This window comes from Chryseobacterium sp. GM_Chr_2 (assembly GCF_026540445.1).
In the GTDB taxonomy this organism is placed as follows: domain Bacteria; phylum Bacteroidota; class Bacteroidia; order Flavobacteriales; family Weeksellaceae; genus Chryseobacterium.
The window spans coordinates 346,030-403,700 of sequence record NZ_JALNUD010000001.1; the positions used below are offsets into that span (position 1 = coordinate 346,030).

Sequence of the window (57,671 nt, forward strand, 5' to 3'; positions counted from 1 at the left end):
TGGTTTGATTTCCATTATGATGATGCGTAATGACGACATACCTTCTACGATGAATAAAACGACTTTAGATGAAACAGTTTCTGCTTTCATTAAGTCTTTATAAATTTTTTTTGAACTAAAAATTAACACCGTTAGGAAAAGTAACATGGAATAATTAACGTTATCCAATTTTTTTTATAATTAATAATAACAACTTTACAATGAAAACTGATTTCATAACAATAATTCTGGCTATTTTTTTTCCTTATCATTAACAGCGTTAGGAAAAATAACATACGTACACCTCATCTTTATATACTTAAACCAACATTAAAAACAATTTCGATTATGGAAACATCTACCTGATCAAGATTAATAATTCTGTAATTTTTTTTAAACTTTAAATTAACACCGTTAGGAAAAATAACAGAATATTAATTAAAAACAATATTATTTAATCTAACACTTCATTAAAAAATTTAAACTAAAAATGAAAATACCTGGAAAAATAAGGTTCATCGTACTTATATCAAGTATTATCCTTTTACAAAACTGCACAAAGGCTGCTGAAGGATCTAACACTCCTCCTCCGGCTCCTGAACTGCCTGTTTATACTATCATCACGTCTCCGGCAACCACCTATCAAGAATTTCCGACTGCTTTGGAAGGAAAAAACAATGTGGAAATAAGATCGCAGGTAGACGGTTACCTAGACAAAATCTATGTGGAAGAAGGCGCTTATGTAAGAGCCGGACAGCCTTTATTTAAAATAGATTCAAGAACTTACGGCGAACAGATGAATATGGCAAGTGCCAATTTACAGGCCGCAAATGCCAACATTCAAAAAGCTAAAGTTGAGGTCGACAGATTAGAACCTCTTGTTGCTGCAAAAGTAGTTTCTGACGTACAACTGAGAACAGCAAAAGCCAACTATGCAGCCGCAGTGGCAGCCGCTTCACAAGCAAAAGCATCAGTTGGAAGCGCTAAAATCAACGTTGGATTTACCACCATTACAGCTCCTGTAAGTGGATATATCGGAAGAATTCCTTATAAAAAAGGAAGTTTGATTTCAAGAACAGATGTAAATCCATTGACTTTATTATCAGACATCAGCGAGATTTATGCGTACTTCTCTTTAAGCGAATTGGATTTTATTGCTTTTCAAAATAAATATCCAGGAGCGACTCTAAATGAAAAGCTGAAAAATATGCCAATGGTAGATTTGGTGATCGCTGACAACAGCATTTATCCTGAAAAAGGTAAAATGAGCATTGTAGACGGACAGTTTGATAAAACAACAGGAGCCATCAGTGTTCGTGCCGTATTTCCAAATGCAAACGGAACGCTGCGAACAGGAAATACAGGACGTGTTCGTATGCCTCAATTAATGTCTAATGCAGTGGTTATTCCACAGGAATCAACGTTTGAAATTCAGGATAAAACATACGTTTACGTGGTTGGAAAAGATCAGAAAGTAGCCAGCAAACCGATAAAAATTTCAGGAAAAACAGAAAACTATTACTTTATTTCTGAAGGGGTTTCTGCAGGTGACAAAATCGTTTACACGGGATTGGGCAGCTTAAAAGATGGTGTTTCTATCAAGCCGAAAGCTATTTCTTCTGACAGCTTGCTGAAAGCAAAACCGTTGTAAAACAGCTTTTTGCTTCTGGCTTTTTGCTTTTTGCGTTTAATGCAATATTTAAAAATCATGAATTCAGAAGCATCTTTTTAGCCAATGGCCAAAAGCTAATCGCTATAAGCAACTTAAAATTAAACTTCTTATGTTAAAACAATTTATAGAAAGACCGGTACTTTCAACGGTCATCTCCATAATACTTTTATTATTGGGGGCGCTGTCCCTCTTTAATTTGCCCATCGCCCTCTTTCCGGATATTGCGCCGCCAAGTGTTCAGGTAACAGCATTCTATCCGGGAGCGAATGCGGAAGTGGTAGCCCGCTCGGTAGCTACCCCGATTGAGGAAGCCGTGAATGGAGTAGAAAACATGACGTACATGACTTCCAACTCAAGTAACGACGGAACCATGACCTTAAGCGTTTTCTTCAAACAAGGTGCTGATGCAGATAATGCAGCCGTGAACGTTCAGAACCGTGTATCCAAAGCCATGAGCCAGCTTCCGCAAGAGGTTGTGCAGGCGGGAATTTCAACACAGAAAGTTCAGAACAGTATGATTATGTTCATGGGATTAACAAGTGATGACCCGAAACAATATGACGAACTTTTCCTTCAGAATTATTTGAAGATTAACGTAATTCCACAAATTCAGCGTATTCCGGGGGTTGCTCAGGCACAGGTTTTCGGAACGAGAGATTATTCCATGAGACTTTGGCTGAAACCAGACCGATTAGCAGCCAACGGACTTTCTCCACAGGAAGTTTTGAATGCCGTAAAAGATCATAACTTGGAAGCAGCACCTGGTCGTTTGGGACAAGGAAGCAAGGAAACTTACGAATATATCTTAAAATATAAAGGTAAATTAAACAAAAACGAAGACTACGAAAATATTGCCATCAAAGCGAACAGTGACGGTTCTTTCCTAAGACTGAAAGATGTTGCAAGAGTAGAATTCGGTTCTTATACTTATACTGCCGCTAACAGAGTTGATGGAAAACCGGTTGCCGGATTTGCCATCCTTCAAACAGCAGGATCGAACGCGAATGAGATCTTAACAGAGATTGAAAAACAGGTTGATCAGATGAAAACAACCCTTCCAAAAGGAGTTGAACCGATCATTATGTATAATTCTAAGGATTTCTTGGATGCTTCAATCCATCAGGTTGTTGAAACATTAGTGATTGCGTTTATCCTGGTATTTATTGTAGTATATATTTTCCTTCAGGATTTCAGATCTACATTAATTCCAGCGATTGCGGTTCCGGTGGCTATTGTGGGAACTTTCTTCTTCCTTCAACTGTTTGGATTCAGTATTAATATGCTGACATTGTTTGCATTGGTACTCGCCATCGGTATTGTGGTAGATGATGCAATTGTGGTGGTAGAAGCTGTTCACTCCAAAATGGAAAGAACAGGAATGCCTGTAGAACATGCAACAATGAGTTCCATGAGTGAAATCTCAGGAGCGATTATTTCCATTACATTGGTGATGTGTGCCGTATTTATTCCGGTTGGCTTTATGCAAGGTCCTGCGGGAGTTTTCTACAGACAGTTTGCCTTTACATTGGCGATTGCGATTATGATTTCTGCGGTTAACGCATTAACATTAAGTCCGGCTTTATGTGCAATGTTTCTTAATGATCCTCAGGGAGAACACGGTGAGCATGGTAAAAAAACAGGGTTTGGCGCAAGATTTTTCAATGCTTTCAATGCCAGTTTTGATAACATGACAAGAAAATACATCTACAGCCTTAAATTTTTAATTAAAAATAAATGGGTAGCCATCGGAGGTCTAGCTCTTCTGATTGCCGGAAGTGTTTTCTTAATCAACAAAGCACCTTCAGGGTTTATTCCGACGGAAGATCAGGGATTCGTTTTATATGCGGTCAATACTCCTCCGGGAAGTTCATTAGACAGAACAAACAAAGCAACAGAGCAAATCGACAAGATCATTAACGGCGAAAAAGCTAAAAATCACCTTTGGGTAGCCGATGGGATGAACTTCATCAGCAACTCCAATGCTTCTCCTTATGCTGCCGGTTTTATTAAACTGAAAGATTATGACCAACGCGGCGAGATGAAAGATCCCGACCAGATTGCAGCTTCATTAACCGGAAAAGTCGCGCAGGTAAAAGATGCCAACGCGTTCTTCTTCAACTTCCCTACAGTTCAGGGATTTGGTAACGTTTCTGGGTTTGAATTTATGCTTCAGGATAAAACCAACGGTACTTTTGAACAATTGGGAACAACCACTCAGGCCTTCATCGGAGAATTGATGAAACGCCCGGAAATTGCATTTGCATTTACAACGTATGCCGCTGGAAACCCTCAGTTTACGATTGATGTAGATTCAGATAAAGCGAATCAGTTAGGCGTTTCTATTACTGAATTGATGCAAACGATGCAGATTTATTACGGAAGTAGCTTCGTTTCAGATTTCAACAGATTCGGGAAATATTACAGAGTAATGGCTCAGGCGGATATTCCTTATCGTACGGATGCGAATTCTTTGGAAGGAATTTATGTTAAAAATAAATCAGGCGAAATGGTTCCTGTAAAAACATTGGTAACATTGAAAAGAACGTTCGGACCTGAAACGGTAACAAGAAATAACCTCTTCAACGCGGTTACGATCAACGGAACACCGAAACCTGGCTACAGTACCGGAGATGCGATTAAAGCGGTTGAAGAAACTGCACAAAAATCACTTCCAAGAGGTTTTGGATATGAATGGACAGGAATTACCCGTGAGGAAATCAAAACTAGTGGACAAACCACTTTCATTTTTGCATTAAGCATTTTGTTTGTTTACTTCTTATTGGCAGCCCAATATGAAAGTTATATCCTTCCGTTTGCAGTTATTCTTACTATTCCAACAGGGATTTTCGGAGTATTTGCTTTCACAGGATTAGCAGGAATTGATAATAACATTTACGTTCAGGTTGGTTTGATCATGCTCGTCGGATTATTAGCCAAGAATGCGATTCTTATTGTGGAATTTGCCGTTCAGCGAAGAAATGCAGGAAGAAGTTTACTTGAAGCAGCACTTCAGGCGTCAAGATTACGTTTAAGACCAATTCTGATGACTTCATTTGCCTTCATCGTGGGTATGTTACCATTAGTTTGGTCACAAGGAGCGGCTGCAAAAGGGAACCACTCAATTGGAATCAGTACTGTTGGAGGAATGTTTACCGGAGTGGTATTCGGAGTATTCATTATTCCTGTAATGTTTGTGATCTTCCAGTATTTACATGAAAAAATGCCGAGCAGAAAAAAGAAAAGACTTCAAAGACAAAAATTGGAGGAAGATCTTTTAACTCCGGCTCACTAATATAATGATTGACAAAACTTTGAGAATTTTTAAATACATTTTGAACCATTACGATTTTAATTAAGAAGTTTAGAATATTAAGCTATACTTCGTTTATTAAAAAATCAATTTTATTTTTCTTAATTAAACTCAACTTCTTACATGTTTTTAATGGTTCAAATTTAAAAATAGAGAAGAAACTATTCAAACTAATATCATAAAAAGCAAAGCATTTTCTCCTACTAAAGACTTCTTTGCAACTATAACTTCTCAAAGTTTTTGTCATCAATTAAAAAATAAATATCGACTTATGAAAAAAGTAATAAATATCATCTTCGCTTTTGGACTGGCTCTGGGTTCGGTTTCCTGCGTGTCGAAACTGGCATACAAGGAGCCTGAGCTGGAGCTTCCGGAAACGTTTCAATATACCGCAACGGCCGATACAGCAAGCGTTGCGAACTTACAATGGAAAGAATTTTTCAGCGACCCGATGTTGCAAAATTTAATCGAAAAAGGAATTAAAAACAATTACGATTTACAGATTGCTTTAAAACAGGTGGCTTCTTCACAGGAAAAATTAAAACAGGCAAAATATCTTCAATATCCTGATGTTGGTTTTGGCGTTTCAGCGCAGATTTCAAAACCTTCAAAAAACAGCATGAATGGGCAAAGCTTAAACTTATTTTTAGGTCAAAGCCATGTTGAAGATTATAATGCGGCCTTCAACTTATCTTGGGAAGCCGATATTTGGGGAAAAATCAAGAATCAACAGGAAGTTTCTAAAATGCAGTATCTGCAAACTTACGAAGCGACAAAAGCGATTCAGACCCAAGTAGTTGCGGCAATTGCTCAGGGATATTATAATTTATTGATGCTTGACAAGCAATTGCAGATTGCAAAATCAAATTTAGAATTAAGTACCAACACCCTTTCTTTGACAGAAAAATTATGGAAAAGTGGTGATACAACATCTTTGGGTGTTCAGCAGGCAACTTCTCAAAAACAATCCACAGAACTCTTGATTACGCAGTTGGAGCAAAATATCGCGATTCAGGAAAATGCTTTAAGTATTTTGATTGGTGAAAATCCGAACAAAATCACAAGAACCATTGAAATGGCTGATACGTCTTTGCCACAGGATATCTCTGCGGGGCTTCCTGCAGCGATGGTAAGCCGTCGTCCGGATGTTCGTCAACAGGAATTGGTATTATTAGAATCAAATTCAATGGTGGGAATTGCTCAGGCAAATATGTATCCTTCATTGAAAATTACTGCAAACGGAGGAGTGAATTCATTTAAAGTGGACAATTGGTTTTCAATTCCGGCATCATTGTTCGGTTCTGTTTTAGGTGGAATTACTCAACCTATTTTTCAGAAAAGACAATTAAAAACAGATTTAAATGTTGCTAAAATCCAGAGAGAGAAAAATGTATTGGCGTTTCGTCAATCTGTTTTAAATGCGGTAGGTGAAGTTTCTGATGCTTTGGTTTCTAATGAAAGCTTAAAAGTTCAGGAACAAAAAGCAATCGAACAGGTGGCAACGTTAAAAGATGGAATTAAAAGTGCCGAAATGCTTTACAAAGGCGGAATGGCAAACTATTTAGAAGTAATAACAGCTCAGGGAAATTCTCTACAGGCAGAGCTTAATTTAGCGTCCGTAAAAAGACAGAGATTAAGCAGTATTGTAGACTTGTACCGAGCGTTAGGAGGCGGTTGGAAGTAGTAAATTTAATTATATTGTTAATGAATGCGGTCTTTCGGGATCGCATTTTTTATTGTTTTTGAATTATGTTTTTAGATTAAATAATTATGCGTTCTGTCATTCTGAATGGAACGAAGTGAAGTGAAGAATCTAAAATTGTTAACGGAGATTCTTCCTTCGTCAGAATGACAATCCGTAAAATTTTTGAAACATTAAGAGCATTTAAGGAGTTAAGTTTTAATTAAGAAAAATCAAATAGATTTTAATAAGCATTATTATACTAAAAGCAAAGCTCCTCTTAAATATTCTAAACTTCTCAATAAAAATCTTAATGGTTAAAAAATTTCAGCAAAGTTCAACATTATACAATTTTATCGAAGATAAAATCCTTGCGCCTTAAAACGTGACAAAATATTAAAAATCTTTGCGCCTTTGCATTTTTCCAACAAGAAACTATTTCAAAATTTGTTCATTAATATACCCAATCAACCCATCAAAATCCTCCTGCGAATATCCCAATTGCAAATAATGAATATCATCCGCTTTTCGATACCAGGTCAGTTGACGTTTTGCATATCTTCGGCTGTTTTTCTTAATTTCAGAAACGGCAAAATCCAAATCCCATTCGCCATCAAAATATTTGAATAATTCTGAATAACCAACCGTTTTCAAAGCCGTTAAATCTTTAAATTCTTCCAAACTTTTCGCCTCTTCCAATAGACCTTTCTCCATCATCATATCCACTCTCCTATTGATTCTGTCGTACAATTCTTCTCTTGGCGCTTCAATTCCTATTCGAATAGTTTTAAAATCTCTTGAATCTTGTGAAACAGCTATTAATTCAGAATATTTTTTATTCGTTTGCCAGATTACATCAATTGCCCGCAAAAGCCTTCTGTGGTTATGAAAATCAACTACCGCAAAATATTCGGGGTCGAGTTCTTTCAGAATTTCCTGAAGTTTATCAATTCCTTCATTTTCGAGAATTTCATGTAATTTTTTCTGATTATTTTCATCGGCTTCCGGTAAATCGTTCAAACCTTCAATCACGGCTTTTTCATACATCATACTTCCCCCAACCAAAATAACGGTATCATGATTTTCAAAAAGTTCGTTGAGTTTTTTCAAAGCATCTTCCTCATACTGCCCGATCGAATAATATTCCTGAACTGAAAGATTTCCGATAAAATGATGAGGTGCTTCCGCTAATTCCTCTACTGAAGGTGCCGCCGTCCCGATTTCCATTCCTTTAAAAAACTGTCGAGAGTCACAGGAAATAATTTCCGTATTGAAATGTTTCGCCAAATCAATTGCCAATCTTGTTTTTCCAATTCCGGTCGGTCCTACTACGGAAATCAAAGTTTTCTTTTTCACAGCACAAATCTACGAAAACAAGCTTTTATTATTAACTACAAAATCTATTAATGAAAGTTTCGATGTATCTTAAACCATTAAGAACATTTAAGATGTTAAGTTTAATTAAGAAAAAAATCAAATAAATTTTTATAAGTATTATGCTAAAAGCGAAGCTTATCTTAATATTCTTAACTTCTTAATCAAAATCTTAATGGTTTAAATAAAATAATTTGATAGTATAACGTTAAAGTCACACTATAGACTTAAATGTTTATCTTTGTACGACAATAAAAAACTATGATTTTATCAATGACAGGCTTTGGTAGAGCCGAAGACGTTTTTGAAGGAAAAAAAATTACTATCGATATTAAATCACTGAACAGCAAAAGCTTTGATTTAAATATTAAAATTCCTTTACGTTATAAAGAGAAAGAATTTGAAATCAGAAAAATTCTTAATGATAGACTCATCCGTGGAAAAGTAGACTGCTACATCAATATAGAGAATCTTGAGGAGACGAACGATGTGAAAATCAATAAAGGATTAATTGATTCTTACATGAAAGAACTTCGAAACATCGCTGGAGATGGACCCGATTTCGAATATCTGAAAATGGCGGTAAGACTTCCGGATGCAATCACTTCCAGACCCGATGAATTGGCGGAAGGTGAATGGGAATCGTTGGCGAAAATTGTTCACAATGCAGTTGATCGTTTCGAAGAATTCAGAAAAACGGAAGGAAAAATTCTTCACGAAGAACTGGAAAGAAACATTCAGAATATTGATAAAAATTTAGCGGAAGTCGTTCCTTTTGAAGAAGAAAGAATTACAGCCGTAAAAGAACGTTATCAGAAATCTTTAAAAGAATTTGAAAATGTTGATGAAACTCGTTTTTATCAGGAAATGGCTTATTTCACAGAGAAATTGGATATTTCTGAGGAAAAAGTAAGACTTGCCCAACACTTGAAATATTACAAAGAAGTGATGGACAATGAAGATTTCAACGGGAAAAAACTTGGATTTATTTCTCAGGAAATCGGTCGTGAGATCAATACTTTAGGTTCAAAAGCCAATCATGCACAAATCCAGAAATTGGTAGTGATGATGAAAGATGATTTGGAAAAAATTAAAGAACAGACGTTAAATGTATTATAATTAGTTGATGGGTTTTAGTTGATGGTTGCTTGTTTTAGAACTATCAACTAGAAACTACCAACCACAACCATATGAATAAAGTTATCATATTTTCAGCACCGTCCGGAAGCGGAAAAACGACGTTAGTAAAGCATTCTCTGGAGGTTTTTAATGAATTGCAGTTCTCGATTTCGTGTACCACGAGACAACCGAGAGGAACTGAAGTTCATGCAGTGGATTATCATTTTTTAAGCCCGGATGAATTCAGACAAAAAATATCAGAAGACGCTTTTGTTGAATTTGAAGAGGTTTATACGGATAAATATTACGGTACTTTAAAGTCTGAAGTTGAAAAAATCTGGAATCAAGGGAAAGTAGTGATTTTCGATGTTGATGTAAAAGGCGGAATTTCCCTGAAAAAATATTTTGGTGAAAAAGCATTATCGATTTTCATAGAACCACCTTCCATTGAAGAGTTGGAACGAAGATTGATTTCAAGAAATACAGATGATGCAGAAACCATCAAAACACGCGTAGAAAAGGCAGAAGAAGAAATGTCTTACGCGAAAGAATTTGACAGAATCGTTATTAATAACGATCTGAATATTGCAAAAGAAGAAATAGAAAGTTTAATAAAAAATTTCATTGGGAGTTAAGAGGATGGATGATGGGAGCTGGAAGTTTGAGGTTTAATACATGACGTCAAAATTCTTATTTCTTATTTCTGTGACTTCTAATTTCTAGTGAGCAAAAACATTGAGGTTGATATGAGTACCGAAACATTAGAAAGGGCTAAATCGGCTATTCCGGTTAGGGGATATTTGGATATAAAAGACCTTATCATTCCGGAAGGTGAAGAATTGGTGAAAGCCATTCTCAAGTTGAAAGAAGAAAAAAATGCGGTTATTTTAGCGCATTATTACCAGCCTGGAGAAATTCAGGATATTGCCGATTTCCTTGGAGATTCTCTTCAATTGGCAAGACAGGCAAAAGACACCAATGCTGATATAATCGTATTCTGTGGAGTGCATTTCATGGCTGAAGCAGCGAAAATTCTGAACCCAACTAAAAAAGTAGTTCTTCCTGACACCATGGCAGGATGCTCTTTGGCAGATGGCTGTTCAGGAGAAGGTTTGAGAAAAATGCGTGAGCAGCATCCAAATGCTTTGATCGCAACCTACATCAACTGTAATGCTGAAACAAAAGCTGAAAGTGACATTATTGTAACCAGTTCAAATGCTGAAACAGTGATTGAAGCGCTTCCAAGTGACCGACCGATTATTTTCGCACCGGATAAAAATCTGGGAAGATATTTATCTCAAAAAACAGGTCGTGATATGATTCTTTGGGATGGAAGTTGCATCGTTCACGAAGCATTTTCAATGGAAAGAATTGCACAACAGCTGGCTGATAATCCGGATGCTAAATTAATTGCTCACCCGGAAAGTGAAGAAGCGGTGTTGAAATTAGCACACTTTATCGGTTCTACATCAGCTTTGTTGAATTATGTGGAACAAGACGATTGTCAAAGATTCATCATCGCAACGGAAGAAGGAATTTTGCACGAAATGAAAAAACGTGCGCCTCATAAAGAACTGATTCCAGCTTTGGTTTTTGATGAAAGCTGTAACTGTTCAGAATGTTTCTACATGAAACGTAACACGATGGAAAAATTGTATTTATGTATGAAATACGAACTTCCAGAAATTCTGATCGACGAAGAATTGAGATTAAGAGCATTAAAGCCAATCGAGGCCATGCTTGATCTATCAAAAAGTATAAAATAAACCGAAAAGCACTGTAGAAACAGTGCTTTTTTATTTTAACCTTAAACCAAAGGTGCGTAGCAGGTTCCGCCGGGATTTCGCCAGCATCCCCAAGCTCCACCTCCACGAAAACATACATAAGCTTCACCACCGCAGGCATCTATCTGAACTTGCGTAAAGCCACCTTGGATTTTTGTTTGTTCTTTTCTTGAAAGTTTTTTTAGATTTTTCATAGTAGTTTTTATTTTAGTTAAAAATCAATGGTAATGGGAACAAAACACTCCATATTAACAAGAACACAGTTTCTGCAAAAATCAGGAAGAGCCCAATAGGCATCGCAGGAATATGAATCATTAGGGCCAAAAGCACCTGTTGGACAACCATTACAATGAGATATCGGAGGAACTGCTCCCCCACTAATTTGTTTTAAATGAGTTCTGTTTAATTTTCTGAGTTGTTTCATAGTAATCTGATTTAGTTTATCTTATAAAGATACAATATTTAAATAAATCACACTAAAATGATAAAAATATTTCTTTCTTAAAAAAATTGTCATTTCAAAATAATTTGTACATTTGTTCTGTAACAATGAATTTTTTAAGAAACATATCTAAAATTTCAACTCCGAATTTCTCCATTTCGGAAGGAAATTTTGTTTCTATTATTGCTACAAAAACTACTATTACCCCATAACGGGGTCTATTTTCACATATCATTATACGCTTGCGTACTCTTTTTTCTAAAGAGTAAAAATTTCAATTTTCTATCACTAAAATTTTAAATAATGAAAGTTTTAAAATTTGGCGGAACTTCAGTCGCCAACGCTCAAAATATATTGCTTGTTGAAAATATCATAAAAAAAGAAGCATCTGAAAGCAGAATAATCGTTGTAGTTTCAGCACTTCACGGAGTTACAGATCAACTCATAAAAGCGGCAGAAAGTGCTTCTCAAAAAGATGAAAATTATACTCAGATCATTAAAAATCTTGAAGAAAAACATTTAAATGTTGTTAAAGAATTAATCTCCGTTTTAGAGCAAAGTTCATGGTTAAGTTTCGTAAAAAAACATTTCAATGACATCGAAGACATCTGCAACGGAATTTTTGTACTTGGAGAATTTACTGACAGAATAAAAGATAAAATAACCTCTTATGGAGAATTTCTTTCTTCTAATATCATTGCAGCCAAACTGAAATTTGAAGGTTTAGATGCTCATTGGATGAATTCTTCAGAACAAATTATAACCAACAGTAATTTCACCAATGCAAAAGTAAATTTTGAACGTACCGAGCAAAATTTCAGAAAATATTTAAATGAAAACAAACATCAGATTATTATTGCTCCAGGTTTTATAGCTAGAGATGATCAAGGAAATCCTACAACTTTAGGACGAGGTGGTTCCGATTTTACAGCTTCGATTATCGCTTCTGCCATCAATGCCGATGAACTTCAGATTTGGACAGACGTAAGTGGAATGATGACTTCCGATCCACGATTGGTTTCCAATGCAAAACCCATTGCCGAAATTTCATATTCCGAAGCCATGGAACTTTCGCATTTCGGAGCAAAAGTTTTGTACCCGCCTACCCTTCAACCAGTAATGGTTAAAAATATTGATTTAAAAATTAAAAATACTTTTGAACCAGAAGCATTCGGAACATTAATTTCTCATCAATTAGAAAAGCAAAATTTTGAAAATCAACAGATTGCTGTTGGAATTTCGAATATGAGCAATATCGCTTTACTAACTTTAGAAGGAAGTGGAATGATTGGAATTCCCGGATTTTCGGCAAAATTATTTCAATGTTTAAGCAATGAAAAGGTGAATGTTATTCTCATCACTCAAAGTTCATCAGAACATTCTATCACAGTTGCTATTCATGAAAAAGATGTTTTTAATGCAAAAAATGCTATTGATTTTGTTTTTGAAGATGATTTAAAACTAAAAAGAGTCGAACCCGTAAAAATTGAAAAAAATCTTTCCATTGTTGCCTTGGTTGGAGAAAATATGAAAAGCAGAAGCGGTGTAAGTGCAAAAATGTTCGGTTGTCTGGGAAATAACGGAATTAACATCAGAGCCATTGCGCAAGGTTCTTCGGAGAAAAATATCAGCATTGTGATTTCAGAAAAAGACACAAAAAAAGCAGTGAATGTTTTGCATGAAGATTTTTTTGAATCAGAAATAAAACAGATTCATCTTTATATCTGCGGAACAGGAAATGTGGGAATGAAATTAATTCAGCAAATCTACGATCAGAACGAATATCTTAAAGAAAATCTTTTAATTAATTTAAGAATTACAGGACTTTCTAACAGTCGTAAAATGATTTTCTCAGATAAAGGAATTTCAGAAAATGAATTGGAACATTTTAATAAAAATGGTGAAGATGCTTCTGTGGAAAAGTTTGCTCAGGAAATTATTTCAAGAAACTTAAGAAATTCTGTTTTCGTGGATGTAACCGCCAGTTCAGATATTCCAAATATTTATGAAAAATTGCTAAAAAAGAGTGTAAATATTGTCGCTTGTAACAAAATCGCAGCTTCATCAGATTTTGAAAACTATAAAAATTTAAAAAATATTGCCCGAAATCACAGTTGCAAATTTTTCTTTGAAACAAACGTTGGTGCCGGACTTCCCATCATCGGGACCATTAATGATCTGATGAGAAGTGGTGATAAAATTACGTCTATTCAAGCAGTTTTGAGTGGAACTTTAAATTTTGTTTTTAATAATTACGATAGCAAACAAACCTTTTCGGAAGTTGTTCTTCAGGCACAAAAAGAAGGCTATACAGAACCTGATCCAAGATTGGACTTAACCGGAACAGATGTTGCAAGAAAAATTTTAATTCTCGCGAGAGAAGCAGGTTATTCATTGGAATTTAATGAAATTGAAAATGAAAGTTTTCTTCCTGAAGAATGTATGAAAGGCAGCGTAGAAGATTTTTACAACGCTCTTTTGAAATATGAAAGTCATTTTAAAAATTTACTGGATAATGCCAAAAAGGATGGAAAAATTTTAAAATATGTTGCTGAATTTAATGAAGGAAAAGCTAAAGTCGGTTTACATCATATTGCTCCTGAAAGCGATCTTTATCATCTGTATGGAAAAGACAATATTGTTATTTTTAAAACCTTGCGATATTCTGAACAACCATTGGTAGTAAAAGGAGCCGGTGCCGGTGCAGAAGTTACGGCAAGTGGAGTTTTCGCAGATATTGTTCGGTCAGTTTAAAATTTTAATTATGAAAAAAATAAAATTACAAGTTCCGGCAACCGTCGCCAATTTGGTTTGTGGATTCGATATTTTGGGAATGGCCATTCATGAACCTTATGATGAAATGGAGTTGAGACTATTAGAAACCCCAGAAATTATCATCAAACATACAGACGGTTTCGGATTGCCGGAAGAACCATCACAAAATGTTGCCGGAGTTGTATTAATGAAAATTCAGGAGCATTTAAATTTGAAAAATGGTTTTGAAGTCATTATTAATAAGAAAATAAAACCCGGAAGCGGATTGGGTTCGAGTGCAGCAAGTGCAGCCGGAACAGCAGTTGGGGCTAATGAATTATTAGGCAATATTTTATCTAAAGAAGAATTGGTTTATTTCGCAATGTTTGGAGAAGAATTAGCTTCAGGAGTTAAACATGCGGATAATATTGCGCCCTGCATCTATGGTGGAATAACTTTAGTTAAATCTTCCGATCCTATTAATATTATTCCTTTGAATTCTCCTGATTTATGGGTGACAGCAGTTCATCCGCAGGTTGAGGTAAAAACTTCTGATGCAAGACAGATTTTAAAGAAAACTCTACTGTTAAAGGATGCGATAGAACAATGGGGAAACATTGCCGGATTGGTAGCCGGAATTCAGAAAAATGATTTTGGATTGATTGGCAGAAGTTTAAATGACGTGATTATAGAGCCTGTCCGAAGTATTTTGATTCCGAAATTTAATGAAGTCAAAGAAAAAAGCTTGGAATTGGGAGCATTAGGAGGCGGAATTTCGGGTTCGGGGCCATCTATTTTTATGTTATCTGAAAAAGAAGAAACTGCACAGAATATTGCTAAAATGATGAAATCTGCTTATGATGAAATCAACATTGAAAGCTTTGTGTATGTTTCAAAAATAAATCCGTCAGGAATCAAAGTTATTGAAGATTAATTCTATACTTAATTCATTTAAACATTAAGAAGTTTAGAAATTTACAAACTTAAAAAGAGTTTTTTAAGGAATTTGACTTCGTCAAATAATAAGCATTTCGCTAAAAAACATCAAAGATGTTTCCTTAATTAATCTTAAATCCTTATAAAGTCTTAATGTTAAAAAAATTATTCACAAAATATAACCCAATGAAATACTATAATTTAAAAGATAAAGAAGAAGTTGTTGATTTCAAAACTGCAACTATAAAAGGTCAAGGAAAAGAAAAAGGGCTATTTTTTCCTGAATATATTTCACAATTTGATACAGATTTTATTGAAAATTTAGATCAATATTCCGATGAAGAAATTGCTTTTCGATGTATGAAAGATTTTGTGGGAGACGAAATTCCGCTTGATGTTTTAAAGCAAATCGTTTCAGAAACCATCAACTTTGAAATTCCTTTGAAAAAAATCAATGAAAATATCTATTCTTTAGAACTTTTTCATGGACCGACTTTGGCTTTTAAAGATGTTGGTGCAAGATTCATGAGTCGCTGTCTTTCTTATTTTTTAAAAGATGAAAATAAAAAAGTAACGGTATTGGTTGCCACTTCCGGCGATACAGGAGGTGCGGTTGCTAATGGTTTTTACAATACAGAAAACATTAATGTTATTATTCTTTATCCTAAAAATCGGGTGAGTGAAGTTCAGGAAAAACAATTGACCGCTTTGGGTGAAAATATTTTTGCTTTGGAAGTTGGCGGCAGTTTTGATGATTGTCAAAATTTAGTAAAACAGGCTTTTGCAGATGACGAAATCAATTCAACTTTATTCTTGACTTCGGCGAATTCTATTAATGTGGCAAGATGGCTTCCTCAGCAGATTTATTATTTGTTGGCTTTAAAACAATGGCAGAAATTGGAAAAAGAAAATCCTGTGATTTGTGTTCCAAGTGGGAATTTCGGGAATATTTGTGCAGGAATTTTAGCACATTTCAGAGGACTTCCTGCTGAACATTTTATTGCTGCCTGTAATGAAAATGATATGATTCCTCAGTATTTAAAAACTCAAAAATTAGAACCTAAAGAAACGATTGCTACCCTTTCGAATGCGATGGATGTTGGCAATCCGAGTAATTTTGTGAGAATTCTGGAGCTTTTTGAAAATGAATTTCAAAATTTGCAACATACAATTTCTGGTTATTCTATTAATAATGAGGAAACTTTACACATAATTCGTGAGGTTTATGAAAAAGATAATTATTTATTGGAACCTCACGGAGCCGTTGCTTATGCAGCCTTGGAAAAATATTTAACGGAAAATCCAAATAAAAAAGGATTTATTTTGGAAACCGCGCATCCTGTAAAATTTCCTGATGCCGTAGAAAAAGCGACCAATATTAAAATTGAGTTACCTGAATCATTACAAGATTTAATGAAAAAAGATAAAAAAAGTACAGAAATAGCTCCCGATTTTGAAGAATTAAAACGATTTTTGCTTAATAAAAATTAGAAAAATATGAGCAAGATTTATCTTGAAGACGTAAAAATATATGCTTATCACGGAGTTCTGCCTGAAGAAAATATTATCGGAACCTATTATATTCTGAATGTGGAACTTCACACCGATCTGTGGAAAGCCGCAGAATCTGATGATTTGAATGACACCATCAGCTATGCAGACATCAACGATATTATTCATGATGAAATGAAAATAAAATCTAAATTACTAGAACATGTTGCTGGAAGAATCATTTCTAAAATTCATGAAAAATTTTCGCAGATTGATTATATTAAATTAAAAATAACCAAAACCTCCCCTCCGATGAAAGGAGAAATGAAAGGAGCCAGCGTTGAACTTGAACAAAGTTTTAAGCCTGAAAATTAAAATTATTATTACTTTCGCTTATTAAAACATAAAGACTTGAAATTCATCAAAATATTATTTCTATTTACTTTTGCCTGTGTTTTCGGGCAAACAAGTGTAAGTACGCAGCCAAATCCGTATAATTTTCCGAAGATAAAATCCAGCATTACAATGCCGGTGACCATTCCTCTTTTGGAGATCAGCAATATGATCAACGCTTCGGTGGGCGATCTCATTTATCAGGACGATTCTTATACCGATAATAATAACGATCAGTTTAAAGTAAAAGTCTGGAAAACCCGAGCTATACGTCTTGTGGGAGGAACGAATAATAATTTATTAATCGAAGTTCCGCTGAAGATCTGGGCAGAAAAAGGCATAGGAACGTTGGGCGTTTACAGCTATCAGAATACAACGTTTGAAACGGTGATGTCTTTCAATACGACCTTAAATTTTAAAAACAACTGGACGATTACCACTAAAACGCAACCCAACGGTTTCAGATGGGTGACCAAGCCGGTGCTTGATTTCGGGAGAATTCAGATTCCGATTACTTCTTTGGTGGAAAAAAGTTTGAAGGAACAGCAGGTGAAATTTAGCCAGACCATTGATCAGCAAATGGCGACACAGCTTAATTTTCAAAAATATGCGGTGATGGCATGGAATGTTTTTTCACAACCGTTCAATATTTCGGAAGAATATAATACGTGGCTGAAAGTGACGCCGATTGCTGTCAATATTACACCATTGAAATTTTATGGAAATCAGATCAATACCAACTTAGGAATTGACGTATACTCTGAAACCTTTACAGGAGCGAAACCAGCAGCTTCTCCAACAATAAATTCTGCGGCTAATTTTAATTTTTCACAGAATTTGGCAGATCAGTTTTCGCTTCAAACTACGGCGAATATTCCTTTTACAGCAGCTAGCAATATTGCAAGGCAGACTTTTTTGAATAAAGAGTTTGATATTCAGAACTCAAAGGTAAAAATAACGGATATTCGCGTCTACGGAATTGATGATAAAATTATGATTGAAGCCCAAACAGAAGGTTATATTAAAGGAACCGCGATTATTTCGGGAATTCCGATATATGATGAAATGAAAAGGAAAATTGTGTTGTCGAATACAAAATTCAAGCTGAAAACGATGAATATTTTGCATAAAACGGCTTCGGTTTTGTTTCAGGGGAAAATTGTAAAAATGATTGAGCAGGAATACGGAATTCCGACTCAGGAATTAGAAGAAAATGCTAAAAAAAGTATTGAAGATGCATTTAACAAAGAATATTATAAAGGGTTAAAAATGAACGGCAGAGTTTTCAATTTAAAGCCCTCTAAAATACTTTTAACCTCAACAGGAATCACTGCTGTGATTGATACTAATGCTTCTTTAAAATTATTATTAAACGGAATGTAAAAACTTAAAACTAATAACAACATGAGAAAATATTTAAAAATTGTTCACAACAATCAAGCGTCAAAAGGCAGTAGATTTGCCAATTATCTAATAGACATCATTGCAATATCTGTTATCAACCTCATTTTATCAACTGCAAGTATTCTACTTTATAATATGACTTCTATTAATTTCTTTTACTTTTATAATAACGGAGGATTTTTATGGGAATACCTCAGCGGAAGTTTTGTCATATTAATTTATTATTATTTGTGGGAAAGCTTAACCGACGGTCGATCTCTTGGGAAGCTCGTTACTAATACAAAAGTAATTAGCATAGATGGTGAAAAACCAACAAGACAGCAAATACTTTATAGGTGTTTATCTAGAGTTGTACCGTTTGATGCTATTTCATTTTTAGGAGGAGGCAATGGTTGGCACGACAACTGGAGCGACACCAACGTGATTAATATTAAAAATTATGAAGCTGAAATTCAGATAAAAAGTGAAATCGACAGCTTGGGTACTAAAGAAATTGCTTAAAAAAATTTGGTTGAATAAAGAATTTTACTATATTTGCACACCTCAAAAATGGTAAAAACGGTGCTTTGGCCGAGCGGCTAGGCAGTGGTCTGCAACACCATCTACAGCGGTTCGAATCCGCTAGGCACCTCAGAAACCTCTAATCTTATGATTGGAGGTTTTTTGTTGATTATTCCTGACCATTCATTAGCACAATTTTAAATTCGATCACTTTTTGTATATTTAGGAAGATCTAATAACAATATTATGAATTACAAAGTATTACACAACTTATTTTTAGATTCTTTAGAACAAGAAGTTAACGAATACATCCTTCAAGGATGGCGCGCAAAAGTAGGAATTGTGGTTACAGATAAAGGATTTTATCAGGCCCTTTCAAAAGTATAACAATTTTTCTATATTTTCTTAAAGCACAATTTAATGACGTTTTTTATAGTGATTATTACACAAAATCCTCAACCGAAGCCAAGGATTAAAATTTGAAAGATATTATAATAAAGTGTTGTTCTATCATATTCAACCACTATGCCAGTCAAGGTTATATTCATGTAAAAATGAATTTTTGTGGTATTTTTTATCTACAAATATTTTTTTATATAATTTTTTAAATCAAAATAAGAAAAGTACACAAACAAAACAACCTCCTGAGAACAGGAGGTCATAAAAACACAAATGATGAAAAAAAACGTCTCTTAGTAAGAGACATTGCAAATATACGAAAAAAAACCCTAATTAGTGAATACTATGCTTTAAATCATAATATAAAGTTTAGCATATTAATAATTTTATCGCACACAAAATTATTAATATGACGATTATAACTATTGAAACCACAAGTATTAAAATCTGTAAAAACAGTGGCAGCTATCTAAAAAAAGACAATTTACACATTTTAAACATCTATCATTTCCTAATGAACATCGGAAAAAATGCTTTTAAAAAGATTGAATTTAATTTTGATACAGAAAGAAAAATTTTCTATGTAAAAGATGTAAGGGGGCAAATTTTCCCGGATTATTATAACTTTATTTCAGAGGTAGAAAACAGCAGATACAATTACTTATTTGATTTCGACTATTAAAAACAAAAAAAATCCTCAGACTTCTCTGAGGATAAAAACTAATAACCATGAAAACTCAAATTAAACATGAGTTACATAACTACATTGAAAAATTGTGCCAATTTTATTTCAAATTCCCACTTTAAGAATATTTTAATAAATTTTAAATATTTTTAATAAAAAATTAACCTTTGAAATCAGTTTTCAAACTAAAAAATTCTTGGGCAGTACATAATTCTATCTATTTCTTTGACGATACAATTTATCTTAATAAGTGAACCTGATTTATCACAACGGCAATTTTTCGAGACTAAATAAATTTGAATGATTAGAAATGATTAAGCGTATTTTATGATTTTTATTGAAAGAAAACAAAATATATCAATATTATTTCAATTGAAAATATAGTAAAATACAAGCTGTTTTTATCATAATTCTTCAATCCCAATTTCGGGAATCATTTATAAGAAATAGATACCTGTTTAGTCCAAACAAGCTATAAAACACTGAATATAAAATCATTAAACAACAGAAATAAATTACCGATTAAGCGTTTGTTTAAATTCTCACAAATATTAGACTTAAAAAATTAATGTTAATCCCGCTTTTAGATAACAGTTTCAATAATTTTCAACCAGAAAGATTTATAAATTTTACAAAAAAAACCTCGCCACGTATACTAAAAATAAGTAAAAAACGATTTAAATTTGTAAGATTAATATAAATAACAACAACAACTTATGAAGAAACTCTCTACTATTTTAGTACTTCTTCTGTGCCTTCTTGACATTGGACTCGTCCCCAATGCCTATGGTCAGGCCACATCATTACCGTACAGTCAGGACTTTTCTACAGCCAACGACTTTACTTTTGTAAACGGAACGCAAACCAATGTTTGGTACTATGGTACCGTAGCCGGTAACCCTGGTGGTTCTATTTACATTACGAACAACGGCGGAACTGCGAATGCATATTCTACAGGTAGTACATCTGTATCTCATGCATACAAAGATTTTACAATTCCGGCGGGATCTACTTTGGCTACCTTTATGTTTGATTGGAAAGCCAATGGTGAAAGTACATACGATTATTTAAGAGTTTGGATGGTTCCAAGCACTTATACTCCAACTGCAGGTACTGCTATTACTTCAGGTGGTGGAAGAATTCAGGTTGGAGGATACTTCAATCAGGTGACGACTTGGCAATCGTATACAAATTACGCTCTAAACGTAAGTACTTTTGCAGGAAATACGATGCGTCTTGTTTACGAATGGACGAATGACGACTTATTTGGAACGCAGCCGCCGGCAGCAGTGGATAATATTTCATTATTAATTCCAACTTGTTTCCAGCCTTCTGCACCAGCAACTTCTGCAATTGGACCTAACACTGCAACGATTGGTTGGACAGCACCAACAACAGCACCAGGAAACGGATACGAGTATTATTTATCTACAACGAATACTGCGCCTACAGCAGCTACGACAGGAACAGCAGCTCCCGCAACATCGGCAGTTTTACCTTCGTTAACACCAAGTACAACTTACTATTGGTGGGTACGTTCAGTTTGTAGTGCAACAGACAAGAGTGTTTGGCTTTCGGGAGGAAACTTCAGCACAACACAGATTCCTGCTCCATTACCTTATTCACAAGACTTTACAACAAGTAATGATTTTGGATTTACAAACGGAACTTATACAAACAAATGGAATTACGGAACGGCAACGGGTAACACCGGAGGTTCTCTTTATATTTCAAATAATAACGGAACGGCTAATGCTTATACGATAACAAGTGAAGCTACAGTACATGCCTACAGAGATATTACAATTCCTGCAGGAGCAACAACAGCTATCTTCTCTTACGACTGGAAAGGACAAGGAGAAAGTACTTATGACTATTTAAAAGTATGGTTGGTTCCGACTACTTATACACCAACTGCAGGTACATTAATTACAACAGGAGGTGGAAGAATTCATGTAGGTGCAGATTATATCAACTTACAAGGTTCTTGGCAAAATTATATGAACCCAACGCTTAACATCAGTAGCTTCGCAGGAACTACCATGCGTTTGGTATTCCAGTGGAGAAATGATGGAAGTGGCGGAACACAGCCTCCGATTGCGGTGGATAATGTGAATTTATATATTCCAACTTGTAATGTGCCTACAGCGCTTACAGTAAATTCTCAAACTCCAAACGGAGCATCTTTATCTTGGACTGGCCCATCTCCGGCACCAGGAAACGGATACGAATATTATCTTTCTACAACAAACACGGCACCAACAGCTGCAACAGTAGGTACTGCCAATGCAGGAACTACAGCAAACCCTAGTGGTTTAACAGCTTATACTACTTACTATTGGTGGGTGCGTTCTGTTTGTTCAGGGTCTGATAAGAGTCTTTGGATGCCTGGGCCTGCCTTTACAACAGGGCAAATTGGTACAGGAACAGGGGTTACAACTTATCTTCCTGTATATTCTTACTACGGATATAACTATTCTCAACAAATCTATACAAAAGCTGAACTTACAAATGCTGTTGGAAACAACAACTTTATTACAGCGATCAGATTTTATGTAGCTACACCTCAAACACCTCAAGCAAATTATAATGAATGGGTGGTTTATTTAGGACAAACAACGCAAGCTAACTTCGCAACAACTACAAGCTGGGTTCCGCTTTCAGGTTTAACGCAAGTTTATTCAGGAACATTACCTAATATGACTGCAGGTACTTGGGTTGAAATTCCTTTAGCATCACCATTTATTTGGGATGGGAACAGCAATATTGTTGTTGCAGTTGACGAAAATTCAACAGGATATTCTGGTTCAGCAGCAAGTTGGGGAGGTTACACAGCTGGCGCAAACAGAGGTATTCTTTATTATGCAGATGGAACCAATCCAGATCCTGCAAGCCCGCCAACGGCAAGCAGCAGATATTCTGACATTCCTAGAATTCAGTTTAAAGGAGAACCTTTATTAGCGTGTACCACAAACCCGCCAAGCAACATTGCGATGGGTGCAGTTACAGCTTCTACAGCTACTGTGACTTGGACACCTGCATTAGGAGCTACTTACAACATCAGATATAGAGTTCAGGGTACAACTGCCTGGACAGCAGCAGGAACTGTAGTTTCTCCAGGAAACAGCATTACCATTCCAGGTTTAACAGAGCAGACGACTTACCAAGTTCAGATTTCTACAACATGTAGTGGTTCTACAGGTGCTTATTCTACTTCTACAGTATTTACAACACCTCCATTAACTTACTGTACAATGACAGGTAATGGAACGAATGATCATATTGCTAATGTTACGGTAACTTCTGCCAACGTAGGATTCTTACCAATGAGCAACACTACGGTTCAGAATAACTATACAAGCTATACTACTCCGGCTACTTTAATCAACCTTGATATTGGATCAATAGGAAACCAAGTTTCTGTTGGTAAAGGTTGGACAGGAACTACACAAAGTGATGCAGTATCTGTTTGGATTGACTTTAACAGAAACGGTACTTTTGAAGCTTCAGAACTTGTTTTGAACTCAGCAGCAAGTACTACAACTCCAGTTGCAGCGTATTTTGATGTTCCAGCAAGTGCATACAACGGACCTTTAACAACTACTATGAGAGTTGTATTAAGACGTACAAGTGCTCCGGTAATGTGCCAAACTCCTGTAGCAAACGGTGAGGTTGAAGATTATGCAGTAAGATTAAGACCATGTTCTACAGTGGTTCCGGCTGCGCCTACATTTACAACAATTACTCACAATTCAGCAGTAGTAAACTGGACGGCAGTAGCAAACGTAACTTATCAGGTAAGATACAGAAAACAAGGGCCACCAGCTGGAGCTTGGGAAACAGCTTATGCTTCAACGCAATTAGCAAACATTCCTTTAACGATTACAAACTTAGATCCTGCAACGATTTATGATGTAGAAATCGCAACAGTTTGTGGAGCTACGGTAGGAACATTCTCTCCTACAACATCATTCTCTACAAGATGTGATCCTACTCCACCAAGCATTACAATCTCTAATATCACAGCTTATTCAGCTACGGTAACTTGGGCACCAGTGGTTCCTAATGCTACGTATATTATGAGATACAGAATTGTAGGAAGTGGAGCTACAGGATGGAGCGCAGATATTGCATTACCAAATGCACCTGCCAACTCTTACGCACTTACAAGTTTAATTCCTTATACATCTTATGAGGTTCAGATTGCCAATCAGTGTGTGGGAGAAACTACTCCAAATCCTTGGTCTAATCCTAAAGTATTTATAACTGAAAGAATTTGTGACTTACCTCCTCCGGGACTTACCATCACAAACATTACTCCTACTACAGCAGCTGTAACTTGGGATCCTTTCCCGGGAGCAAGTTATATCGTGAGATATAGAAAAGTAGGTATTCCGAGCTGGACGAATATTCCTTCAAATACAAACACAGTTGTATTAACAGGATTAATAGAATTAACGAAATATGAAATGCAGGTTGTAAATGTATGTAGCGGAACTCCGGGTACATATACACCTCCATACTTCTTCACTACGCCAACAGTTGTTTACTGCCAAATGCAGTCTGCAAACGGAACAGCGAATTACATTTCAAATGTAACAGTGAAGCCAAATGGCAAGCCGGAAATGATTAATGAGACAACAGGTTCCACTTATTCAGATTATACTGGTGATCCAAAGAAATTCATTGAATTGATTCAAGGTTCTACAGGAAACGAAATTTCAATTTCTAAAAAACTTTCAGGAACAAACAACGATGCAGGAATTGCAGTTTGGATTGATTTCGACAGAAGCGGAACTTTCGATATTAACGAAAGAATCTTCGTGGCAGGTTTAGATCAAAATGAAAAAGTAACAGGTACATTCAATGTTCCGGCAGATGCTTTTGTAAGCTTAACAGACTATAAATATGTAGTAATGAGAGTAGCAATGCAGAAAGGCGGAATCCCTGTAAACTGTACAAATTTCCAGGATGGAGAAGTTGAAGATTACACCGTGAGAATTACTAAAAACCCGATTGCTAACCCAACAAACCAAACGGATATTTTAATTTATCCAAACCCGGTAAGCACGATATTGAATGTTAAAAACATTAGCCCAAGAGCTAATTATAAACTTTACAATGCGGGCGGGCAGGTGATCTCAACAGGAGTGATTTTGAACAACAAGATTGATGTAAGTAAATTGATAAACGGAGTGTACGTAATAGACATCGAAGATGTGAAAGGTACGGCTCAGAAAAAGTTCATCAAAGAATAATTATCATATCTAAATAATTAGTAAAGGCTCGGAAAATTTCCGGGCCTTTCTTTTTTATCAAAACTATAGTGGGATAGATTGGAAACTTCAGGAAAAATAAAATAAATCCGATTATGAAGCTATGTAATAATTTTAGTGGAATAGTTAAGTTTGAAACTTTTGAAAAAAAACAAAACCTCCCATATGATATGAGAGGTAAAAACACAAATGATGAAAAAAAAATTTTCGGGACAAATATAGATATTTTTTCTTAATAAACAGATTTTTCCAGTTATTTTTTATTTGATATTATTATGTAAGTCATTATACCTTATTGTTTAATAAATAAAAATTCCCTTCAACAGGGAATTTCAAAAGTAAAGGTGTGACATATATAAGGACTTTGTGTTCAAGTATATTCAAATTTAATCATATATCCATTTTTATTTTTATGATTCGGGTCATAAAACAAAAAAACCTCCCGAAGGAGGTTAAAAACACAAATGATGAAAAAAAATTATTAATTAGATAAATTAATACCTATCAATTAATTCTCACACAAATATAATTTTAAAACCATAATCAATTTATGATTGGAATCATAAATCATAATTCAATGAAATATTTTCATAAAAAAAGACAATTAAATTAATAATTGTCTTTTAAAGTAAATTTTGTGTTTGTGTAAATACTACCTGCGATCTCTTTTATACCTTTTCCAATAGGGAATATCAAAACCGTACGTTCGAAAACCATTCCTAAAATTTTTTCTTTTAAGAAGCTGATAATAGCCTAAAAGAACCAGCAGGATTGAAATCAGCATACAAGCAAATTTCATAATAAATGAATAGTCTTCAATCTCCATAGTAAAAATAGCATTAGATAAAATGGGAGAATAAATTTACAATTTATTTCTTGTAAATGTGAATAAAAAACTATTAAATATTTATGAAGATTAAAAATTTTCTCATTAAGTAGAGAAACACAGGAAGTTATAAATCAAACAAAGAAAAACTATTCTTCCCAAGCAATCGGGATATAAATTGTTACATATCCATCAGTATCCACCTGAGCATCTGACACCGTAGAAGTTACCGACCCATATCCTACCCAACCGCCTTGTCCTTGCATGGCATAAAATTCATACGTTCCTTCAGGAAGACCTTCTGAATAAGCAGGCAACAATTGAAAACCACCACCGTAATAGGTGTCGAAAGTCTCACCAGTTGTGGTATTGGTAGCAACAAAACTTCCAACATCATAATTTCCGGAAAGAACCTTAGTTCCACTTTTTGTCAAAAGACCGTATCTGATTTTATAGGTTTTTGATGCGCTTGCTTCTTTCGAGATCAGATTTCCGTTTTTCACAACATCTGTCGTCGTAAAAGAAGTCAACACTGTCGCAAACCCTACTATTGCAAGGCTTTTAATGATTGAAATATTCATAATAATGTAATTTGGTTAATTCAAAAGTAGAAATTTTATATGAATTAAAAGAAAATTCCGGATTAACTCAATGTTACATTCTCAATTCTTTTAAAATTGATTCAAATTTTAAGTTATTATGGTAAACAACTCTGTAAATTAAAAATCAACAAAATATAAACTATAATCGTTTCAAATAATTCAATATAAATAATATATCATATTCAATACATAAAATCAAAAACACATTTTAAGATAATTTTTAATTTTTTAACATTAGTTAACTCTGTTTTGGCTTTATAATTGAAAATACTTACACAATTAAATGTCATCAAGACTTTTAATTCACTTCTAAAAATTTGAATTATGAAACGTTTAGTGTTAACAGGATTTTTGTCAATATTTTTAATGACAGCCTGTAAAAAAGATGATCAGGTGGCGGAAAGATCTTTGGAGCAACAGAAAATGGAGTTCCAAATGAGACAGCTTGAAATTGAGAAACAGAAACTAGCCATTGAAAAAGAAAAAATGGCTTATGAAGCTCAGAAAAAAGCAGACAGCGTTGTTGAAGCTAAAAAGGCGAAGGAAGCGGCTGCGAGCAATGCTAAACCACAAGTGATAAGAGAAACGAAAACGATATACAGAGATAGAAATTCTTCAAGTTCAAATGGTAATTATGCCGATAACGGAAGCAGCTCTTCCCAAGGCACAACCAAGAAAAAAGGAATGAGTAAAGCCGCGAAAGGTACGATTATTGGTACAGTAGGTGGAGCCGCTGCAGGAGCTATTATTGCTAAGAAAAACAGAGGTCTTGGTGCTGTGATCGGCGGTGTTGTTGGTGGTGCCACAGGTTATACCATTGGTAGAGCCGGCGACAGAAAAGACGGAAGAGTACAGCCTAAATAATATATTATTTTCACGATAACTATAAAAGATTGCTTATTTTTAGGCAATCTTTTTTATGCTGTTACTATTTCTTTCCACCATTCTCATCATTCCGACCTTAATGGGATTGGGGAAAATTTTCATATTTTTTTCTGAGGAGAAAAGTATTTCAAGAAATATTTTAATCGGAATATTAGGTACAAGCTTATTATTAACAATCAAAGCATTTTTCGGAGCTATTGATTTTTATACTGAAATAATTACTTTATCAATAGGATTATTTTCCTTTTTCTACTATAAATTATATAAAGACTTTTATCAATTCTCGAAGAAAGAAATTTTATTATTGAGTACAGTTTCATTAATCATTTTATTCTGTTCTTCATTTCATCCTTATATATTAGATTATTTCGGATATTACGTTCCCACGATAAAATGGTTGAGAGAATTTGGAATGGTAAAAGGAATTTCAAACTTAGATCTTACACTTGGGCAAATGTCGATCTGGCATATTTTTCAGACCGGATTTTCACATTTTTCAGATCCTTTTTTACGGATGAATGGTATTTTATTAATCATTTATACCATATATGTAATAGAAAAGAAAAGCTGGATTCAACTATGCTTTATTCCGATATTATTACTTTTCTCACAATCGCCAAGTCCTGATTTACCCGTAATTGTTTTTTCACTAATTATTTTAAATGAAATTTTAAAAGGAAACAAAAATGTAAATTTCCTCTTTGCATTTTCAGTTTTTGTTTATGCCATCAAACCAACGATGATCTGGCTTCCGATATTGAGCTTCCTCTACTCTATTTTTATTATTAAATTGAATGTTAAAAATCTAATTCCGGGAAGTTTGATTTTAATTTTATTCTTCCTTAAAAATATATGGACTTTTGGCTATCCCATTTTCCCCGTTGCAATTGGAGATTTAGGAATATCCTGGAAACCCAATCCTGAAGTGTTGAAAATATCTTCGCAGTATGCTGTTTTGAAAACGTATGATATGCAGTATTCTTATTCGAAAATTCAGCAGTTTTCAGATTTTGATTATATTAAAAACTGGCTTTTCTTACACGGAATCAAATCAAAGATCAATATTTTATTTATTCTCAGCCTTTTAATTTTTATCATTTTTACATTCATTAAAAAAAATAAAATCCCTACGCTAATTTGTATTTCAATTATTATAAAAAGTATTTTAGTTTTATTATTTTCAGCACAATACAGATTTTTTATTGATGTATTTTTCGTGATTATTTTTGTTATGTTTTTTAATCTTATCAATCAGAAAAAATCAATTATACTATTTTCAGGTTTAAGTATATTTTTCGTTCTGTTTTTATCATTTCCGAACATTGTTCAAAAGTTGGTTCCGAGTTTTAGACTGGGAAATTACATGGCAAAATTCAATAAAGAACAACTTTACAAACCGTCAACTTACGAATACAATCAATACAATTCTTTCAACGTTGGTAATTTAAAATTCAATATATCAAATAATTATCCTTATAATTTTGATACAAAACTTCCCGCCATATCCACCAGTTTTATTTTTGATGATGTAAAGGCAAATATTTTTCCACAATTAATTGATGAAAATAATATTCAAAAAGGATTTATCTGGAAAAATTTAACACCAAAAGAGAAGAAAGAAGCGGAAAAAGTTATCAATAATATCAAAAACAACTATAAATAGAACAAATCCTGAAACTTTATTATCTGAAGAAAAAACGGTAATTTTGTATTATGTTCAATACTTTAGGTAATCTTCTCAGTCTTACAACATTTGGGGAAAGTCACGGTGTGGCTTATGGTGGAATCATCAATAATTTTCCGGCAGGTTTGGCGGTTGATCTCGATAAAGTTCAGTATGAATTAGATCGCAGAAAACCAGGACAATCCGCTATCGTGACACAACGAAAAGAAAGTGACACGGTAAAATTTCTTTCGGGAATTTTTGACGGAAAAACTACGGGAACCCCAATTGGTTTTATCATCGAAAACGAAAATCAAAAATCAAAAGATTATGATCACATCGCGAATTCTTATCGTCCAAGTCATGCCGATTTTACGTACGATCAGAAATTTGGGATCAGAGATTATCGTGGTGGAGGAAAATCTTCGGCAAGAGAAACTATTAATTGGGTAGTGGCAGGCGCTTTGGCGAAACAGCTCTTATCAAATATTGAAATCAACGCTTATGTCTCTTCTGTAGGCGATATTTTCTGTGAAAAACCGTATCAAGCTTTAGATTTTTCTCAAACGGAAAGCAATGAAGTTCGTTGTCCGGATGCAGAAACTGCAGAGAAGATGATCGCGAGAATCAAAGAGATCAAAAAAGAAGGAAACACGATTGGAGGAACCGTTACCTGCGTGATTAAAAACGTTCCTGTGGGAATTGGTGAACCTGTTTTCTCTAAACTTCAGGCTGAATTGGCAAAAGCAATGCTTAACATTAATGCTGCAAAAGGTTTTGAATATGGAAGCGGATTCTGTGGTGCAAAAATGACAGGAAAAGAACATAATGATCTTTTCAACGAAGATTTTACGACTAAATCTAATCTTTCAGGAGGTATTCAGGGAGGAATTTCCAACGGAATGGATATTTATTTCCGTGTTGCTTTCAAACCTGTGGCTACGATTATCAGACCTCAGGAAAGCATCGATAAAGATGGAAATCCTGTGATTGTGGAAGGAAAAGGCCGTCACGACCCTTGTGTTGTTCCGAGAGCAGTGCCTGTGGTTGAAAGTTTGGCAGCGTTTGTACTGGCAGATTTATTTTTAATTAATAAGACAAGAAATATTAATAATTTTTAATCAAATATAAAGATGAAAAATTACTGGGATAAAGGAATTTCTTTCGAGGAATATCTTGAAATCGGAAAACAAAGACTTGAAAATCCTGCTACACAACAGGAAATTGATTATAAACAATATTACGAACTGGGACTTCAGAGAATCGACAGAACTTTGAAAAAATTTATCCCAAATGAAGAGCAGTTGCAGGAACTTGCCGCTAAAAATTTCGATGGAAAAATTTTAATTATTTCTGAAGTTTGGTGTGGTGATGCAAGCTCTACTGTTCCTGCTTTGGTTAAATTTTTTGAAGGTAAAAATGAGGTTAAAATTTTCCTTAGAGACAGCGATAAAAGTTTAATCAACCAATTTCAAACCAACGGAACAGAATCTATTCCGAAAGTTATTATCCTGGATAAAGATTTTAATGTAAAAAATTCTTGGGGCCCGCGTCCTCAATACGGAAAAGAATTGTTGATGAAACATAAAGCAGATCCTGAAGGTTATCCGAAAGATAATTTCTATAATGATCTTCAAATTTATTATGCAAAAAATAGAGGAAAAGATGCTGTTCAGGAAATTTTAGAATTGCTTTAATTTAAAATAAAAATCCTTCGACTTCGCTCAGGATGACATTGCTAATACTAATTGTTATTTTTAAGCGATATAATTAGTCAGTGCCATCCTGAGCGGAGTCGAAGGATCTCAAACAAACAATTTTTATTAAAAGTAAAAATGAAAAAAAATATAATTTATCTCGTATTAATCGTTATTATCGGAGGAATTGCATTTATTCCCGGAGTAAGAACTATGTTGAAAGACACCTTTTTTCCGGTTGCCACTATTGAAAATGCGGTACATATTGGCGAAGACGATTATGATATAGAATTAAAGGGAATCAATGTTCCGAGCACTAATCTAAAAACATTTAAAAACAAGCCTGTCTTTCTTAATTTTTGGGGAACTTGGTGCCCTCCGTGCAGAAAAGAATGGCCTACGATCCAGAAATTGTATGACACAAGAAAAGACCATGTAGACTTTGTTTTGATCGCCATGAATGATCAGGAAGATGCGGTAAGAAAATTCCTGAAAGATAATAATTACAATGTTCCTGTATACATCGCCCAAAGTCCGATCTCTGAAAAACTGTTGCCAAAAGCGTTCCCCACGACTTTCCTTTTGGATAAAACAGGAAGAATCATGATTAAGGAAGATGCCTACAAAGATTGGAATACAGAGACTGTGCATCAGTTCATTGACAATATTATTAAATAATTATTTAACTTAAATTTATAATTACTTGGTACAGAATTTGCGAAATTTATACAGTTAAAAAAAATATTTTAAAACTAAACACAAAATGAAATATTCAAAATTACACGTAGCAAAAGAAGCCATAAGTCATAAAGGCTTTATGAGAAAAATTCCGGATATTTTCAGAATGATAAAATCTTGGAGAAAAGGTTTGTATCCTGTAAAATCTATGGACATTATTTTACCGCTTTTAGGTATTGTATATGTGCTTTCGCCTATCGATCTTATTCCTGAAGTGGCGATTCCGGTAGTGGGTGTTTTGGATGATTTGGCAGTTTTATCACTGGTAATTCCAAAACTAATCAAAGAAGTGGATAAATTCTTACTTTGGGAAGCCGAACGAAAGTATGATTCGGGAATCACTAAAGTAATCGACGCAGAAATTGTAAAATAAATGAGAAACCATCTTTTAAACAGGGTGGTTTTTTTATATACTTTATTTAAATTAATCCGAAACAAATTCACAATTGACTTTTAACCGCAAATCCTTAAATTTGCAACATCTAATAAAAAATAATGGAAAGTAAAAAAGAATTCTTTTTAGAGTGCTACAAACTAGGTATCATTAAATTCGGAAGATTTACATTAAAAAGCGGTATCGAAAGTCCGTTTTATGTAGATTTAAGACCATTGGCTTCGGATCCTAAAATCTTAAAAAATCTTGCTAATTATTTATTGGAAATGCTTCCTTTGGATAATTTTGATTTGATTTGCGGAGTGCCTTACGCTGCTCTTCCAATGGCGACGGCAATGTCTTTAGAAAGCTACATTCCATTAATTATTAAAAGAAAAGAAGCTAAAAGTTACGGAACTAAAAAATTAATTGAAGGAATTTACCAAAAAGGACAAAACTGTCTTTTAGTAGAAGACGTGATTACTTCCGGAAAATCTTTAGTAGAAACCATTGCTGAAGTTGAACAGGAAGATTTAAAAGTTGCCGATATCGTTGTAGTTCTAGATAGAGAACAAGGCGGAAAAGAGCTTTTGGAAAGCAAAGGATACAGAGTTCATACGCTCTTCAATATTTCAGAAGTTTGTGCTATTCTTCAGGAAGACGGACAACTGACAGACGAAGAAGTGAAAAGAATTCAGGATTTCTTAAAAGGAAACCATATTCAGTTTGAGGAAAAGCAAAGATGTTCTTATGAGCAGAAATTAAATGCAGCTCAACACTCTGTTTCTAAAAAATTATTAGAAATTGCGTTAGAAAAAAAATCAAACCTTATTGCTTCGGCAGACGTTACAACGACTCAGGAATTGTTGGATTTTGCAGAAAAAGTAGGTCCTCACATTATTGCTTTAAAAACGCATATCGATATTATTTCAGATTTTGAATACGAAAAAACAATTACTCCATTAAAAGCGTTGGCTTCAAAACATCAGTTTTTATTGATGGAAGACAGAAAGTTTGCCGACATTGGAAATACTCAGGAACTTCAGTTTACGAGCGGAGTTTTCAAAATTACAGATTGGGCAGATTTCGTAACATCTCAGGTGATTGGCGGTTTTGAATCATTAGATTGTTTTAGCAATGTAGGTGTTGTTGCCATTATTGGAATGTCTTCTAAAGGAACTTTAACAACAACCAGCTATCGCGAAGAAGCTTTAAAAGTAGCTTTATCTCATCCAAACGTAATTGGTGGGGTTTCTCAAAATCAGCTTCCGGATGAAATTTTATTGTTTACGCCAGGTGTAAATTTAGCAGATTCAGGAGACGGAAAAGGTCAGCAATATAACACGCCAGAGCACGTTTTCAAAACACTTCATACCGACTTCATCATTGTAGGAAGAGGAATTTACAAATCTGAAAATCCTGAACAGGCTGCTATTACTTATAAAAATGAAGGTTGGAATGCTTATTTAAGTTCTTTGGAGAAAAAGTAGTTTTAAGACAAAAACTTAAGTTAAAATTCAACGGATATTAGTCAAAATAAATTATATTTGACGCTTTATCACATGTAATTGAAAAAGTTTAGTATTTGCCTTATTTTGTTCTGGGGAGTTGTTCAGGTTTCTGCACAAAAAGACAGTATTTATATTGAAGCCAAATTGTCGGCCGACAGAAAAATGCTGGATGTAAACCAGGAAATCACCTATTACAACCACTCAGAAAAAGATTTAAATACCATAAAACTTTTAAATTGGGTTTCGGCATACAATAAAAGAGGAACTTCTTTAGTTTACAGAAAACTTGAGGACAGAAATAACGATTTGCATTTTGCAAAACCTGAACAGCTGGGAAAAATATTGCAGTTTCATGTAAAAAGTTCAGACAATCAGGAAATTTCTGTTAACAATTTTTCGGATGAAAACTTGTTTGTTCCGCTTTCTCAGCCGTTGAAGCCAGGTGAAAAAGTCATTCTACAACTGCAATATCAGATGCAGCTTCCCGATAAAAGATTTACGGGTTATGGCACATCTGATAAAAATACAGCCTTAAAATATTTCTTTATTGTTCCGGATCATTTTGATCCGGACAATATTTCCAAAAGAGATTACTATGATATTGAAGAATCTGTAAACTTCAACACGTACTGGACGGTTAATTTTGATATACCCGTAAACAGTTTTATTGAAAGTAATCTTCAACAGATTCAGATGAATTCCTTCAAGGGATATTTAGATTCTGACCCTGAATTTTTAATTTCCGACAATCAGTTTCCATCCATAATTATTAATTCGGAAGGTATTAATACTGAAATAAAATTTGGTTATAATCTGAAACCTCAGGAAAAACAAAATCTGGAATTTTATCTTCCTTTACATTTAAAATTCATTAAAGATCGCATTGGCTTTATTCCGGAAAGGATTTTTATTTCTGATAAATTCAGAGGTAAAGAGGATTTTTTCGGAAATAATGATATTACATTCTGGAAATTTAAATTTCAGATGTTTACGGATGCTGAAAAAACAGATTTAGATTATTTCGGAATTATTGCTAAAAAAATTCTGGACGAAAGCGTCATTACTGATAAAGAAGACAATCATTGGTTTAAAAATGGTTTAAAATCTTATTTAGAATTGCAATATTTAAAGAAATTTTATAATGAAACTAAAATTCTTGGTTCCCTTCCGGAAACAAAGATTTTTGGGGTAAAACCGTTAAAATTATTTCATGCTTCCAATGTAAAATTGATTGATCGTTATGGTTTGGCCTATCAATATATCATGTCTCAAAATCTGGATCAGAAAATTGATGAAAATTTTACAGGTCTGAGTAATTTCAATGATATGGCCATCAGTAGCTTTGAAACGGGAAGTCTTTTCAGCTATTCTGCCGATAAAATGGGCTATGATAATTTTAATGCAACTGTTAAAGATTTTATTGCTAAAAATACCGATAAACAAATCCAGCCTGAAGATTTCCTGAAAGAATTATCTGAAAAAGATAAAACAACGAATTATCTGGATGCTTTTTTCAAACAGAAAAACAGAGTCAATTTTAAATTGAAAAGAATCAGAAAAGAAGAAGATTCTTTAAATATTAAAATCACAAAAAATACCGACACAGCCATTCCTGTAAAACTGGAAACAGAAACAAGAACAGGCGAAACAAAATCTTATTGGATAGAAACAGGAGAAAACGAAAAGACAAAAACTTTTACCGTTCCAGCTTTAGATATTTACAAAATAACGCTGAACGACGATTATATTTTCCCTGAATCGAACTACAGAGATAATTTTTTATACGCAAAAGGTTTTTTTTCAAATAATAAAAAGATCAAATTAAAGCTGATAAAAGATATTCCGAATCCTGAATTCAATGAAATTTATATCAGTCCGAGAGTTCGTTTTAATAATGCATACGATAAATTTCTTTTTGGTTTGAATTTTAAAAATCAATCATTATTTGATCAGAAGTTCTTGTACTCATTCACTCCAATGTACAGTTCAGGAACGGGGAAACTGACGGGTTCGGGAGCTGTCTCCTACTCTATTTTACCGGCTGAAAGCATTATCAGAAGTTTGACTTTTGGAGTTTCGGGATCGTATTTTCATTATGATTATGATCTTGCTTACCGAAAAGCTTCGTTTTTTACGGCTTTAAATTTTAGAAAAAATCCAAGAAGTACGGTAAGCCGCGGAATTGCTTTTTCATACAATTATTTGGAAAGAGATTTGAATCAACTGATGATTGCAAGAAAAGATTATGATAAGTACAATCTTTGGAGTTTAGGTTATGGATATACTGATAATCAGATGATCCACGAAAAAAGCTTAAGCATAAGCACTCAGGGAATGGAAGATTTCAACAAAATTACAGCTGAAGGATTTTATCGATGGGAATTTGCTCCAAAGCAAAAGCTGAGTCTAAGATTATTTGCCGGATATTTTGCCAGAAATGAAACCCGAAATAACACTTTCAATTACGGAATTTCCAGAGTTTCGGATTATTCTTTTTCTTATAATTTGCTTGGACAAAGTGCAACTGGAGGAATTTTATCTCAACAATATATTTTGGCAGATGGAGGGTTTAAATCTTTTATTCCGGGAAGTGTTAATCACTGGATCACTTCGTTTAATGTAGATTCAAGCATTTGGAAAATTTTCCATGTGTATGCCGATGCCGGAATGTATAAAAATAAAAATCAGCCAACAAAATTCATTTGGGACAGCGGTATAAAAGTTCGTGTTATCCCTGATTTTCTTGAAGTATACTTCCCAATTCAGTCTTCGTTAGGTTTTGAACCCGCATTTAAAGATTACGGAAGACGTATACGATATACACTGATACTGAATTTAGGTTCTATTATTAATGCGGCGAGAAGGGGGTGGTATTAATTTAGTTCTAAAAAATTTCCAATGACAATAAAAAAACAGCTTCTCTTTTCAGAGAAGCTGTTCAAATATTTTAAAATTCTAATTAAAATTAGTCTTTCAAGATTTTCTGAGAAACTGGTTGATTGTTTACAGTACCTGTAACAATATAGTTTCCTTTAGCTAGATCAGCAACATTTACAGAAGCTCCTGCTTTTACAGATGCCGACTTTACAATTTGTCCGAACATATTGTAAATTTTAACATCTTTTACATCAGATCCGAAAGTGATTTCGCTTGTTTTAACGAAAGTGTTTTTTACGAAGTTTGAAGCTCTTGATAAGTTTACATCAGATACAGCTAATGCACCCATGGTAGAGTTTTGTGGGGTTGGAGCACCTTCTACAAAATCAACAGAATTATTATTTGTATCACCAGAAATTCTAGCAATAGATGTTGTATTGGAAGGAGCGGGAGCCGGAGCACCTTCAGAAAGATTTCCCGTACCATAACCTACAAAATCTAACACATGACTATCTGTTGGGGATACTACCTGTGTAACAGAATTTGCTAATGCAACTTTCCCATTATTTGCTTGTAAATTGAATGCATTATTATAAACCGTTCCGTTACTAAAAGAAGTATTATTTGTTGGAGCAAAATCTGGTGTAGGCAATGCCGAACCTGTTGCACCTCCAGCCTCTTGTATTAAATAGGTTTGCCCAGGTGCTAATGTAAATGTAGGAAGAGTCTGGTAAGAATTAAACGTACCAGTAGCAGATGCATACTGAATAGTTGCATTAGTTAAGGTTATAGAAGTATTGCCAATATTTTTAAGTTCTATAAAATCATTTGTATATGGGGCACCTGAGTTCCCGCCTCCTCCATAGATTTCATTGATTACAATCTGCGCATTCATAAATGCTGTTGCGGAAATTAATCCTAAAACAGTAAAAATCTTTTTCATAAGTAAAGTTTTAAATTATTGATGTAAAAATAAGCAAAAAGCACCACTTATTTAAAGTGATGCTTTATATTTAACAATAACTTAAAGTTATTTCTTGATAATTTTCTCTGAAACTAACTGTCCGTTTACAGTTCCAGCTACGATGTAAGTTCCTTCTTTCAAATCAGAAACATTTAATGATTGATTTTCTGAAACGGAAGCAGTTTTTACAACCTGACCAGCCATGTTATAAACTTTCACTTCAGATTTAGCACCAAAAGTAATATCATTATTTACCACTGTATTCTTAACAAATAAATTTTTACTTGCTTTAATTTCATTTGTTGCAAGAGAAGCAGAGGTACCAACTACTTTTACATCATCAATTCTATAATTTCCATTATTACTTGTTACAGAAGACCATCTAAGGCTTAAAGTAGAAGTATTTTCTGTTTGAGCAGGCAATTGAATAGCTACACCACCATTTACTAAAGCCCACGTATTACCGTTTTTAGTATATGTGTAAGTTACATCATTCCATGTAGAACCGTCAGTACTCCATTGGAAAACAATATTCTGAGCAAAGGCATTAGTTCCTCTTCCTCCCCAAATAATATTTATATTACTATAGCCAACTGTTGATAAATTAGAGTAGGTTAATGTATGTGTAACCCCATTTGATCCTGATCCTGCAAATACTGCATTTGCTCCACCTGAAGATCCAGCATATCCAGTTGAAGCAGAAGCTGTACTTCCATTCCATCCATTACTTGTACTTGTACTTGCCCAACCCGTCGGCAAAGTTGAAGTAGTTCCAAAATTTTCTGATAAAAGAGTAGTTTGTGCAAATGATGTTGCTGCAATCATTACCGTAGCAACTAACGAATAAAGTTTTTTCATGATTTAAAAATTTAATTATTAATAATTTAGGTTGCTAAAATACAAGTATTTTTATCTTCAACGCAATAAATTATGTAAATTTTTGTTAATAATGCTAAAACCTCAATTATAAACAATTTTTAGTTATTTTTACCAATTATTTTTAAGTTCTTGCGGAATTTTTATCTGATATTCGTGATTTTTTTTATGGGCCTATTTTCTATTGATGCCCAAGTTTTTACGTGGAAAAATCCTAATATTCCGGAAGATTCAATAAAAAAAGACAGTATTCTGGCAGCTAGACTTGAACAGGATATTTTTGCAAAAGATACCCTAGACTTTGTTAAAACCAGCAACCGAATTATTGTAGATGAAGCTGTTTTAGCTAAAAATGACAAAAAACGTTTCTTAGGCGAACTCAATTCTAAAGGTTCTATTATTCGAGGGATTACTTTTGGTAATAATCAGGGGCAATCGGTACAAAGTTCCATGGATTTACAGATTTCTGGTCGACTTTCGAAAGATGTAACAATTTTGGCCAGTATTTCAGATCATAATCTTCCGATTCAGGCGGATGGTTACACACAAACGCTTGAAGAATTCGACAAAATTTATATGCAGCTTAATATTAAGGATAAATCGATCCTTAGAGCAGGACATTTAGATTTGGTGGAAGCTAAAAATTATTTCGCGAAGTTTCAGAGACGAAGTATGGGGCTTGAGTTTCAGACAGAATTTGGTAAAGAAAATAAAACTTTTGTAGATGTATCGATGGGTGTTGCGCGAAGTGAATTCCACCGAGTTCGTTTTCAAGGGGTTGAAGGAAATCAAGGGCCTTATCGTTTGACGGGAAAAAATGGCGAACAGTTCATTACTTTAATTTCAGGTTCTGAACAGGTTTTTATTGATGGTATTTTAATGAAACGTGGCGAAAACCAGGATTACGTCATCAATTATAATACAGGTGAGGTAACTTTTACCAGTTTCCGACCTATTTTCCAACAAAACTTTATCACGATTTCTTATAACTATACCAACAGAAATTATTCAAGATATTTATTTACCGGAAAAGTTGAGCACAAAAGAGAGAAATTCAAAGTTGGATTGAACTGGTTTATGGAAAATGATAATAAAAATGCTCCATTAGCTTTAAATCTTTCCAAAGAAGACGAACAAATTCTTGCCGATGCGGGAAATAATCCTGATCTTATGTACGCTCCTTCAGGGGTGGCTACTCCTTATGATGTAAACAAAATTTTGTATCGTTTAGTACAAGGTGGAAATGGCAATTATTACGAATTCTCTACCGATGCCAACGAAACGCTTTATCAAGTTTCTTACACTTATTTCGGAGCTAATTTAGGAGATTATAAAACCTCACAAACGACCAACAACGGACGAGTTTTCGAATATGTTGGTCCCAATCAGGGAGATTACAGAGCGGTGAGAAAACTGCCTTCTCCACAAAAAGCGCAAGTATATTCTGTAAATACGGAAGTTGCTTTGAAAGAAGGTAAAATTGGGGCAGATTTCTCGTTAAGTAATTATGATCTCAATTTATTTTCATCTAAAGATTCAGATCAGAACTTAGGATATGCCGGACGTATTTTCGGAAATAAAACATTCACAAAAAACAATTGGAAAGGAACTCCGAGTTTCGAATATCAATATATAGATAAGCAATTCCATATTTTAGATCGTATTAATGATGTGGAGTTCTCGAGAGATTTCAACTTGGCTCAGGAATTCAGCGGAAGAACACAGAACAGATTTATCTTCAGCTTTTTAAATAAATGGAATAACAAATCAACCTTAAACTATAGAATCAATTATCTGGATGAAAAAGATTCTTACAAAGGGATTAAAAATGATTTGGATTTTGGTTGGATCAAAGGTAAATTTTTCACAAAAGGAAATCTATCCTATTTGGGAACCAACGCCACTCTTCAGGATACCAAATTCATCCGAGGAGGTGCTTCTACGGAATACACCGGTAAAAAAGGAAGCTGGGCTTTGGGTGGAAGTATGGAGCACAACGAGAAAACATACAACGATACGCAATTGATGGATGTTACGAGTTTCAGTTGGAAAGAACTTTTCGTTCAGAAAAAAATCGGAGACAGTACTAGAACGAAGTTATTGGCTAAAGTTTATATGCGTGACAACGACTCGGTGCGTGATAACAGACTTCAGAATATGAATAATATTTTGGGGATCATGGCGGAAAGTCAGTTGATAAAAAGTGAAAAAACTACATTGAATGTATTGCTTCACTATAGAAAATTTTTCTATCAGAATCAGGATGTTGATGCATCCAGAAATAACGATTTCGTGGTTGGAAACATTCTTTACAACCAACAATTGTTCAGAAACGGGATGCGTTTGCAGGCTTTCTATGAATTAGGAAACGGGCAGGAAGCACAAAGAGAATTTCAATATATAAAGGTTACAGACGGACAAGGAGTTTATAAATGGACCGATTACAACGGAGACGGCGTTCAGCAGCTTGATGAATTTGAAATTGCAGAATATTCGGATTTAGCACAATATATAAGGGTTTACACCAATTCTGTCCGATATATTCCTTCCAATAAAAATAAATTACAGTTGGCGCTATTTGTGAATCCTTCCGTAGTTTTTAATTCTGAAAATGCCTTTTTAAAGCGTTGGAATTTTAATGTTTCTTTAAATTCACAAAACTCTTTCTATAAAAAAGATAAAGTTTTAGTATTAAATCCGTTTGAGAAAAGTGATGATCAAATCCTGAAAAATCAGAATATTTTGGCCTCAGTTCAGTTTAGTCCGACAGAAAAATCGGGTTGGAATGGTAACTATCGTTTTATTGCCAATGACAATGTCATCAATGCCAATTTTAGTAATGAAGAGCGTGAGCAAACTTCTCATTTTGTGAATGTTGGATATTGGTTTAATAAAGAATTCAGGATCGACTGGGAAAATTCGGTGCATGATATTCAAAATTCATCACAACTATTTGCAACGAGAGATTATCATTTAAATAATTTTGAAACAAAACCAAAAGCCACTTACAAATTTACAGATGCTATTCAGGCTGAACTTTCTTCCGCTTTCAGACAAAAACAGAGAATGGATGGAGAAGAATTATTAAAAGCTTTTGATATTACCGGAACTATTCAGTGGGAACGCAAGAAGACTTCCATCAGAGGGAATTTCTCATTCATAAACAACAATTTCAACGGAAACAATTTCAGTATCGTCGGAAACCAAATGCTTGACGGGTTGAAACCTGGGAAAAACCAAGTTTGGAGTGTTTTCATTCAACAGGCGCTGAATTCTTTCTTACAATTAAATTTAAATTATGAAGGAAGAAATTCCGGTGAAAGAACCATCCATATTGGAAGTATGCAGGTAAAAGCGAGTTTTTAAAGCTTAAAAAATTAGGCTTTCACATTATAATTTACAATGATAGATATTATCATCATCTCAAAAGTTTAAAATTTTGTAATTTTGCAGCATGATAAAAATAGGCAATATAGAACTGCCGGAATTTCCGCTTTTATTGGCTCCGATGGAAGACGTGAGCGATCCTCCGTTCAGAAGACTATGCAAAATGCACGGTGCAGACTTGATGTATTCAGAATTTATTTCTTCTGAAGGCTTGATTCGTGATGCAATGAAAAGCCGAAAAAAACTAGATATTTTTGATTACGAGCGACCTGTCGGCATCCAGATTTTTGGTGGCGATGAGGAAGCGATGGCAATGTCTGCAAGAATTGTGGAAACGGTAAATCCCGATTTAGTAGATATTAATTTTGGATGCCCCGTAAAAAAAGTTGTTTGCAAAGGAGCAGGAGCCGGAGTTTTGAAAGATATTGACCTTATGGTTCGTTTAACAAAAGCCGTGGTAAGTTCAACAAGCCTTCCTGTAACCGTAAAAACTCGTTTAGGCTGGGATTCTCATTCAATCAATATTGATGAAGTGGCAGAACGTCTTCAGGAAACGGGAATTAAAGCTTTGACGATTCATGCAAGAACGCGTGCTCAGATGTATAAAGGAGAAGCCGATTGGGAGCATATTTCTAGAATTAAACAAAATCCAAATATCGAAATTCCTATTTTTGGAAACGGTGATATCGATTCTCCTGAAAAAGCTTTAGAATATAAACAAAAATATGCGTGCGACGGCATCATGATCGGTCGTGCAGCCATTGGATATCCTTGGATTTTTAATGAAATTAAACATTTCTTTAAAACCGGAGAACATTTACCAGCTCCAACTATTGAAGACAGATTATTAGCTGTTCGCCAACATGCAGAATGGAGCGTAGAATGGAAAGGTGAAAAATTAGGACTGGTGGAAATGAGACAACATTACAGCAATTATTTCCGTGGGGTGCCTCACTTTAAAGAATTCAGAAAAAAATTCCTTGAAGTTTTCACGTTAGAAGAAATGAACACGTTGATTATAGAAACACAACAGTTTTACACTGAATATCTTGCTCAACAAGCTTAAAATAAAAAACCATCAAAACTGAATTTGATGGTTTTATTTTTTATTGATTTGTTTGATTTTTTAATACGTTTCAGCGCTTGATTCATTTTTAATCAAAGCCAAAGCCGAAGAAGTACCAATTCTCTTTACTCCAAGATTAATCATCTTTTCTGCATCTTCAGGAGTTCTTACTCCTCCTGCAGCTTTCACAGGAAGTTTTCCGGCATTATCCAGCATAATTTTTATACCTTCAAACGTGGCTCCGTTAGGCTTTCCACCGGTAGTTTGATAAAAGCCTGTAGAAGATTTTACATAGATTTCAGATAAATCTTTTTCCGAGAAATTTTCTTCTGCCCAATTAGAAATATTCTTTGTAAGATCTGCAATTTGCACATCAGTTAAAGCTGCAATTTCAATAATCCATTTCGCAACTTTATGATTTTGTAAACATAGCTGTGTACATTTTACAAATTCATCTTTTACAAGCTGAAGATTTCCACTTAAATAAGCATTATAATTAATTACAAAATCTAATTCGTCTGCACCGTCTGAAATTGCTTTTGAGGCTTCTGCCAGTTTTTCGTCGATGGAATAAGTTCCTTCATGAAAACCAATTACAGTACCTATTACAACATTTGAATTTTTATTCTGAATATACTTTTTAATTTCAGCAACATAATCGGGGCGAATCATTACGGCAAAAATTCCGTTATCGATGGCTTCCTGAGTAAGTTTTTCGTTGATTTTTAAAGTTTCTTCATTTGAAAGCCCCGATTGTTCAGGTGTTTTCAAATAGGTTGAATCCAAATATTGAGCAATGTTCATAATCTGTTATACTTTCAATTGTCTATAAATTCCTTGCTCCAAAGATATGAAAGTTTCCGTTCTTGTTACACCTTTTAGCTTTTGAAGTTTGCTAAGAATTTGCATCAAGTGATCATTATCCTTACAAAGAACTTTAAGGAAAGTTGTATAATTACCAGTTGTGTAATGTGCCTCTACCACTTCATTAATATCTTTCAGAGATTTTACCACCTCCGGATAATGACTTGGCTGATCCAAAAATACACCGATGTACGAAATTACTTTGTATCCAATTTTTTTAGGGTTAAGAAACGAAATTGAATTTTCGATAACTCCGGCATGTTCAAGCTTCTTTATTCTCTGGTGAACGGCTGTTGTTGAAATACCAACATTTTTCGAAATATGAGCTAAAGAAGTTTTAGCGTTATCCATCAACATATAGATGATTTCTTTGTCGATTGAATCTAAATGATAGTTTGCGTTGCTTGAATTTTTCATTTTCTACTTTTTTTTATTATTCATGTTTTTTTATTTAAACTTTTTATAGACTTGTGAATTCTACAAAAACCGGAAAATGATCGCTATAGCCTCCCAAATATCGTGTACCAGCATAGGTTCGGAAGGGTCTGCCTTTAAAATTTCCTGTCCGGCTGCTTATTTTTTCAGAATTAAAAATCCCTGCTTTCTTGTAAGAGATCGCAAGATCATTATTGAATAATGATTTGGATAATATAATCTGATCAAACAACAGTCCAGATTTATAATGAAAAGTAGAATAATTTCTGGTAGAAAATAGCTCGAGAAAAGGGTTTTCCAACACCTTATTTTGGCTATCGTCGAAGAGAATTTTTATCAAATTTTCATCATCTGGGTTTTCGTTAAAATCACCACATAGAATCACATGTTCCTTATCTTTATTCAGAAGGCTCAAAATCCTGCCCCGAATTTCCGAGAGTATAAAAGCTCTTTTTGGTCTGTTAATATCTTTCTCACGCTTAGAGGGAAGATGCGCGATAAAAACATTGATGACCTCACCTTTATATTTCACTTTTGAATAAAGTACATCCCTAGTTGTGTCGTAATTTTCTGTGTTTTTGTCTATAATTTCAAAGAAGTAAGTAATAGTTTCTGAGTCTATCACCTCTACTTTATTTTTATCATATAACATTGCTACATCTACCTTTCTTTCGTCCATAGAATTGTAATGCACAATTCCGTAGTTTGAATTAAAGGGTTCCAACTTCACAAGGTCTTCCAAAACTTTCCTTCCGGAAACCTCGGATAAACCAATTATAAATGGCAACATACCATTTTTCTCCTTCATCAACTGAAAAACGTGTGATATTTTAAAGAGCTTGTTTTTGTATCTTTTTTCGTCCCAATTCCTCAATCCGGAGATTGTAGGATCCAACTTATGTTTTGGTGGCGGGTCTGGTAAAAATAAATTTTCTACATTATAAAAAGAAAACAGCTCCATCAACACGCATTTCTATTCCTTAAAATTTATACTATACTTTCTGGATGTAAATTTATTATTTTTTTTTAAATATGATTAATTTATTTATATTATTTTCATATTTATTTTATATTCAAATCATAACGATTCTGTAAAAACGTTTAACCAAAGCGCAATACAACGGTTTAAATTTTTAACTATACGTTTATTACATCATCAGTTTTAAACTTAAAATAAAATATAAATTCTAAATTTTATAGAATAATATATCATTTAAAATATTTAAAAACAATAATATTTTAATTACAAATCAAATTATTACAACTTTCATTCCAATTTAAAAATAAATTCTTAAAAATTGCAAAATTACTTCATCGTTTACCAAAATTAAGGGAAAAATTTTACAGTAAATCGGGTCTTTTTTCTTGGGTAATTCTCACCGCTTCATCATGACGCCATTCTTCAATTTTGCCAAAATTACCACTTAAAAGAACTTTGGGAACCTCCAACCCTTTGTAAATTTCCGGACGGGTATAAATTGGCGGAGACAATAAATCATCCTGAAAACTATCTGTTAAAGCACTTTGTTCATCATTCAAAACCCCCGGAAGCAGACGAATTACAGAATCTGCCAGAACGCAAGCAGCAAGCTCACCTCCCGTTAAAACATAATCTCCTATAGAAATTTCTTTGGTAACATGAAGATCTCTTACACGCTGGTCAATGCCTTTATAATGACCGCACAGAAAGATCAGATTTTGCTTAGTAGAAAGCGTATTTGCTATTTTTTGGTTTAAAGTAACGCCATCGGGTGTCAAATAAATAACCTCATCATAATCTCGTTGAGATTTAAGCTCAGAAATGCAGTTGTCCAACGGCTCCACCATCATTACCATTCCTGCACCACCACCGTAAGGCTCATCATCTACCTGTTTCTTTTTGTTAAGCCCCCAATCTCTCAGCTGATGAAAATGTACTTCTGCCAACCCTTTATCCATCGCTCTTTTCAAAATAGAAGTTTTAAAAGGGCTTTCCATTAATTCCGGAAGTACACTTATTATATCAATTCTCATTGTACTGTTTCGTTTTTCTTATTAGGTAAAATAATCAGTCGTAAAGACGAATCTTTGTTGAAATAGCTCCACATCCAGTTGAAGAATACGGCCAGCTTATTTCGAACGCTCAAAATTAACATTAAATGTAAGAACATCCAGAAATACCATGCTAAAAATCCCTGAAATTTTATAAATGGTAAATCTACCACCGCTCTGTGCTTCCCGATCGTAGCCAAAGAGCCTTTATCATCATACTCATATTCAACCCATTCGGAAGGGCTTTTCTTTAAAAGATTTTTACCTAAATTTTTCGCCTGATTAATTGCGACATTTGCAACTTGCGGATGACCTTGAGGATACTTTGGAGTTTCCATGTAAGCAATGTCTCCAATCGCAAAGACATTATCATAACCTTTTATCTTGTTGAATCGGTCGGTTATATATCTGTTTCTGATTAATTTATCTTCAGGAAAACCATCAACCACATTTCCTGTAACTCCGGCTGCCCAGATTACGTTGTTGGAAGGAATTGTTTTTCCACTTTTCATGTGAACCTTGTCGCCGTCGTAATCTGTTACATATTCCTGACTCAGAAAAGTTACGCCCAATTCCTTTAAATATTCTTCAGATTTCTGCTGAGCTTCAGGGCTCATCACCGCTAAAGGTTTTTCTGTAGAACTTACGAGAATAATATTAAGGTGATCGAAATTCATAAAAGGATAATCTCTCGGTAAAATTTCCTTTTTCATTTCCGCGAAAGCGCCTGCGAGTTCAACTCCGGTTGGGCCACTTCCAACGATCACGATATTCCAGTTTCCGTCATCACTCCTTCCTTTTTCAATAATCAGTTTTTCAAAAGTCATTAAAACATGATTTCGGATTCCGATTGCCTCTTGGGTATTTTTCATCCCGAAAGCTTTATTTTCAAGATCTTTATTACCGAAAAAATTAGTTTTACAACCGGTTGCGATGATTAATTTATCATAAGTAAATTCAGCTTCATCGGTGATTACCTTATTGTTCGCAGCATCGATTTCGCGAACCTCCGTCATACGAAACTGAGTGTTTCTGGATTGCTGAAAAATCTTCCTAAAAGGGAAAGAAATATTGGAAGGTTCTATCCTTCCACACGCCACCTGATAGAAAAGAGGCTGAAACATATGATGGTTTACCCGATCTAAAACAATTACTTTTTTGTTCTTGTTATTTAATGTTTTTGCAAGTTGCAGCCCCGCAAAACCTCCCCCTATAATGATGATTTTTTCGCGTGTTTCCATAGTACACAAATTTACTGATTTTATTTAGCATTTAGAAGTGAAAAAAGTTAGTTTTGTAAAACTTTATGTCACCGAAAAAGTACAGCAAAAAGACCGCCAAAAGCCTGCATAAAAACCGACGAAAGAATTATTTTTTTCGTCGAAAAGTGGTATTGGCAATTTTAATTATTGCATTAATCGGAACGGGGTTATATTTAAAGCAATCAATCAGTTACTATTATGCGCTTTACTTTAATAAATTCACACATAAAAAGCTTCACAACAACGAAACTGAAACCGCAAGAATCCAGAAAATTCTTTCAAATAATCTTGATAAAACGTATGGATTTGATATTTCTCATTACCAAAATCGGGAAGACATAAAATGGGACAGTTTGACCATCGGAAATAAAACCATTCCGCTTGAATTTGTCGTGATGCGCGCCACGATGGGAAACCGTAATGCTGACAAACATTTTGACCAATTTTGGGAACAGGCAAAAAAGCATAATTTAATTCGCGGAGCGTATCATTTTTATCGTGCGGATGAAGATCCGATCATTCAGGCAAATAATTTTTTAGATAATGTAAAACTGGAAAGCGGAGATTTGCCTCCGATTCTTGATATTGAAAAAATACCTAAACGAAAAACCAATAAAAAACTGGTGGAGGATTTGAAAATCTGGTGTAAAATTATCGAGGAAACCTATGGTGAAAAGCCAATTATTTACACCTATTATCATTATTACAAAGACTTTTTAAAAGGTGAATTTGATGATTATCCGCTTTGGTTAGCGAATTATAATGATGTGCCTACCCCATCGCCCGACAGCGACTGGGATTTTTGGCAATTTACAGAAAATGGAATCGTTCATGGTATTAATACCAAAGTAGATCTTGATATTTACAATGGAAGTGCTTGGTCTTTGAAAAGACTGACGTTAGATTAAACTAAAAACACTTTCGAAGTAAATTCGAAAGTGCCTAGTTAGTTTTATTAATCTAAATAATTATTTTTCTTTCTAACATTCCGTTTTATATCTTCTTCTTTGCTTTTATTAACAGACAAAGGATCATTGATAATTTGTTTAAGATATTGCATCGGATTCTCCATAACATCTTTTCTTTTTTCACTAAATTTGTAATAATCCGTTTCTAAAGATGTACTAATTGGCATAATTGGTACTTGGGATTTTTTGAGATAGTTTAAAGTAAAATGATAAAATTCTTTTTCATCAGAAATTTCTACAATTAATCCTGGCAATCCTTTAAAATTATAAGGTCCCTCTGATATTGGAATATCATCTGTATACCAAGCAACCCATTTTCTTTTTCCATATACTCCAATTGCTTTTTTGCAGTTATAAGTATTAATAACTTTCTTTTCATCAACAAGTTTCCAACTGGCTTTATTAATCGGTTCAAATGAATAAATTTTATTAAAAACTTTGTCAAAAATCTTCACCCTACCATTTTTAGCATATACTTCTTGAAAAAAATTAGATTTGGGAATCTTCCCAAAATCAAGTATAATATGATTGTTGACAGCATTTTTAAAACTATTCTCAGCCGATATTCTTTGTAAAGAATCTGTAATATGTTTTTGATCACTTTTAAATAAAGAAACATTTTTCCCAATCTGCAAAGTCATCAATTCTTCTTTTTTAGAATTGATATCTGCTGTATCTTTCAAAAAAATGACTTTGTATTTAACAACGACATAAGAACTATCTGGAGCTTTATTATTTTGTCCGAAACACACAGAATAAAGCATCAAAAAATGCAAAAGAAAAAAATTATTCATCATCTATATTTTTAATAATCAAAATAATGGCAAATTAAATTGATAAATAATAATCGTGATTTTAAATAATTTATTTTCCTTGATTATATTTTTTTTAATTCTTCAAAAAATCAACCACATCCTTATTCAACTCATCTGCAATTTCAAAAGGAAGATAATGCGAAACTTTTGGATAAATTTTCAGCTTTGAATTGGGAATTTCTTTCGCCAACATTTCTGTATGATCTTTTCTGATGACATCATTTTCTCCTGCAATCACTAAAACAGGATTCTTGATTGTGTTTAAAGATTTTTTATTGATATTTGGTTCGTTCAGCATTAGATTCAACAATCTTTTTTCATTATCATATTCTGCCTGTTGAGAAAGTTCCATGAATTTCACTTTGCTTTTAAAATTCTTCAGTAATTCTCCATCTATACCTTGCGGATAAGCATTCGCACCAATAATGATTAATTTTTCTAAGCTTTGCGGATATTTTAAAGCAAATTCAAGTCCGGTATTTCCACCGTCACTCCAACCCAGAATATTCGCTTTAGATACATTCAGTTGATCCATTATATTTTTAAGATCATCAGCAAAAATTTTATAGGTTAAATCGCCTTTCGTCATATCTTTACTTTTTCCTTGAGATCTCGTATCAATAGCTATGACTTTAAATTGCTTTGAAAACTCAGGAATCTGCTTGTAAAATTCCTGAATACTTCCGCCATTTCCATGAAGTAAAATAAGCGGTTCGCCTTCACCATAGGTTTCATAATACAATTCTGCATCATTCAGTTTTACCGTTTTTCCTGCTACATTATTTTTTCCGTACACAGAAACTTCAGCTTCCATATTATACTGGCTGATATCTGGAGTAAGCACCGAAGCTCTGTCGCTATTATCTTTTACTTCGTCTTTGATATTTTTACTGCTTTTATCCACTTTCACATCAATATTGATAGCCGGAGCCGCAATTGACATTTTTTTCCAATCGCCATAAAATTCCCTTATATAGCCCGTTCTGAATAATGCTGCACTTATTTTAATTCCTCCTTCAATTTTTCTCAAAAACTGAATTCCAATGAAAAATTTTCCCTGTACCCAAATATTTTTATCATTAACATCTAGGGTAAAAGTTCCGTCTTTTAACTTGGCTTCAGTTAATTCCACATTAATTTCTTCGTTCAAAATAGTTTTATCCGGAAAGCCATCTTTTTCTGAATAAATACTATAACGCATCAAAATAGGGTTTTCAGAATCTATTTTTACGACATTTAAATTGATATTTTTAATTTTCGCTCTTTTACTTGTACTGAATTCCAAAGCGGTTTCCAAGTAATCCTGAGGCGAAGAATCTTTATTCAAAGAGTACATCACACTTTTTGTTTTCGTAGTCACACCCCAGTTTTTATCAACTAATTTTTTCGGTGCAATTTTTACTTCCTGAATATCTTTCACTTTTTCATTTAACACAATTTTTTTAGGATTTTGTTTAATGAAATCATTTATATTCTGTGAAAAACTTTCATAGCCAGCCACTTCAATTTTCACTTTATGAGAAACGTTGGCTTTTGAGAGATCGATGGTAAAATTTCCATTTTCATCGGAAATCACACCAGTAGATTCTTTTTCAACTCCAATTTTCACATAAGGAATCGGCTTTTTTTCGTCGTTGGAAATTACAGTTCCGGAAATCACCTGAGCATTAAGGTAAAACGTAGAAAATATCAGAAATAAAATATTGAATTTTTTCATGTGTAAAAGTTTGCTGCAAAAATCAAAATTTCCCATAACAATTACTCATAAGACGATATTAAAATTCATTCTGTTTTAGTTAAATTTAATTTAAAACATCACTTTTCAGTGATCATAATTGCAGAAATTACTTAAAAGGTTTTCTCTGAATCCATTCCGTTTGGGGAGAAATTGACGGAAAAATATTTTTTATAAAAGGATTGATTGCGAAATTATTATGCTTTATCAATCCAAAAATTTCAAAAGGTTCCGCACCAATTGTCGATTTTATTTCTAAAGCCGTTCTGCCGAAAATTATTCTTGAAAACTTTTGAGTGATTCCAAATTCAACCATATCCAAAAGCATATTCAGATAGAGTTGTTTTGATTTTTGAATGTCTTTATCGTAGCCTAAAAAGTAGGTATCAATGTCTTTTAAATTAAGTATTAAAGTATAAAAACCGATGAGTTTTCCATCTAAAAAATATCCGAATACTTTAAAATTTTCATTCAGATATTCTTTCATTTTTTCAAAATGATTTTCGGCAAGAAAAAAAGTATTGAAAGGCGCATTTTCAGCTACATTTTGATATAAAATATTCATTTGATGCTGATGCTTTTTTATGTCTGGCAAATGCAATTCCTGCTTTTCAATTCCCGTCAGTTTTTTCTTCGCTGATTTCGCTCTGTCTCTGTATTTTTTAGAAAAATCATGTATGTAATCATCAAAATTATTCCAGTTTTCACGCAATTTCAGCATCATATTCGGCTGAACCGAAAATCTAAAATACTTCCTGTGATCTTTACCCTGAAAATATTTCACAAAATTCGTCTGATAATCTTTATAAATAATCAAATCTGTTTTTCGGATTTCTTTTTGCATTTTCCGAACCGCTTTATCCAAAAGAGGAAATACCTTCCCCAAAGTTATTTTGGAACCATCAAAATAAAATCCGTTTTGCCCTGTCAACATATTATTTCCAAGAATCATCACATCTTTACTGAACTTTCTGGCAAAAAAATTTCGGATACTGCACCAAACTTCATTTTTCTGAAACGTTTTATGCTGAATAAAATTTAAATATTGAAATAAAGCTCCACCAATCAACTCATTATCATGAAAAAATCCAATGAAAAAACATTCCATATTTTTTGGTTTTGAATGCTCAAGAACACAAAAATATTCTTTGGAAAGCATGATATTATGATCTCCAATAATTGCATTCCAATTTTCAGGTAAATCGGAAGTTTTGCGGTAAATTTTTAAATTATATGACATAAAAAAGGCTACGCAAAAGTAGCCTTATCTTTTAATCTGTTAAAATTATTTTTGTGTTACCCAATGAAAACCATTAACTTCGTACCAACCACAGATAATTCCACCCATGATGGTAATTGTGATCGTCCAATACGCAGAATTAATCATCGTATATCTCCAAGATTTTCTTTCAAACATCGCATTAATAGCCGTCATCGGAAAAACAAATAAAAATCCCGCCATAAAAGAATGCAAAGCACCATGCCCAAAGGAACGATAAGCCATTTTATAATCTTTCATGAAAGCTTGGTAAGAATCATTGGCATTGTTTTCATCGCCGCCCACCATTCCCAACGCTCCGAATTGATGAATAGTGACAAACTGAAGGAAAACAGCCATTAATAATGATAAAATCACAGAAAAAACAAAAACTCCGATCATGGAACCTTTCATTTTTTCTTCTGTTAATCCGGTTTCTTCCATCCAAATTTTACCGAAAAGTTTTGGGTGATACCAGATAAATCCCATAATTAATGGAACAAGTGCGGCTACGAAAATAGCCCAATAGTTAATTTGCATCATAGTTTTAATTTTAAAATAACTTATAATAAAGCTACATCAAAAATCGACACAAAATACAATTAATTCAAAATATTATTTATTTTAACTAAAATATGATAATCGAAACACCATTCATTGAATAATAATTCAATATATTGAGAAATCAGTTATAAATTTTAATTTAAAATAAAGATTGAATCATATGTTTTATAAACTGGAAAGACTTATCAGGTTCAGTAATAAAATTGCCAATGAGCTGGAGAATACCTACAGAAAATTCAAGTAATAAAGCAAAAAGTGGAATAATTAAATAGAGAAAAAGAGGAAACCTCAGTTTAAAGGAGAAGTCTTTAATTATTGCTTTCCAAATCATCTGCATTCTTTCTTTTTCGTACCACAAGATAAACCCACACAATATGAAATATAAAATAAATCTTTCCACAAAAATAATTGCCATCCCTTTCTCCATGAAGCTAATATTCATCAATAAAATAGTGCTCGCAATTGGTATAAAAAAGAAAACACCCAAAATTACAGTTCGGTGGAAGAGTAATAAAATACCTGTAATAATCTGTAAAATTCCTACAACGGATTTAAATGGTTCATGATCAAATAAATACCACATTACACGAAACAGCGACAGGTCTTTGATTGGCGTTGCCATTTCCTGAGATGATATTCCAAACTGGCCACCTTCCAACAACTTTCCGCTTCCGTAGCTTATGAATATAAAAGCAAGTAAAAATCTTGCGACCAAAATAAAATACTCCCAATATCTGGCTTTCGGTACAGATCTTAATTTTTTAATCATAATTAAATGAATTTTAGTATTAGTATATTTAAAAGTTTTCTTGTTACATTTTCGTATTTTTGCGGCTCAATTGAAATTAAATATCAAACCATTACATTCCAATGAATTACGTTTCTGTCGAAAATCTTACCAAATCTTATGGCATCAAAGTTTTGTTCGAAAACATCACTTGTCACATCAACGAAGGTGACAAAATTGCCATTGTTGCCAAAAACGGAAGCGGAAAATCTACGCTTTTGAAAATTTTGATGGGTAAAGAAATCGCAGACAGCGGTGTAGTAAACATCAATAAAGATATTCAAGTGGTTTTGTTTGATCAGGAAATTGATTTTGATTCGAATCTTACGATTTATGAATTTATGATGACCTTAGATTCAGCGCCAATTATGGCTTTGAAAAATTATCATCAATCTTTGCATTCCACCGATAATGATTTTATTGAAAAAGCATTGCTGGATATGGAAACACACAAAGCATGGGATCTTGAAAACGAAATGAAACAGATTCTTTCCCAGCTTAAAATCACTGATCTTGACGCGAAAATGGGAACGCTTTCGGGAGGCCAGATTAAACGTGTTGCTTTAGCGAAACTTTTAACCGAAACCAGAGCAGAGCACCGTCACACTCTATTAATCATGGATGAGCCCACCAACCACCTTGATGTGGAAATGGTGGAATGGCTTGAAAATTATTTAAACAAAGCAAAAATCACGTTACTTCTTGTAACCCACGACAGATATTTCCTTGATAGTGTTTGTGACATTAGCTGGGAAATGGAAGATAAAAACCTGTATGTTCACAATGGTGCGTACGCGACATATCTTGAGAATAAAATGATTCGTGAGGACAACATGAACGCAACCATCGACAAAGCCAATAACCTTTACAGAAAGGAACTGGAGTGGATGCGAAGACAGCCCAAAGCGAGAACTACAAAATCTAAATCGAGAATTGACTCTTTTTACGAGACAGAAAAAGTAGCCAAAACCGATACCAGAAAACAAGCTCTAGAACTAGATTTTGAAATGAAAAGACTGGGAAGTAAAATTCTTGAGCTTCACCATATCGATAAAAGTTTCGGAGCTAAAGTTTTATTGAAAGATTTCAGTTATCAGTTTCAGCGTGGTGAAAAAGTGGGAATTATCGGAAAAAACGGAGCCGGAAAATCTACTTTATTAAATATCATTCAAGGATTTGAAAAGGCTGATAAAGGTGAAATTGAAACAGGAGAAACGATTTCTTTTGGTTATTTTTCACAAAAAGGCTTAACCTATAAAGAGGATGAAAGAGTGATTGATTTCATTAAAGAAGTTGCCGAACATTATCCTTTGGCCAACGGAAAAAGTCTTTCTGCATCTCAGTTTTTGAGGTTATTTTTATTTGATGATCAAACCCAGTACTCTCCTATTTCAAAACTTTCGGGTGGCGAAAAAAGAAGATTACACTTGATGTATATTTTATATCAAAATCCGAACTTTTTGATTTTTGATGAACCTACCAACGATTTGGATCTTCCAACATTAACGGTTCTTGAAAACTTTTTACAGCAATTTCAGGGTTCATTAATTATCGTTTCTCACGACCGATATTTTATGGACAGAATTGTGGATCACGTTCTGGCATTTGAAGGGGAAGGAAAAATTAAAGATTTTGTAGGAAATTTCTCTGAATATCGTGAAGCAAAAAGCAGAGAAGAAGCGTTGGAAAGATCAGCCGTTCAAAAAGCTGAGCCTGTAAAAGAAACTGCGACGGTTTCAGCTCCTACTCAAAATTCAAATAAGAAGAAAAAACTTTCTTTCAAAGAACAACGAGAACTTGAACTGATTGAAAAAGAAATGCCGGAATTTGAAGAGCAAAGAGCAAAAATTCTTGACTCGCTAAACAACGAAGCAGATTACGAAAAAATAGCAAAACTTTCTGCCGATCTTGAAACCATTTCTGAAAAGCTTGAAAACCACGAATTGAGATGGCTGGAGCTTCAGGAAATGTTGGGAGAAGGGTAATTGTGTTGGAGAGTGAGAGGGTTTGAGAATTTTAGTGTTTTGATAGAATCAACTTTTTATCCATTTAACACTAAAACCCTCAAATTCTATGACTCTCAGACCCTAAGACTCTATGAAAAAGTAACCACTTTTTCCTGCTTAGAGCTTTCCATTGCAGCATCAATGATCTTCATATTCAGAATTACTTCTTCGGCTGGTGATGGCAAATAATATCCAAAAACAATGTGCTCGTAAATATTCTGATAATAATTCATGTAATTTCCGGCTTCGCTGGAAGTAAGAATTCTTTCCGTTTCTTTATTTTCATTTAAAAAATTCAGAATTCCGTCTGCTTCTTTTAAAGGTTGAGTCCATTCTTTTCCGTATTCCGGAATAGATCCTGCAACCAATTCATTTTCCTGATTATCTGTTCTTTCTTGTAAAAAGCTTCCGTTACTTCCATGCAATACATAAGCATAATGAGCTTCTTTGCTGAAAACGGAAGATTTTAATCTCACTCTCAATTCATTTGAATAATATAAAAGGATTTCAAAATAATCATTTGCATATTCGCTTCCTTTCATTGAAAAAACATCCGCAAATAATTTTTCAGGAAAACCAAACAACTGAACCGCCTGATCTACTAAATGCGCGCCTAAATCGTGAAGAGAACCAGAACCTGTTTCGTTTGGATTTTCTTTGTGAGATTTCCCACTTGGTTCGGTACGGAATCTGTCGAAACGAATTTCAACTTCTTTAATAGTTCCTAATTTTTGTTCGCTGATAATTTTCTGAACCTGAAGATAATCACGATCAAACCTCCTGTTTTGGTAAACGCTTAAAAATAAGCCTTTTTCCTCTGCCAGTTTCGCCAATTCCTCAGCTTCTGAAACATTCACTGTAAAAGGTTTTTCTACAATAACGTTCTTACCGGCTTCCAAAGCCATTTTCACATATTCAAAATGAGTCTGAACAGGAGTATTCACTACAACTAGCTCAATATCTGCATTTTCCAACATTTCTTCAACAGATCGAAAAATTTTTGCATCGGGATATTTTTCTTTCGACTCTTCCTTACTTCTTTCCACCACTGCTGACATAAAAAATCCCGGATGTTCCTTTAAAAAGGGAGCATGGAAGACTTTTCCACTCATTCCAAAGGCACAAAGCCCAACTTTTACCAATTGCATAATTTTATTTTTAACAAAGATATTTATAATTATTTTTCGCCAAACAGACTATCACTAATTTAGGAATAATTCATCACCTGTTGAATAGCTGATAAAAATCAGATTTTTATTTTGATTTATTCTAAATAACAATCTTACATTTGCGCCTTATTTAAAACCACTCTAAATAAAAGTAAAAATGAAAAGACAGCTAGTTACTCTAGGGTTGTTGTTCACAGCAATATCCCTAACCGCACAGGTGGAAAAGGTGGATACTATTAAAATCCAAACCATTGAAGATGTGAATCTTCACAAAACAGGAAACCCCAATAAAGCCAAGCCATTATCTACGAAATCTAATTTAACGGTAATGGAAACTCCTCAGCCAATTGCCATCGTTACTCACGAAATTATTGAGCAACAACAGGCAAAACAATTGAGCGATGTGATACAAAACGTCAACGGAATGTACGTTACGTCTTCAAGAGGAAATTCGCAAGACAGTTTTGGAGGAAGAGGTTTTATTTTAGGAAATGATAATATTTTTAAAAACGGTTCGAGAATCAATAGCGGAGTTTTTCCTGAAGTAAGCGGACTGGAAAGAGTGGAAGTTCTGAAAGGAGCCAATGCTATGCTTTTCGGAAATGCTGCAGCCGGAGGAATCATCAACATGATTACGAAAAAGCCTAAATTTAATTTCGGAGGAAGCCTTGGATTGAACGCCGGTAGCTGGAATTCTTACAAACCAACCGTAGATATTTATGGTCCTTTATCTAAAAATATGGCTTTCCGAGTGAATGGAGCTTATGAATATGCTGAAAGTTTCAGAGATGTGGTACAATCTGAGAAATACTATTTTAATCCTTCATTTTTATTTAATATAAGTCCGAAATCGCAATTAATTGTAGAAGCAGATTATTTAAAAACAGATTTTACGCCAGATTTCGGAATTGGTTCTATTACCAACAAAGACGGAAGTTACAGACTGAATGATACCGTGGGTAGAAATACTTTCTTCGGAACAAACTGGCAATATCAAAATGTGGAACAAGCTTCTACCAATGTCACTTTCAATCATCAGTTTAATGAAAGATGGTCTTTGAATGCAACTGCTTCTTACCAAAATTATACAAAAGATTATTTTTCTTCTGAAA

46 protein-coding genes and 1 tRNA gene (2 of these 47 only partly in view) are annotated in these 57,671 nt (G+C 34.0%); 30 read left to right on the plus strand and 17 right to left on the minus strand.

Features of this window, described 5'->3' with window-relative positions; all coding sequences use genetic code 11:
• From OXQ85_RS01705 to OXQ85_RS01720, 4 genes are all read left to right on the plus strand, one after another.
• Positions 1-103, plus strand: the final stretch of a protein-coding gene (locus tag OXQ85_RS01705; protein WP_267401960.1) for a TetR/AcrR family transcriptional regulator. The gene continues 521 nt to the left of window position 1, outside the view; only the last 103 of its 624 coding nucleotides appear in the window; its start codon lies off the left edge, out of view; it ends in the stop codon at positions 101-103.
• Positions 104-469: 366 nt separating this feature from the next.
• Positions 470-1,630 carry an efflux RND transporter periplasmic adaptor subunit gene (locus OXQ85_RS01710; RefSeq protein WP_267401961.1) on the plus strand — a complete coding sequence of 387 codons (1,161 nt, stop codon included), beginning with the start codon at positions 470-472 and terminating at the stop codon, positions 1,628-1,630.
• Between the two features lie 130 nt (positions 1,631-1,760).
• Positions 1,761-4,943 carry an efflux RND transporter permease subunit gene (locus tag OXQ85_RS01715; RefSeq protein WP_267401962.1) on the plus strand — a complete coding sequence of 1,061 codons (3,183 nt, stop codon included), beginning with the start codon at positions 1,761-1,763 and terminating at the stop codon, positions 4,941-4,943.
• A 289-nt stretch (positions 4,944-5,232) separates the two neighbouring features.
• Complete coding sequence (locus tag OXQ85_RS01720) at positions 5,233-6,645, plus strand: efflux transporter outer membrane subunit (RefSeq protein ID WP_267401963.1); 1,413 nt, start codon at positions 5,233-5,235, stop codon at positions 6,643-6,645.
• A gap of 432 nt (positions 6,646-7,077) precedes the next feature.
• On the opposite strand, the gene miaA is transcribed toward OXQ85_RS01720, so the two are convergent.
• Positions 7,078-7,983, minus strand: a complete 906-nt coding sequence (gene miaA / locus OXQ85_RS01725) for a tRNA (adenosine(37)-N6)-dimethylallyltransferase MiaA (protein ID WP_267401964.1) — start codon at positions 7,981-7,983, stop codon at positions 7,078-7,080.
• Between the two features lie 294 nt (positions 7,984-8,277).
• On the opposite strand from miaA, the gene OXQ85_RS01730 reads away from it, so the two are divergent.
• From OXQ85_RS01730 to nadA, 3 genes are all read left to right on the plus strand, one after another.
• Positions 8,278-9,135, plus strand: a complete 858-nt coding sequence (locus OXQ85_RS01730; RefSeq protein WP_267401965.1) for a DUF1732 domain-containing protein — start codon at positions 8,278-8,280, stop codon at positions 9,133-9,135.
• A 71-nt stretch (positions 9,136-9,206) separates the two neighbouring features.
• Complete coding sequence (gmk, locus tag OXQ85_RS01735; protein WP_267401966.1) at positions 9,207-9,770, plus strand: guanylate kinase; 564 nt, start codon at positions 9,207-9,209, stop codon at positions 9,768-9,770.
• 111 nt (positions 9,771-9,881) lie between these two features.
• Positions 9,882-10,901: a quinolinate synthase NadA gene (nadA, locus tag OXQ85_RS01740; RefSeq protein WP_267401967.1), complete on the plus strand. Its 1,020-nt coding sequence runs from the start codon at positions 9,882-9,884 to the stop codon at positions 10,899-10,901.
• A 41-nt stretch (positions 10,902-10,942) separates the two neighbouring features.
• On the opposite strand, the gene OXQ85_RS01745 is transcribed toward nadA, so the two are convergent.
• Together OXQ85_RS01745 and OXQ85_RS01750 are read right to left on the minus strand one after the other, a co-directional pair.
• Positions 10,943-11,113 carry a hypothetical protein gene (locus tag OXQ85_RS01745; protein WP_267401968.1) on the minus strand — a complete coding sequence of 57 codons (171 nt, stop codon included), beginning with the start codon at positions 11,111-11,113 and terminating at the stop codon, positions 10,943-10,945.
• Between the two features lie 17 nt (positions 11,114-11,130).
• Entirely contained in the window at positions 11,131-11,343 is a 213-nt protein-coding gene (locus OXQ85_RS01750; protein WP_267401969.1) for a hypothetical protein, read from the minus strand.
• Positions 11,344-11,664: 321 nt separating this feature from the next.
• On the opposite strand from OXQ85_RS01750, the gene thrA reads away from it, so the two are divergent.
• The 10 genes from thrA to OXQ85_RS01800 all read left to right on the plus strand — a co-directional run bounded on the left by thrA (position 11,665) and on the right by OXQ85_RS01800 (position 25,182).
• Positions 11,665-14,115 (plus strand): bifunctional aspartate kinase/homoserine dehydrogenase I, encoded by a 2,451-nt coding sequence (thrA, locus tag OXQ85_RS01755; protein WP_267401970.1) that lies wholly within the window; start codon positions 11,665-11,667, stop codon positions 14,113-14,115.
• Between the two features lie 10 nt (positions 14,116-14,125).
• Complete coding sequence (locus OXQ85_RS01760) at positions 14,126-15,049, plus strand: homoserine kinase (RefSeq protein ID WP_267401971.1); 924 nt, start codon at positions 14,126-14,128, stop codon at positions 15,047-15,049.
• A gap of 188 nt (positions 15,050-15,237) precedes the next feature.
• On the plus strand, positions 15,238-16,542 hold the full coding sequence (gene thrC / locus OXQ85_RS01765) for a threonine synthase (protein WP_267401972.1): 1,305 nt from the start codon (positions 15,238-15,240) through the stop codon (positions 16,540-16,542).
• 6 nt (positions 16,543-16,548) lie between these two features.
• Positions 16,549-16,917: a dihydroneopterin aldolase gene (folB, locus tag OXQ85_RS01770; RefSeq protein ID WP_267401973.1), complete on the plus strand. Its 369-nt coding sequence runs from the start codon at positions 16,549-16,551 to the stop codon at positions 16,915-16,917.
• A 36-nt stretch (positions 16,918-16,953) separates the two neighbouring features.
• Positions 16,954-18,318, plus strand: a complete 1,365-nt coding sequence (locus OXQ85_RS01775) for a DUF4403 family protein (RefSeq protein ID WP_267401974.1) — start codon at positions 16,954-16,956, stop codon at positions 18,316-18,318.
• A 21-nt stretch (positions 18,319-18,339) separates the two neighbouring features.
• Complete coding sequence (locus tag OXQ85_RS01780) at positions 18,340-18,840, plus strand: RDD family protein (RefSeq protein ID WP_267401975.1); 501 nt, start codon at positions 18,340-18,342, stop codon at positions 18,838-18,840.
• Positions 18,841-18,899: 59 nt separating this feature from the next.
• Positions 18,900-18,970 (plus strand) — tRNA-Cys (locus OXQ85_RS01785).
• Between the two features lie 116 nt (positions 18,971-19,086).
• Complete coding sequence (locus OXQ85_RS01790) at positions 19,087-19,227, plus strand: hypothetical protein (protein ID WP_267401976.1); 141 nt, start codon at positions 19,087-19,089, stop codon at positions 19,225-19,227.
• Between the two features lie 421 nt (positions 19,228-19,648).
• Positions 19,649-19,921 carry a hypothetical protein gene (locus tag OXQ85_RS01795; protein WP_267401977.1) on the plus strand — a complete coding sequence of 91 codons (273 nt, stop codon included), beginning with the start codon at positions 19,649-19,651 and terminating at the stop codon, positions 19,919-19,921.
• A 719-nt stretch (positions 19,922-20,640) separates the two neighbouring features.
• The gene (locus OXQ85_RS01800) at positions 20,641-25,182 is read left to right on the plus strand and encodes a fibronectin type III domain-containing protein (RefSeq protein WP_267401978.1); all 4,542 of its coding nucleotides are present in this window, start codon (positions 20,641-20,643) and stop codon (positions 25,180-25,182) included.
• 993 nt (positions 25,183-26,175) lie between these two features.
• Here the strand turns inward: OXQ85_RS01800 and OXQ85_RS01805 are convergent.
• Positions 26,176-26,607, minus strand: coding sequence for a hypothetical protein (locus tag OXQ85_RS01805; RefSeq protein ID WP_267401979.1), 432 nt, complete (start codon positions 26,605-26,607; stop codon positions 26,176-26,178).
• 345 nt (positions 26,608-26,952) lie between these two features.
• Here OXQ85_RS01805 and OXQ85_RS01810 point away from each other — a divergent pair, with 345 nt between their 5' ends.
• The 8 genes from OXQ85_RS01810 (at position 26,953) to OXQ85_RS01845 (ending at position 36,372) form a co-directional block, all read left to right on the plus strand.
• Positions 26,953-27,492: a YMGG-like glycine zipper-containing protein gene (locus tag OXQ85_RS01810; RefSeq protein WP_267401980.1), complete on the plus strand. Its 540-nt coding sequence runs from the start codon at positions 26,953-26,955 to the stop codon at positions 27,490-27,492.
• 55 nt (positions 27,493-27,547) lie between these two features.
• A complete protein-coding gene (locus tag OXQ85_RS01815; protein ID WP_267401981.1) occupies positions 27,548-29,176 on the plus strand; it encodes a hypothetical protein in 1,629 nt (542 codons plus the stop codon).
• Positions 29,177-29,226: 50 nt separating this feature from the next.
• The gene (gene aroC, locus OXQ85_RS01820; RefSeq protein ID WP_267401982.1) at positions 29,227-30,297 is read left to right on the plus strand and encodes a chorismate synthase; all 1,071 of its coding nucleotides are present in this window, start codon (positions 29,227-29,229) and stop codon (positions 30,295-30,297) included.
• A gap of 12 nt (positions 30,298-30,309) precedes the next feature.
• Complete coding sequence (locus OXQ85_RS01825; protein ID WP_267401983.1) at positions 30,310-30,873, plus strand: thioredoxin family protein; 564 nt, start codon at positions 30,310-30,312, stop codon at positions 30,871-30,873.
• A 138-nt stretch (positions 30,874-31,011) separates the two neighbouring features.
• Entirely contained in the window at positions 31,012-31,551 is a 540-nt protein-coding gene (locus tag OXQ85_RS01830) for a TlpA disulfide reductase family protein (protein ID WP_267401984.1), read from the plus strand.
• Positions 31,552-31,636: 85 nt separating this feature from the next.
• On the plus strand, positions 31,637-31,984 hold the full coding sequence (locus tag OXQ85_RS01835) for a DUF1232 domain-containing protein (RefSeq protein WP_267401985.1): 348 nt from the start codon (positions 31,637-31,639) through the stop codon (positions 31,982-31,984).
• A gap of 122 nt (positions 31,985-32,106) precedes the next feature.
• Positions 32,107-33,474: an orotidine-5'-phosphate decarboxylase gene (pyrF, locus tag OXQ85_RS01840; RefSeq protein WP_267401986.1), complete on the plus strand. Its 1,368-nt coding sequence runs from the start codon at positions 32,107-32,109 to the stop codon at positions 33,472-33,474.
• A 78-nt stretch (positions 33,475-33,552) separates the two neighbouring features.
• On the plus strand, positions 33,553-36,372 hold the full coding sequence (locus OXQ85_RS01845; RefSeq protein ID WP_267401987.1) for an aminopeptidase: 2,820 nt from the start codon (positions 33,553-33,555) through the stop codon (positions 36,370-36,372).
• An 88-nt stretch (positions 36,373-36,460) separates the two neighbouring features.
• Here OXQ85_RS01845 and OXQ85_RS01850 read toward each other — a convergent pair whose 3' ends face one another.
• Both OXQ85_RS01850 and OXQ85_RS01855 read right to left on the minus strand, forming a co-directional pair.
• Positions 36,461-37,315 (minus strand): lamin tail domain-containing protein, encoded by an 855-nt coding sequence (locus tag OXQ85_RS01850; protein ID WP_267401988.1) that lies wholly within the window; start codon positions 37,313-37,315, stop codon positions 36,461-36,463.
• Between the two features lie 87 nt (positions 37,316-37,402).
• Positions 37,403-38,194 (minus strand): T9SS type A sorting domain-containing protein, encoded by a 792-nt coding sequence (locus tag OXQ85_RS01855; RefSeq protein WP_267401989.1) that lies wholly within the window; start codon positions 38,192-38,194, stop codon positions 37,403-37,405.
• Between the two features lie 186 nt (positions 38,195-38,380).
• Here OXQ85_RS01855 and OXQ85_RS01860 point away from each other — a divergent pair, with 186 nt between their 5' ends.
• Both OXQ85_RS01860 and dusB read left to right on the plus strand, forming a co-directional pair.
• Positions 38,381-41,578, plus strand: a complete 3,198-nt coding sequence (locus tag OXQ85_RS01860) for a hypothetical protein (RefSeq protein ID WP_267401990.1) — start codon at positions 38,381-38,383, stop codon at positions 41,576-41,578.
• Positions 41,579-41,666: 88 nt separating this feature from the next.
• The gene (gene dusB, locus OXQ85_RS01865) at positions 41,667-42,665 is read left to right on the plus strand and encodes a tRNA dihydrouridine synthase DusB (RefSeq protein ID WP_267401992.1); all 999 of its coding nucleotides are present in this window, start codon (positions 41,667-41,669) and stop codon (positions 42,663-42,665) included.
• Between the two features lie 60 nt (positions 42,666-42,725).
• On the opposite strand, the gene deoC is transcribed toward dusB, so the two are convergent.
• From deoC to OXQ85_RS01890, 5 genes are all read right to left on the minus strand, one after another.
• Complete coding sequence (gene deoC, locus OXQ85_RS01870; RefSeq protein WP_267402391.1) at positions 42,726-43,472, minus strand: deoxyribose-phosphate aldolase; 747 nt, start codon at positions 43,470-43,472, stop codon at positions 42,726-42,728.
• A 3-nt stretch (positions 43,473-43,475) separates the two neighbouring features.
• Positions 43,476-43,946: an Lrp/AsnC ligand binding domain-containing protein gene (locus OXQ85_RS01875; RefSeq protein WP_259109841.1), complete on the minus strand. Its 471-nt coding sequence runs from the start codon at positions 43,944-43,946 to the stop codon at positions 43,476-43,478.
• A 43-nt stretch (positions 43,947-43,989) separates the two neighbouring features.
• The gene (locus tag OXQ85_RS01880) at positions 43,990-44,925 is read right to left on the minus strand and encodes an endonuclease/exonuclease/phosphatase family protein (protein WP_267401994.1); all 936 of its coding nucleotides are present in this window, start codon (positions 44,923-44,925) and stop codon (positions 43,990-43,992) included.
• Between the two features lie 380 nt (positions 44,926-45,305).
• Complete coding sequence (gene trmD, locus OXQ85_RS01885) at positions 45,306-45,977, minus strand: tRNA (guanosine(37)-N1)-methyltransferase TrmD (RefSeq protein ID WP_267401995.1); 672 nt, start codon at positions 45,975-45,977, stop codon at positions 45,306-45,308.
• A complete protein-coding gene (locus tag OXQ85_RS01890) occupies positions 45,974-47,236 on the minus strand; it encodes an NAD(P)/FAD-dependent oxidoreductase (protein WP_267401996.1) in 1,263 nt (420 codons plus the stop codon). Before OXQ85_RS01890 ends, trmD begins: the two co-directional genes overlap by 4 nt.
• Before the next feature lie 65 nt (positions 47,237-47,301).
• Between OXQ85_RS01890 and OXQ85_RS01895 the strand changes: the two genes are divergently transcribed.
• Positions 47,302-48,165: a GH25 family lysozyme gene (locus tag OXQ85_RS01895; RefSeq protein WP_267401997.1), complete on the plus strand. Its 864-nt coding sequence runs from the start codon at positions 47,302-47,304 to the stop codon at positions 48,163-48,165.
• A 47-nt stretch (positions 48,166-48,212) separates the two neighbouring features.
• On the opposite strand, the gene OXQ85_RS01900 is transcribed toward OXQ85_RS01895, so the two are convergent.
• The 5 genes from OXQ85_RS01900 to OXQ85_RS01920 form a co-directional block, all read right to left on the minus strand.
• A complete protein-coding gene (locus tag OXQ85_RS01900) occupies positions 48,213-49,019 on the minus strand; it encodes a GLPGLI family protein (protein WP_267401998.1) in 807 nt (268 codons plus the stop codon).
• Positions 49,020-49,113: 94 nt separating this feature from the next.
• Positions 49,114-50,757 carry an alpha/beta fold hydrolase gene (locus OXQ85_RS01905; protein WP_267401999.1) on the minus strand — a complete coding sequence of 548 codons (1,644 nt, stop codon included), beginning with the start codon at positions 50,755-50,757 and terminating at the stop codon, positions 49,114-49,116.
• Positions 50,758-50,884: 127 nt separating this feature from the next.
• On the minus strand, positions 50,885-51,883 hold the full coding sequence (locus OXQ85_RS01910; protein WP_267402000.1) for a peptidogalycan biosysnthesis protein: 999 nt from the start codon (positions 51,881-51,883) through the stop codon (positions 50,885-50,887).
• 177 nt (positions 51,884-52,060) lie between these two features.
• Positions 52,061-52,576, minus strand: a complete 516-nt coding sequence (locus OXQ85_RS01915; RefSeq protein WP_346659700.1) for a DUF1761 domain-containing protein — start codon at positions 52,574-52,576, stop codon at positions 52,061-52,063.
• A 160-nt stretch (positions 52,577-52,736) separates the two neighbouring features.
• Positions 52,737-53,366, minus strand: a complete 630-nt coding sequence (locus OXQ85_RS01920; protein ID WP_267402001.1) for a hypothetical protein — start codon at positions 53,364-53,366, stop codon at positions 52,737-52,739.
• A gap of 101 nt (positions 53,367-53,467) precedes the next feature.
• Between OXQ85_RS01920 and OXQ85_RS01925 the strand changes: the two genes are divergently transcribed.
• Entirely contained in the window at positions 53,468-55,369 is a 1,902-nt protein-coding gene (locus OXQ85_RS01925) for an ABC-F family ATP-binding cassette domain-containing protein (protein WP_267402002.1), read from the plus strand.
• A 110-nt stretch (positions 55,370-55,479) separates the two neighbouring features.
• Here OXQ85_RS01925 and OXQ85_RS01930 read toward each other — a convergent pair whose 3' ends face one another.
• Positions 55,480-56,538 carry a Gfo/Idh/MocA family oxidoreductase gene (locus OXQ85_RS01930; protein ID WP_267402003.1) on the minus strand — a complete coding sequence of 353 codons (1,059 nt, stop codon included), beginning with the start codon at positions 56,536-56,538 and terminating at the stop codon, positions 55,480-55,482.
• A gap of 178 nt (positions 56,539-56,716) precedes the next feature.
• On the opposite strand from OXQ85_RS01930, the gene OXQ85_RS01935 reads away from it, so the two are divergent.
• Positions 56,717-57,671, plus strand: partial view of a TonB-dependent receptor gene (locus tag OXQ85_RS01935; RefSeq protein ID WP_267402004.1) — the 5' portion only. Its footprint extends 1,310 nt past the window's final position; only the first 955 of its 2,265 coding nucleotides appear in the window; it begins with the start codon at positions 56,717-56,719; its stop codon lies beyond the right edge, outside the window.

What these genes read in the sequence shown, in the direction of transcription:
- OXQ85_RS01710 (WP_267401961.1), top strand. Translation starts at nt 470, where the DNA reads ATGAAAATACCTGGAAAAATAAGGTTCATCGTACTTATATCAAGTATT.
- OXQ85_RS01715 (WP_267401962.1), top strand. Translation starts at nt 1,761, where the DNA reads ATGTTAAAACAATTTATAGAAAGACCGGTACTTTCAACGGTCATCTCC.
- OXQ85_RS01720 (WP_267401963.1), top strand. Translation starts at nt 5,233, where the DNA reads ATGAAAAAAGTAATAAATATCATCTTCGCTTTTGGACTGGCTCTGGGT.
- OXQ85_RS01730 (WP_267401965.1), top strand. Translation starts at nt 8,278, where the DNA reads ATGATTTTATCAATGACAGGCTTTGGTAGAGCCGAAGACGTTTTTGAA.
- gmk (WP_267401966.1), top strand. Translation starts at nt 9,207, where the DNA reads ATGAATAAAGTTATCATATTTTCAGCACCGTCCGGAAGCGGAAAAACG.
- nadA (WP_267401967.1), top strand. Translation starts at nt 9,882, where the DNA reads ATGAGTACCGAAACATTAGAAAGGGCTAAATCGGCTATTCCGGTTAGG.
- OXQ85_RS01745 (WP_267401968.1), bottom strand. Translation starts at nt 11,113, where the DNA reads ATGAAAAATCTAAAAAAACTTTCAAGAAAAGAACAAACAAAAATCCAA.
- OXQ85_RS01750 (WP_267401969.1), bottom strand. Translation starts at nt 11,343, where the DNA reads ATGAAACAACTCAGAAAATTAAACAGAACTCATTTAAAACAAATTAGT.
- thrA (WP_267401970.1), top strand. Translation starts at nt 11,665, where the DNA reads ATGAAAGTTTTAAAATTTGGCGGAACTTCAGTCGCCAACGCTCAAAAT.
- OXQ85_RS01760 (WP_267401971.1), top strand. Translation starts at nt 14,126, where the DNA reads ATGAAAAAAATAAAATTACAAGTTCCGGCAACCGTCGCCAATTTGGTT.
- thrC (WP_267401972.1), top strand. Translation starts at nt 15,238, where the DNA reads ATGAAATACTATAATTTAAAAGATAAAGAAGAAGTTGTTGATTTCAAA.
- folB (WP_267401973.1), top strand. Translation starts at nt 16,549, where the DNA reads ATGAGCAAGATTTATCTTGAAGACGTAAAAATATATGCTTATCACGGA.
- OXQ85_RS01780 (WP_267401975.1), top strand. Translation starts at nt 18,340, where the DNA reads ATGAGAAAATATTTAAAAATTGTTCACAACAATCAAGCGTCAAAAGGC.
- OXQ85_RS01790 (WP_267401976.1), top strand. Translation starts at nt 19,087, where the DNA reads ATGAATTACAAAGTATTACACAACTTATTTTTAGATTCTTTAGAACAA.
- OXQ85_RS01795 (WP_267401977.1), top strand. Translation starts at nt 19,649, where the DNA reads ATGACGATTATAACTATTGAAACCACAAGTATTAAAATCTGTAAAAAC.
- OXQ85_RS01800 (WP_267401978.1), top strand. Translation starts at nt 20,641, where the DNA reads ATGAAGAAACTCTCTACTATTTTAGTACTTCTTCTGTGCCTTCTTGAC.
- OXQ85_RS01805 (WP_267401979.1), bottom strand. Translation starts at nt 26,607, where the DNA reads ATGAATATTTCAATCATTAAAAGCCTTGCAATAGTAGGGTTTGCGACA.
- OXQ85_RS01810 (WP_267401980.1), top strand. Translation starts at nt 26,953, where the DNA reads ATGAAACGTTTAGTGTTAACAGGATTTTTGTCAATATTTTTAATGACA.
- OXQ85_RS01815 (WP_267401981.1), top strand. Translation starts at nt 27,548, where the DNA reads ATGCTGTTACTATTTCTTTCCACCATTCTCATCATTCCGACCTTAATG.
- aroC (WP_267401982.1), top strand. Translation starts at nt 29,227, where the DNA reads ATGTTCAATACTTTAGGTAATCTTCTCAGTCTTACAACATTTGGGGAA.
- OXQ85_RS01825 (WP_267401983.1), top strand. Translation starts at nt 30,310, where the DNA reads ATGAAAAATTACTGGGATAAAGGAATTTCTTTCGAGGAATATCTTGAA.
- OXQ85_RS01830 (WP_267401984.1), top strand. Translation starts at nt 31,012, where the DNA reads ATGAAAAAAAATATAATTTATCTCGTATTAATCGTTATTATCGGAGGA.
- OXQ85_RS01835 (WP_267401985.1), top strand. Translation starts at nt 31,637, where the DNA reads ATGAAATATTCAAAATTACACGTAGCAAAAGAAGCCATAAGTCATAAA.
- pyrF (WP_267401986.1), top strand. Translation starts at nt 32,107, where the DNA reads ATGGAAAGTAAAAAAGAATTCTTTTTAGAGTGCTACAAACTAGGTATC.
- OXQ85_RS01850 (WP_267401988.1), bottom strand. Translation starts at nt 37,315, where the DNA reads ATGAAAAAGATTTTTACTGTTTTAGGATTAATTTCCGCAACAGCATTT.
- OXQ85_RS01855 (WP_267401989.1), bottom strand. Translation starts at nt 38,194, where the DNA reads ATGAAAAAACTTTATTCGTTAGTTGCTACGGTAATGATTGCAGCAACA.
- OXQ85_RS01860 (WP_267401990.1), top strand. Translation starts at nt 38,381, where the DNA reads ATGGGCCTATTTTCTATTGATGCCCAAGTTTTTACGTGGAAAAATCCT.
- dusB (WP_267401992.1), top strand. Translation starts at nt 41,667, where the DNA reads ATGATAAAAATAGGCAATATAGAACTGCCGGAATTTCCGCTTTTATTG.
- OXQ85_RS01875 (WP_259109841.1), bottom strand. Translation starts at nt 43,946, where the DNA reads ATGAAAAATTCAAGCAACGCAAACTATCATTTAGATTCAATCGACAAA.
- OXQ85_RS01880 (WP_267401994.1), bottom strand. Translation starts at nt 44,925, where the DNA reads ATGGAGCTGTTTTCTTTTTATAATGTAGAAAATTTATTTTTACCAGAC.
- trmD (WP_267401995.1), bottom strand. Translation starts at nt 45,977, where the DNA reads ATGAGAATTGATATAATAAGTGTACTTCCGGAATTAATGGAAAGCCCT.
- OXQ85_RS01890 (WP_267401996.1), bottom strand. Translation starts at nt 47,236, where the DNA reads ATGGAAACACGCGAAAAAATCATCATTATAGGGGGAGGTTTTGCGGGG.
- OXQ85_RS01895 (WP_267401997.1), top strand. Translation starts at nt 47,302, where the DNA reads ATGTCACCGAAAAAGTACAGCAAAAAGACCGCCAAAAGCCTGCATAAA.
- OXQ85_RS01900 (WP_267401998.1), bottom strand. Translation starts at nt 49,019, where the DNA reads ATGAATAATTTTTTTCTTTTGCATTTTTTGATGCTTTATTCTGTGTGT.
- OXQ85_RS01905 (WP_267401999.1), bottom strand. Translation starts at nt 50,757, where the DNA reads ATGAAAAAATTCAATATTTTATTTCTGATATTTTCTACGTTTTACCTT.
- OXQ85_RS01910 (WP_267402000.1), bottom strand. Translation starts at nt 51,883, where the DNA reads ATGGAATGTTTTTTCATTGGATTTTTTCATGATAATGAGTTGATTGGT.
- OXQ85_RS01915 (WP_346659700.1), bottom strand. Translation starts at nt 52,576, where the DNA reads ATGATGCAAATTAACTATTGGGCTATTTTCGTAGCCGCACTTGTTCCA.
- OXQ85_RS01920 (WP_267402001.1), bottom strand. Translation starts at nt 53,366, where the DNA reads ATGATTAAAAAATTAAGATCTGTACCGAAAGCCAGATATTGGGAGTAT.
- OXQ85_RS01925 (WP_267402002.1), top strand. Translation starts at nt 53,468, where the DNA reads ATGAATTACGTTTCTGTCGAAAATCTTACCAAATCTTATGGCATCAAA.
- OXQ85_RS01930 (WP_267402003.1), bottom strand. Translation starts at nt 56,538, where the DNA reads ATGCAATTGGTAAAAGTTGGGCTTTGTGCCTTTGGAATGAGTGGAAAA.